Source organism: Paracoccus ravus (assembly GCF_004522175.1).
Taxonomy (GTDB): Bacteria; Pseudomonadota; Alphaproteobacteria; order Rhodobacterales; family Rhodobacteraceae; genus Paracoccus; species Paracoccus ravus.
Genome location: NZ_SDEB01000013.1, coordinates 54618 through 109365, shown reverse-complemented (window position 1 = coordinate 109365; position 54748 = coordinate 54618). Strand labels below are relative to the sequence as shown.

Here is a 54748-nt window from a genome sequence, read left to right as displayed (position 1 = left end):
AACCCGATTTCGAGGTCGGACCTTTCCTGTCCGGCGCGAAATCCGCCTATGAGATGATCCTCATGGCCTTTGAACGCGGGGATCTTTCGGAGGTACGCGATTTCCTTGCTCCCCCGGTGGCCGAGGCCTTCGAGAGCGTGATCGCCGATCGGCAGGCGCGCAACCTGACCACCGAAGCCCAGTTCCTCGGCACGCGCGAAACGGCTCTGGCCAGTGCCGAATTCAACGCCGCGACCCGGCAGGCCGAGGTATCGGTGCGTTTCGTCGGCGAGATGATCATCGCCACCCGCGACGCTGCGGGCCAGGTCGTGGACGGCGACCCCAAGGCCGCCCGCAAGCAGCGCGACACTTGGACCTTTGCCCGTCAGATGGGGTCGAACGACCCGAACTGGCAGCTCGTCGCCACCGCGTAAATGGCGCGGCGCAGGGGCCTGACGGCCGAAGAAGAGGCGCTCTGGTCCCGCATTGCCCAGACGGCGGTGCCGATGCACAAGGCCGCGAAGACCAAATTCGCACCTGCGCCACACCCCGCCGATCTCCCTGCGCCTACCCCTGAGGCAGCCGCGCCCCTGTCCCTGCCGGAGTTTCGCATCGGGTCAACCCCGCGGCGAAAATCCCCGACGCGGATCGATCTTTCGGCACATCCCGGTCAGGCGCTGCGCGAGCAGCCGGTCCGGATGGATCACAAGACCCATCGCCGAATGAGCCAGGGCAAGCTCGTGCCCGAGTCGCGGATCGATTTGCATGGCATGACATTGGGCGTGGCCCAGCCGCAGCTCTTGCGCTTCATCCTCAACGCCCATGCCGCGGGCAGGCGGCTTGTCTTAGTGATCACCGGCAAGGGCCGCGAGGGAGGCCCCGACGCGCCTCTGCCGGTCCGTCCGGGGGCGCTCCGCCACAACGTCCCGCTCTGGCTGAGCATGGCCCCGCTGAACCAGCTTGTGTTACAGGTCAGACCCGCCCACCGCCGGCATGGCGGCGACGGCGCCTATTACGTTTACTTGCGAAGGTAATGAAAAAGGGCGGCCAAGGGCCGCCATTCAAACACTGGTGCTTGGCTTCGGGCCGGCAAAATACCAGATGATCAGCCCCAGCACCGGCAGCAAGGCCACCAGCGCAACCCAAAGGATCTTGCTGGATGTGGTCGCCCCGCTATTGATGATCAAGGCAATCGCCCAGACATCGAGCGCAAAGATGATCAGGCCAATCAGATAATCCATGAAATCGCCTCCGAGATTGCTGCAATCCTTCAACGGCAGCAATCCCGCAGGGTTCCATTACAAGACGTAGCGCGACAGATCGGTCGAGCGCGACAGATCGCCCAGATGCTTCTCGACAAAGGCGTCGTCGACGGTGACCTTCTCGCCGGAACGGTCCGGGGCGCTGAAGGAAAGCTCCTCGAAAACTCGCTCGATCACGGTGTAAAGCCGGCGTGCGCCGATATTCTCGACCGAACCGTTCACTTCGGCCGCGATCCGCGCCAGCGCTCGGATACCGTCTTCGGTGAATTCGACCACCACGCCCTCTGTCGCCATCAGCGCGGTATATTGGCGCGTCAGGGCATTGTCCGTCTCGGTGAGGATCCGGATGAAATCCTCCTCGGTCAAAGCGCGCAATTCCACACGGATCGGCAAGCGGCCCTGAAGCTCCGGCAAGAGATCCGAAGGCTTCGCGATATGGAACGCGCCCGAGGCGATGAAGAGGATATGATCGGTCTTGACCGGACCGTATTTCGTGGAAACCGTCGTGCCCTCGATCAAGGGCAGCAGGTCGCGCTGCACGCCCTCGCGGCTCACATCGCCGCCACGGGCTTCCTGCCGGGCCGCGACCTTGTCGATCTCGTCGATGAAGACGATGCCGCTTTCCTGCACGGCTTCCAGAGCCGCCGTCTTGACCGCCTCGTCGTCCAGAAGCTTGTCTGCCTCTTCCGAAATCAGCAGGTCATAGCTTTCCGAGACCGTCACCTTGCGGCGCACCCGACGCCCGCCAAAGGCCTTCATCAGCCCCGACAGATCCATCATCCCGCCCAGCTGCTGCCCGGGCTGGCCGGGCACCTCCATCATGCCGAAGGGGCTGGAATTGTCCTGCAGCTCCAGCTCGATGATCGTGTCGTCCAACTCGCCGCGCTTCAGCTTGTCGCGGAACATGGCTTGCGTCTGCTCACGCGCGCCCTCGCCTGCAAGGGCCGCGACGACGCGATCCTCGGCCGATTTATGCGCCTTGGCCTTGACCTCTTCGCGCATCCGCTCGCGGGTCTCGATGATCGCGGCATCGGCCAGATCGCGGATGATCTGCTCGACATCGCGCCCGACATAACCCACCTCGGTGAACTTGGTCGCCTCGACCTTCAGGAAGGGCGCGCGCGCCAGCTTGGCCAGGCGGCGGCTGATCTCGGTCTTGCCCACGCCGGTCGGCCCGATCATCAGGATGTTCTTCGGATATACCTCGTCGCGCAAATCGTCGCCCAGCTGGCGGCGACGCCAGCGATTGCGCAGGGCAACGGCGACGGCGCGCTTGGCATCCTTCTGACCGATGATGAAGCGATCAAGCTCGGACACGATCTCGCGCGGCGTCAAATCACTCATGTTTCACCTTTTCTTCCTACGGGCAGCGTTTCTTTCTTGCCCAAATATCCCGGGGGAGTCCGAAGGACGGGGGCAGAGCCCCCCTTCAGCCCAAAATCTCGACGGTCAGATTGCCGTTCGTATAGACGCAGATATCGGCGGCGATCTGCATCGCGGCCCGGGCCACGCCCTCGGCATCCAGATCGCTTGCCATCAGGCCGCGCGCTGCGGCCAGGGCATAATTCCCGCCCGAGCCGATTGCGGCGACGTCATGCTCGGGCTCGAGCACATCGCCCGCCCCGGTCACGACAAAGATGTCCTTGCCGTCCGTGACGATCAGCATGGCCTCGAGATTGCGCAGGTATTTGTCCATACGCCAGTCCTTGGCCAGTTCAACGCAGGCGCGCGCGAGCTGCCCCGGGGCCGATTCGAGCTTCTTTTCCAGCCGTTCCAGCAGGGTAAAGGCATCTGCGGTCGAGCCGGCAAAGCCCACGACCACGTCATGGCCGCCGGGGGTCAGGCGGCGCACCTTGCGGGCCGTGCCCTTCATCACCGTCGGGCCGACGCTAACCTGACCGTCCCCGGCGACGACGACCTTGCCGCCGCGCCGCACCGCAAGGATCGTGGTGCCGTGCCAGCCGGGAAATTTCTCATCGGACATCGGTATTCTCCGCTTTGGTCTGCGGGTCAGATATGAGGGAAGGGGGGCTTTCGCAACCCGGCGAGGAAAGCTAGCTTGCGCAAATGAACAATTCGCCCGTCCTGCGCGTCTATCTGGAAGGCCCGATGCTGACGACGGCGCGGGACGGATCGTTCAATTTTCTCAACATCCTGAAATCAGCGGTGGAAGGCGCGGGATGGCGCGTCGAATGGTGCGCTTTGGGTGACGCCCGATCCGCCGAGCCGGGCTACGCGCTATATCACGCCGCCGCCCCGCTGGACCCCGATACCCTGTCCTTTCGTAAGGCCTATCACTATCCGTTCTGGCAGATCGAGCCGGTCCAGCAGCGCTGGCGCTTCGATGTGGCGCAAAGCAATTTCGATCCGGACCGGATCGACCCTGATCTGGCCCGCGATTTCACGAGGCAATTGCGCGAACGCGTCCTGCCGGGCCCGCCGCCCCGAAAAGACCAGACGATCCTCGTTCCGCTGCAAGGCCAGATCCGGCGCTGCCGCAGCTTCCAGACCATGAGCCCCATCGACATGGTCGAGGCCGTGGCGCGGCTGGGGAGGCCCCTGACCGTCACGCTGCATCCCAGCCGGGATTATGATTTAGGAGACATGGACGCGCTGCAAAGCCTGCTGCGGCGCTATCCGCACATGAAATTCGCGCCGCATAGCGCCCCGGTGCTGCGCGACTGCGCCTTTGTCGCGACGCAGAACAGCGCGGTCGCCTTCGACGGCTATCTTCTGGGAAAGCCGGCGGTGCTGTTCGCCCAGATCGATTTTCACCATATCGGGCTGAATGTCGCCGAACTGGGCGACCGTGAGGCGCTGGAGATGGCGGCGGCCCATGCGCCCGATTACGACCGCTATCTCTACTGGTTTCTCCAGGAAAAGGCGATCAACGCATCGCTGCCGGATGCCGGAGACCGCATCCTTGCCGCAATGCGAAGGGGCGGCTGGCCGATCTGACCCACCACCCCCGCAATTTCTTCACGCGAAATCAGATCGCGTCGTCGATCCAGGCCTTCAGCGCGGCCTTGGGCGCGGCGCCGATCTTGTTCGAGACGACCGCGCCGTCCTTGAACAGGAACAGCGCCGGAATGCCGCGCACGCCAAGGGCAGCGGGGCTTTCCGGATTTTCGTCGACATTGACCTTCACGATCTTGACCTTGCCGTCATACTCGGCGGCAAGCTCTTCCAGCGCCGGGCCGATCTGGCGGCAGGGGCCGCACCATTCGGCCCAGAAATCGACCACGACCGGGGTCGCGGACTGGCGGACTTCGGCGTCGAATTCGGCGTCGGAAACGGCTTGGGTGGCCATTGAAATCTCCTCGATGCGCCGGCAGCGCCGGCTGAAGCGGTCCTGCAAGAGCTAGGGATGGGATGGGGCAGGGTCAAGACCCACAAGCGCCGCGTCCAGAAGCGCATCGGGCAAGGGCATCAGGCTGCGGGTCGCGGTCCACAGGATTGCGGCCTCGACAGGCAGGCTGGGCCAAAGCTGGCCCAACGCCGCGCGATAAGCCGCCATCTGGCGCAGAATGCCCAGAGGCGTGGCCTCGGGCCGGGCGGGCACGTCGCGATTGGACTTGTAATCCACCGCAAGCACCCGCCCTTCGGTCACCACGAGACGGTCGATCTTGCCCCAGAGCATTCCGATCCCCGGCAAGGGGGCCGAAAGCGCAAGTTCCTGAAACACCTCGGCCCCTTCCGGCAGTTCAAAAACCTCCGAAAGCGCAGGCGCAGTCAGAACCTCATGTGCCTCGTCGAGCAGCCCTTGCAAGGCCGCGGGTTCGGGAAGCCCCCCCTCGGCATCGGCCAGAACGTCACGGGCGATCTCGGGCCATTCGGCGGGATCACGACCCGGCAGATGCTCCAGAAGCAGGTGAAGCCTCGTGCCGAAAAGCATTGCGGCGGCGGCATCGCCCTCGCCGGGTGCGGCCATGACCTTCGCCCCTCCAAGTCCGGTCGCGGCGATTGGTCGGCGTTTCTGGGGCATCGGCGGAGGAGCCGCGCGCAGCCAATCCGGGGCGGCGAGCGGCGGCTTCTCGTGATAGACCATTGGCGGCGCATCCGTGGGCCAATCGCCGAAGCTCAGACGGTCGATCTCGCCGCCACCCGGCATCGGCACGACCGAGCGCGTCAGTCCCGAGCGCCCGAAACCCGCCTCGACCAAGCTGTGCCAGCTATCCTCATCCGCCCCGGTTTCGCCCGCCGCGGCCATGATCAGCCAGCTTTCTGCACGGGTCAGCCCGACATAAAGCAGGCGTTTTCGTTCCTGAAGCTGCCGCTCGGTCTGCTCAGCCGCGATCTCTTCGACATGATCGGGCCGCTCGCCCTTTTTGCCGCGCCAGAGCGTCGGGCCACCGGGGAGGGTCAGAACCTGCCCCTCGCGCGGGGGGCGGCGCTTGGCGCTGTCGGGCATGATGACGATGGGCGCCTCCAGACCTTTCGAGCCATGCACGGTCATCACCCGGATCAGCCCCTCGCCATCCTCGCCCGACGAGCCGGGCTGGCGTTTGACCTCGACATCGTCACCGCTCAGCCAGACAAGAAAGCCGGTCAGCGAGGGTGTCTCGCTGGATTCGTAGCTCAGCGCCTGCGAAAGCAGTTCGTCGATGCCGTCCTCGGCCTCGGGGCCGAGGCGGGCCACCATGCGTTCGCGCGCGCCGTGACGGATCAGGAGGCGCGAGATCAGATCATAGGGCCGCATGAAGCCGGTCTGGCCCATCAGGTCGGCCAGCAGTTCCACCGCGTGGCGATGCCCGGACGCGCGCAGCCGCCGCCACAGATACTCGTTTTTCATCCGCCCGGCAGACAGGCGGAAAAGCTCTTCCTCGGTCAGTTGGAAGATCGGCGAGCGCAGAGCAGCGGCAAGGGAAAGGTCGTCCTCGGGCGTAGCCAGCACAGACAGTACGGCGCGAATGTCGCGCACGGCCATTTCACCTGCGAGTTTCAGCCGGTCGGCCCCCGCGACCGGCAGGTTCGCGGATTTCAGCGCGGCGATGATCTCGGCGAACAAATCCGAGCGGCGCTGGACGAGGATCAGCACATCGCCCGCCCGCACCCGCCGGACCTTGCCCGATTTGGCGTCAAACATCGGCGTGCCAAGCATCTGCCCGATGGCACGGGCAATAGCGCGGGCCAACTCCGTGGTTTCCGAGTTCTCGGCGGGCTGGTCCACGGGCTTCGTCCAGTCGCCCGGCTCGGGCTTCTCGGGCTTGGGGATCGCGGGCCAGAGATCCACCCGGCCCGGCATATCGGTGCGGAAGGCGCGGTGCTGCGGCGGATCGCCGAGGCCGCGCGCCGCATCGCCCGCGAAAACTTCATCGACCAGAGACAGGATCGCGGTCGAGGAACGGAAAGAATGCCGCAGTTCCAGCACCTGCATGGGGTTCTCGACGGCGGCGAAGGCCTCGGCGAACCCGGCGCGGCGAGCCTCGAAAACGGCAATATCGGCGCCTTGGAAGGAATAGATCGACTGTTTGGGGTCGCCTACGACAAACAGGCTGCGCGAGCCCGCGTCCCGAACGCCCTGACCCGAGGTGAATTCATTGGTCAGCCGCTCGATCACCTGCCATTGCGCCGGGCTGGTGTCCTGCGCCTCATCGACAAGGATATGGTCGATGCCGCCATCGAGGCGGAACAGCACCCATTGCGCCATGCTGTTTTCGGAAAGCAGATGCGCGGTGCGGTCGATCAGATCGTCAAAATCGAGATATCCCTGCGCCGATTTCTGCGCCCGGTAGCGGCTGAGGAATGCGTGTCCGAAACGGTGCAATGCAAGGCTTCGCTCGGCCATCGCAAGGGCAAGACGCTGGGGGCGGGCTTGCTGCACGCATTCCATCAGGTGATGCAGGTCGTCGATGAGTTCGGCGCAGGGGCCTTGGCGCAGTGCCTTGGTGGGGAAGGCGTCGATTTTGGCAGTGAAGGGTTCCTTCGCGCTTGAGCCGGTCAGCAGGAGGGATTCCAAAAGCAGAAGCTCGGCCATGCCGGGTTGCGCCCAATCGCCCTGAGCAAGTTTGACCGAAGCCTTCTGGTCGTTCGCGCCGCCCTTGAGGAGCAGAGGGATCAGATCGGCGATCACCTTGGTGCCGTCGACAAAAGTGTGGTTGAGCAAGGTGGCGAGGTCGTCGCCCTGCTCCAGCCCACAGGCCTCCCACAGAAGGTCCCGGTCAGCGGGGGCATCGAACCCCCGCAGACCGGCCAGGAATGCTTCGAGGTTATCGCCCGATGTCAGCGTCAGGAGGTCGGCAAGCTCGGGGACCTCCTCGCGGACCATATCCTCAATGATCTCGGAGCGGATCAGTGCGGCGCTGCGGTCGTCAAGCTCGGTGAAGCCATGAGGGACGCCCGCCTCGATCGGAAAGCGGCGCAGCACGCCGCCGCAAAAGCTGTGGATGGTCTGGACCTTGAGGCCGCCCGGTGCCTCGATGGCACGGGCGAACAGCCGCCGCGCGGCGGCGAGGTCGGGTGCGCGATCCTCGCCCAACCGGGCCAGTTCGTCGCGCAGCTTTTCTTCGGGCAGCATCGCCCATTTGCCCAGACGCGCGAGCAGGCGGTTCTGCATCTCGGTCGCGGCGGCCTTGGTATAGGTCAGGCACAGGATCTTTTCCGGCGCGGTCCCGGCCAGCAGCAATCGCGCCACCCGGTCGGTCAGCACCCGGGTCTTACCTGAACCGGCATTGGCGGTGAGCCAAGTCGAGCGGAACGGGTCCGCAGCGCGGACCTGCGCCAGTGTCGCCTCATCGAATTGCATCTTAGTCATGACCGAAAACCTCGGGTTCGGCGATTTCGGTCGTGTCCCATTCGCCATGCCGCGAGAGGTGGTCGTAATCGCTGGCCTGATCCGTACGTTCCATCGCGAGGCGCGCAGTAAAGCCGCGCTCGCCGCGCAGGTAAAGCCCGATCAACTCGACGAAACCGGCCCATGTCTCCTGCGCGAAACCCGGGGGGAAGGTGCGCGATTCGGTTTTTCCTTCACCGCCAAGACGGATGTAGCTGATCCCCTCGACCTCGGCGCGGCCAAGGCGGTCGAAGGCACCTTGCTCGACCATCGCGGCCTCGAGCGGAAGCTGCTTGTCGAAAAGCGCGATCTGCTTGTCGGTCGGAGGCGCGCCGGATTTGTAATCATAGACATGCACCCGCCCGTCATTCAGCAGGTCCAAGCGGTCGGGCTTGGCGATCAGGCTGAAATCCATCCCAGGTACGGCAAGCTGGGCGAAGCTTTCGACCACGCCGGGGCGGCCCAGGGTCAGGCGGTTTACCTCATCGGCGACCAGACGGTCGGCGACCCCCGCGATGCGCGCGCGCCAGAAGAGGCGGGCCGAGGGCCAAGGCACATTCTCGTTCAGCACCGCGTCGGTATGGGCGAGCAGGCGGACCTTCATTTCCTCGGGTGTTTCGGGCAGGTCCGGCAGGGTGGCAAGGAAGCGATCCATGATCGCGTGAAGCACTGTTCCCCGCTCGGCGGCATCTGCCTCGGGGCGCAGGGGGTCGAGGGCGCGAAGGCCCAGCACCTTGCGCGCATAGATCGTGTAGGGGTCGCGGATCAGGCTGCGCACCTCGGTCACCGACATCTGCTTCAGCGCGGGCGCGGGCGGGATCGGCGAAGGGCGGCGGGCCGGGGCCAGCTTCATGCGCGGCTGGGCCTGAAGCTCGGCCAATTCAAGCCAATGCTGGCCGCGATGCCGCATCTGACGCAGCGCCTCGGGGCCGTCCTGAGCGGGAAGGCCGCCAAGCAGGTTCACGAGGCGGTTCAGCCAGCGCGAAGGGATCGTCTCGGCCTCGGCATCGCGATGTGCGCGGGTCAGGATGACCTGCGCGGCGCCGACGGCCTGCTGGAAGTCATGCGCGGCAAGCCCGACGCGGCGCTCGGGCAGGGTCAGGCCCGCCGACAGACGCATAGGACGCGACAGCCACGGGTCGGGGGGCAGGGTCTGCGGCCAGCCGCCTTCGTTCAGGCCCGACAGGATCACCAGCCCGGCGGCTTCGCCCACGGCCTCGGTCCGGGCCTCGCGCGGGCCACGGAAGCGCACCAGCGGATGCGAGGCCACGTCCTGCCGGACGGCCTGGCCCTGCAACTCATCGTAAAGCAGGTCGCGGAATTCGGCGGGGCGCAGGTCATGGCCAAGATCGGCATGGGCCGCGAGATGGTCCAAGACGCCGCGTGCAAGACCGCCCGACGCCTTGCCCCAGAGTTCCGACGCATCCGCACTGCCCTCGGGGCCAGCGGCCAGATCTTCGGCCAGACGGCGCAGATCGACCAGCCGCTGGGCCATCGGACGGGGCGCGCGGTCCAGCGCCAAGGGCACGATCCGGTCGAGCATCGATGCGAGCCACAAGGCCCAAGGCTTGCGGCGCTCATCACCGCGTTCGGCCCAGTCGCGCAGTGCCGCGCCATCGGGGAAGGCCGGGCCGCGTGCGCGCAGTTGCAGTTCCAGATCGCGGGTCTGGCGCAGATGCTCGCGCCGGTAATCCGCGCCAAGCCCTGTCGCCATGACCGGGTGCTTGAGCAGGGTCAGCAACCCGTCAATCATCAGCTCGGCCCCGAAGAGGTCGGCGACATGGCGCAGGAACAGGCCGGGCGCGGTCAAGGGCAGCGGCTGGCCTGCGGAATCGTCGGGGATGATCGCCCAGCGGTCCAGCGCCGATTGCACACGGCGGGTCAGCATCCGGTCGGCGGCGATCAGGGTAACGGGCTGACCACGCTCGACGGCTTCGCGGATGACTAGGGCCACGGCCGCAGCCTCGGCCCCCGGCTGCTCGGCCTCGATCAGGGTCAGATGTTGCGTCGCAGGAAGCAAGGGACCAAGTTCCGGGCCTTCTTCGATCCATTGGTCCGTTACCGGCGCGGGGCGTAAGGCCAGTGAGATCAGGCGGTTGCGCGCAGGGTCAGGGGCAGCGCCCGTGATCCAATCACGCGGCAGGCCGAATTCGTGGACAAAGGGCGCGTAGCGGGCCTGAGGGTGATCCTCGGCGCGCGCATCCAGACCGTCCCAGACCGATTGCGGCATATCGGGATCGAAACCCGGCAGCACCACCGCGCCCTCGGGCAGGCGGGCGACGGCGCGCATGAAATCGCGCGTCGCGCCATGCGAACCGGTCGAACCTGCAATGACAACAGGGCCTTGGGGTAGGTTTTCGCCCCGTGCCCATTCGGCGGCCAGTTTCTCGGCGGCGATGCGCTGGCGGGATTCGCGATCCTGCGGCGGATCGGACAGGTAATAACCGGCAGCAATCTTGAGGAAAGCCAGCGCGCGGCCCCAATGCTGGGCGTGGTCGCCCGCGTCGATGCGGTCCAACGCCTCGGGGCCAAGCCCCTCAAGCTGCATCTCGGCCATTAGCCCGGCCAGCGAGGCCGCGAGTTCCGGCACCGATTGCCCCTGCGCCAGATCGGGCTGGGCGCGCAGGGCCGCGTCGATCAATCGGCCCAGTTCAAGGCGGCGCGCCAAGGGCGCCGTGGCCGAGCCGCCGCCGATATCCGCGATCAGGCGCAGTTGCGGCAGGATGATCGGGCCGCGCCAGATCAGCGCATCGCGCAGCGCCATCAGCGACTGGCCGGAATTCGCGAAAGCCGTCACCCGCGCCATGTCCTGCGGTGGGCGGGCGCGCATCCGCGCGATCAGCCCGTCGGCGAAAGCACCCGGAAAATCCGCGCCGCAGGGCAGGGCGAAGACGCCACTTTCCCACTCAGCCATCCAGCAGGGCCTCGGCCAGCGGGATGCAGTCGGGGCGGCCGACATCGCACCATTCGCCGTCATGGATCAGGCCATGGGCGCGGCCATCGGCGATCAGCAGGTCCCAGAGCCGGTTCAGCGAAAACACGTGGTCGGGGATCTCGGCCAGCCGGTCGGGGCGGATGATCTGCGCGCCGCCATAGACCAGATCGCCTTTGCGAATCAGGTGCCCCGAGGGATCGAGGCTGAAATCGCCCCCGCCCGCGCGGCCATGAGTCTGTGCCAGCGGGACCAGCATCAGCAGCGCATCCATGCTGTCGTCCCATGCGTCCAGAAGCGCCGAAATTGGGTTCACGCCGGTCCAGACGACATCAGGATTCATCGTGATCACAGGCCCGCCCCCCAGCAGCGGCAGGGCCTTGCGCAGCCCGCCCCCGGTTTCCAGCAGCAGGTCGGATTCGTCCGAAACCGCGATGCCGCGTCCGGCGACATGGTCGCGGATCTGCGCGCCCAAGTGGTGGGTGTTCACCACGACATGTCCCGTGCCCGCGCCTGCGCCCAAGGACAGCGCACGGTCCAGCAGTGTCTGACCGCCCACTTCGATCAGCGGTTTCGGGGTCACGTCGGTCAAAGGCGCCATACGGGTGCCCTTGCCAGCGGCGAAGATCATCAAAGGCAGGCTCATCCGCGCGCGATCCTTTCGATCACTTCGGGGGTAGGTTCGGGGATGCCCTTCAGTGCCTCGGCCAAGGGGGCGAGGGCAGGATGGGCGATGTCGCGGCGGATCGCGGCCCAGACGCGAGGCATGAAGGCCAGATAGCGCGGCTTGTCGTCACGCTGCGCAAGGCGGGTGAAAATCCCCATGATCCTCAGATTCCGCTGTGCCCCCAGAAGCGCGTAGGCGGCCTGGAAGCGGTCGGCATCGACGCCGGTGGCGGCAATGTAGCGGGCGATCTGGGTTTCCTCGATCATCGGGTCCACGTCGCGGCGCGCGTCCTGCAACCCCGAGACAAGATCATAGGCCGGATGCACCGCCACCGCGTCCTGAAAATCCAGAATGCCCAAAGGGGCATCGTCGCGCCAGATCAGGTTCTCGGCATGGAAATCGCGCAGGCCCAGTACCGGGGCCATGTCCGAGGCGAGTTCGCCGTGAAGCTGCTCGATCACCTGCGCGACCTGCGCGCCTTGACCCGGAGCGCCGACCGCTGGGGGGTAATAATCTGCGAAAAGCCCGACCTGACGCGCCAGTTCTGCCCCGTCGAGGCGCAGGACATGGTCAGGCGGCGTGTGGCGGTGCAGATCGACCAGAAGGTCGGTCATGCTGTCATAGATGCGCGGGGCAAGGGCGGGTTCAGCCTCAAGCACACGGGCCACGAGGTCGTCGCCGAGGTCTTCGAGCAGCAAAAGCCCCTCGGTCTGGTCGGCGGCGAGGATCTCGGGCGCGTGGAAGTCGCGGGCACGCAGCCATTGCGTCATGCCGACATAATCGCCGGTCGTGCCGGGGGCGGCGTCCATCAGGACCGCGCTGCGGTCGCCACAGGTCAGCCGGAAATAGCGCCGCGAGGAGGCGTCACCCGCAAGTGGGATGACCCGTGCCTCGGCCCAGCCCGCACGGTGCAAAAGCCTCGCAATAGCCGGAAGGCGCGCAAGCGCGCCCCAGCGCGGCTCGGACCCGGCAAGCGAGATGCGGCGCAGGTCGGGGAAGTCGGGGATCGGCTCAAGACCAAGCGTCAACGGATCGGGCAGAGGGCCGCCGTGATCGGGCCATTCGATCAGGACGATATCCTCACGCATGGCCTCGTCGAGACCCAGTTCGAGCAGCTCGTCGGGATGGGTCAGGCGGTATAGATCGGCATGCCAGATCTCGGTCCCCATCGGGTCCTCATAGGTCTGGACGATGGTGAAGGTCGGGCTGGGCACGTCCTCGGCCAGATCGCCCTGACGCGCACGGATGAAGGCGCGGGCGAAATGGGTCTTGCCCGCCCCGACCGCGCCTTCCAGCGCGACCACGTCGCCGGGTTTCAACACGGCCGCCATGACCCGCGCAAGGCAGGCGGTCAGGTCGGCATCGGCATGGTCAAGCGTCGCGATCAGGGTCATGGCACGAAACTAAGGGTGGCTCGGCGGGGCGTCAAAGCCCCTTTCCGTCAAAGCCCCAGCACATCCGCCATGTCATATTCGCCCGGACCCTTGTCCTGCCCCCAGAGCGCCGCCCGCAGCGCACCACGGGCAAAGATCGCGCGATCAGTCGCAAGGTGGCGCAGGACGACGCGCTCGCCGGCGGCGGCGAAAATCACGTCATGCTCGCCCACGACATCGCCGCCGCGAATGGCGGCAAAGCCGATCGTGCCTTTTTCGCGCGCGCCGGTGATGCCCTCGCGGGCCGGGGTGCGCAGTTCGTCCAGCGTATGGCCACGGCCCTCGGCGGCGGCTTCGCCCAGCATCAGCGCGGTCCCGGAGGGGGCATCAACCTTGCGGTTGTGATGGGCCTCGACAACCTCGACATCCCAGTCCTCGCCCAAGGCGGCGGCCACCTTGCGGGTCAGGCCGACCAGCAGGTTGACGCCAAGGCTCATGTTCCCAGCGCGGATGATCGGGGCATGGCGGGCGGCGGCCTTGATCTTGTCCAGATGGTGCTGCTCGAAGCCGGTGGTTCCGATGACATGGACGGCACGGGCCTGCGCGGTGAGTTCCGCGAAGGCCACGGTGGCGTCGGGGGCGGTGAAATCGATCACAGCTTGGGCCTTGGCAATGGCCTCGACCGGGTCGTCGGTGACGATGACGCCAAGGGCGGGTCCACCCATCGCCTCGCCCAGATCTCGGCCCACCCATGGGCTGCCTTCGCGCTCGATTGCGCCGACCAGACGGGCCTGATCCGATTCCAACACGGTGCGAACCAGCATCTGTCCCATGCGGCCCGACACACCCGTAATGACGATTCCCGGTTTTTCCATGTCCATATCCCCGTTTTGGCATGGTCTATCCCGTTGCGAGGCGCGCCGCGACCCCTTACATCTGCGCATATGGCACAGAACCGCTTTCAATCAGGGTCCGGCCCGTCGCAGCGCCAGCTGCGCGTGGGCGAGCTGATCCGCCGCACCCTTTCCGATGTCCTGCTGCGCGCGGACGTCCATGACCCCGACCTGAACCGCCACTCGATCACGGTGGGCGAGGTCCGCACGTCTCCCGACCTCAAGGTCGCGACGGCCTTTGTCCTGCCTTTGGGCGGGCATGATGCCGAAGAGGCGCTCGTCGCGCTTCGCCGCAATCAGGCCGAGCTGCGCCATCTGGTCGCCAAGGCCATGTCGCTGAAATACGCGCCGCAGCTGCGCTTCGTGCTGGACGAAACCTTCGACCGCATGGACGACACCCGCCGCCTGCTCAACGAGGATCGCGTTCGCCGCGATGTCGAGCATGACGACGACGAAGGGTCCGATGAGGATTGATCTGAAGCGTCGCCTTGGCCTTGCCCTTGGTGCGCTGGTCGCAATGACCCTGCCCGCGATGGCCGGGATCTGCGAAAAGCGCGACTTCGACGGTCAGGGCTATGTCATCTGCACGCTCGACGCCCGGCAAGAGCCGGGGCTGAAGCTGTGGCTGAACGATGCCGATGGCCGCGTGCTGGGCGATTTCTACTCGGTCCGCAAAACGCTTGGCGCAGATGAAGTTCTGGGTTTCGCCATGAATGCGGGCATGTATCACGAGGATTACTCGCCGGTCGGTCTGTATATCAGCGATGGCAACAAGGAACATGACCTTGTCACCGCAGGCGGCGGCGGGAATTTCGGGATGCTGCCGAATGGCGTTTTCTGCACGGGCGGTAAGCGGCCCTATCAGGTCGTTGAAAGCCGCGCCTTCAAGGCGGCGGCGCCGCAATGCCGCATCGCCACGCAATCGGGGCCGATGCTGGTCATCGACGGCAAATTGCACCCGCGTTTTCTGGTCGATAGCGACAGCCGCTACATTCGGAATGGGGTCGGCGTCTCGCCCGATGGGCAGACGGCATGGTTCGCGATCTCGGACCGGGCGGTGACCTTCCACGAATTTGGCCGGCTGTTCAAAGACGGCCTTGGCGCGCGGGATGCGCTTTACTTCGACGGCTCGATCTCGCGGCTTTATTCGCCCGAGATGCGGCGCTCGGATTTCGGGCGGCGGCTCGGGCCGATCATCGGATATACGGGAAAGAACTGACATGGCGCGGAAAAACGGACGCGAGATCCACGGTTGGCTGATCGTGGACAAGCCCGCAGGCGTGGGCTCGACCGATGTGGTGGGCAAAGTCCGCTGGGCGCTGGACGCGAAAAAGGCGGGCCATGCCGGGACGCTGGACCCCGATGCGACGGGCGTGCTGGCGATTGCTCTGGGCGAGGCCACCAAGACCGTGCCGATCCTGACCAATGCGCTGAAAGCCTATGATTTCACGGTGAACTGGGGGGCGGAAACCAGCACTGACGACGCCTCTGGTCAGGTGGTCAAGACCAGCGACGTCCGCCCCGATGCCGATGCGATCCGCGCGGTTCTGGGCGAGTTCATCGGCGATATCATGCAGGTTCCGCCCGCCGTCTCGGCGGTAAAGGTCGATGGCGCCCGCGCCTATGATCTGGCGCGCGAGGGCGAGGTGGTCGAACTGGCCGCGCGTCCGCTTTGGGTCGAGTCGCTGGAACTGCTGTCCACCACGGAGCACAGCGCCGAGTTGCGCATGGTCTGCGGCAAGGGTGGCTATGTCCGCTCGATCGCCCGCGATCTGGGCCGCGCGCTTGGCTGCCTTGGCCATGTCGATCACCTGCGCCGGATCTGGTCGGGGCCATTCGAGGCCGAACAAGGTATCAGCTTCGACCGCATCGACCGCGCCAATCAGGCCGAGATCGAGGCCGCTTTGCTGCCCCTGCAATCCGCTTTGGCCGACCTGCCCGAGATGCAGGCCACGGAAATCGGTGAGACCCGTATCCTGAACGGCAATCCCGGTCAGGTTCTGGGCCATGCCGAATTCGGGTCGGAGGTCTGGGTCAGCCGCAATGGCCGCGCCTTGTGCATTGGCCGCTATATGTCGGGCGAGGTCCAGCCGAGCCGGGTCTTCAATCTGTGACCCCTAGCCTGCGTGCCCGGACGCGGGTAGACGGCTGTAATGGCTGATGCTGCAATAGTTCTTGCGCGGGCCAGTAACCTCCCAGATCTCGACCCAGGCATGGCCCGAGAACAGGAAGCGCCCTTGATAAAGATCGTCGCCGCAATGATGCGTCACCTGCTGCTGCGGGTTGGGCGTGAGCGCGATGAAGAACGAACCATCCGGGCGGCGGATCACCAACTCGCTCGGCTGCCAATCCAGCAAATAACGGCGCTCGGCTGGAAAGGTCTGGTCGCGAAAGCGGATCGTGCCTTCCTCAAAGAATGAGGTCGGCGTGATCTCGGCCTGACCCCGAAAGAGCGATATCCAGCCCGTCGCGGCGTCAGAGATGCGCCGCCTGACGCGCCAATTGCCCAGAAACGCCTTGGGATCAAGTTCCGCCACGCTGCCTGCCCCTTGCTACCTCTGATGCACCTAATGCATCTGGCAGCAAGGGACCATAGTCTGGCCCTTCTAGCCCGCGAACTGATAGGTCGCGGGAACATAGCGGAAATGGCCCTCACCGTCGCCGGGCGCGATATAGCCAAGCGCGGGATAGGGCATGTGATAGCCGACAAAGGGAATGCGCTCCTCGGCCAGACGCGCCAGAACCTTCTTGCGGGTCTCGGAGCCCATATCCTTGTCCACGTCAAATCGCACATGCCATTCGGGGCGCTGCACCGAATAGACGTAATGGTTGAAGCTGTCGGCGGTGATCATCAAGCGCGCACCGTCGCTTTCCAGCAGATAGGTCATGTGGCCGGGCGTGTGACCGGGTGCTGCGATGGCATGGATACCGGGCAGGACCTCGGCGCGATCCTCGATCAGGGTCGCCTTGTCGATCAGCGGCGCGACATGTGTCTTGTAGGGATCGCCCGGATTGGCAGCCCAATATTCGGCCTCGGCCTTGGGGGCAATCAGCGTCGCATTGGGAAAGACCGGCGCGCCGTCCTTGGTCAAACCGCTGATATGGTCGCCATGCATATGGGTCAGGATGACATGGGTGACATCGCCCGGCGCATAGCCCGCCGCCGCAAGCGCAGCCACTGTCACATCCGGCACCATGCCGGTGTCAAAGATCGCCAGAGCTTCGGGCGTCTTGACCAGTGTCATGGTGAAAGAGTTTCCGGCCTTCTCGGCGGGCAGGAAATTCGCCTCGCTCAGCAGTGCCCATTCCGACGGATCGGCGTTCAAACCAAAGGTTTCGATCGGCTTTTCGCGCATATTCGTGCCGCCAAGCAGGGTCGAGACCTGAAAATTTCCCAGTTTGATGGTGTGGGCCTTGCCCTCGGCCGCAGCCGCAGGCGCGGCGGTCTGCGCCGCTGCGGGCAGAGCGATCAGCGCAGGCAGCGCACCCCCAAGCTTCATGGCATTGCGACGGCTGATTCCGGTCTTGGTCATGATCCCGCTCTCCATCTGGTTGATGAGGCTGAACATAATCCAGTTTCCGCGATTCCCTTAGTGAAACCGTCGTGAGGTGCTCAGAAGGGTGCCGGAGCGGTAAAGCTCTGCATGACCCCGGTCTCGGGGTGCTTGAAGCGCAGGCTCTCGGCATGCAGCATCAGGCGCGGGAAATCGGCGGCCGCGCCACTCGCGTAAAGCGGATCGCCAAGGATCGGGTGACCCAGCGAGGCCATGTGGACGCGCAACTGGTGGCTGCGGCCGGTCACGGGCGACAGGCGGACGCGGGTTTCGCTGTCATTTGCCCGGATCACCCGCCAATCGGTCTGAGCCGGGCGTCCGGTCTCGTGGCAAACCATCTGGCGAGGGCGGTTCGGCCAATCGACGATCAGCGGCAAATCGACCTTGCCGGATTTCTCGGACATGCGGCCCCAAAGCCGGGCGATATAGGTCTTCTTGGTCTTGCGATCCTCGAACTGCTTCGAGAGATTCCTCTGGGCATGAGGTGTCAGGCCAAAGACCATGACCCCCGAGGTGTCCATGTCCAGCCGATGCACCAGCAGCACGGTCGGAAAGGCGCCGCGCAACCGCTCGATCAGACAATCGGTGCGATCCTCGCCCCGGCCCGGCACGGAGAGCAGGCCCGGGGGCTTGCTGACGACCAGCACCTCGTGATCGGCATGCAGGACCTCGGGCTGCTCGTCCGTAGGCTGGTAAACAAAGCTCATTTGGTGACCAGCCGCAGCGCAAGCGCCGCAAACATCACCGCGGCGATGCGGTTCACGATGCCAAGCCGCTTGCCGATGACCTGACCGGCATAGCCCGCGACCACGCCATAGCCCATCGTGACAAGCGTGCCCGAAACCGTGAACATCAGCCCCAGCCCAAGGATCTGCTGCCAGATTGGGCCGAATTCCGGCCTTGTGAATTGCGGCAGGAAGGCCAGCAGGAACAGGACCGGCTTGGGGTTCAAGAGATTCGAGAGCGCACCGCGCCGGATGATATTCCACGTGCTCGATGCCGCGCGGGCGGTGGGGTCGATCTCGCCGGCGGTCCAGCTTTTATAGGCGAGCCAGAGCAGGTAACCCGCGCCCGCGAATTTGATCGCGACCAGCGCCTCGGGATGGGCGGCGACCAGCGCGCCAAGCCCGATCGTCGCCATGACGACATGGCAGATCACGCCCAGACCGACGCCGAAGCCCGCGAGCGCCCCGGCGCGCGGCCCGCTCTGGATGCCGCAGGCGCTGGCAAAGAACACATCCTGCCCCGGCGCGAAATTCAGCACCAACGCTCCGGCCATGAAGGCCAGCAATTGCTGAGCCGGAAAATTGGCAATCGTATCCCAGATCATGGTCAGAGCCCGTAATAATCGCCGTGGTTCTCGGGGAAGGAGGGCGCACCCAGCCTTAGCCCTGTGGGCATATCAAACGCACCGGCGGAAACGTCAACCTTTGCCGCACCGTTCCGCCGCCAGAACAGCGTCGAGCCGCATTCACCGCAAAAACCCCGCTGCGCCTTGGGCGTATGGCTATACCAGCGCAGGCCGTTGTCGCGGGTAAAGGCGATCTCATCCCAGCGCATGGTCACATAGGCCCAGACATGCCCCGACCAGTTGCGGCACTGGCTGCAATGGCATTCATGCGCTGTATGGGCGCGGGTCGCGACGGTGAAGGCCACCGCCCCACACAGGCAGCGACCCGACCCCTTCATTCCGCCGGATCCTGTGGCAGGCCGTCCTTGATCTCGTAATAATCGCCCTTGTCGGCGACGAAGATATGGCCGAGCAACTGCAGCCCGGTCGGGCTGTCCAGCGCACCCGCCGCGACATCGATGATGTCCGAGCCATCGCGCTGCCAGAACAGCGACGAGCCGCAATCCTGGCAGAAACCCCGCCGCGCGAAATCCGAGGCGCGATACCATTTGGGCTCGCCCTCGATCTGCATCGACTTCGGCAGGATCGCGGCCCAGACATGACCGGACCAACGCCTGCATTGGCTGCAATGGCAGGCGTTCAGCCCATGGCTGTCGTCATAAGTGCCGTGAAAGCGGATCTTGCCGCAGAGGCAATGACCGGTGAACTCAGTGACGTCCGAAGGTTTCATCCAGGATCTCCTGCAGGCGGTCTGCATCTTCCTGGGTGAAAGCGTCGGGTTGGTTGCTGTCGATGTCAAGAACGCCGATCAGGCGCTCGCCCGCGGCAAAGACCGGCAGGACCAGTTCCGAGCGGGTCGAGCTGGCGCAGGCGATATGGCCGGGGAAGGCCTCGACATCGGGGACAAGCTGGGTCTGACGCGTGCGAGCCGCCGCCCCGCAGACACCGCGCGAGAAGGGGATGACGAGGCAGCCATGCCCGCCCTGATAGGGACCGATTTTCAGAAGCTCCGGCTCGGTCACGCGGTAGAATCCGGTCCAGTCGAAGCGATCGTCGGCGTGGTGAATCTCGCAGGCCAGCGTCGCCATCAGCGCGACCTCGTCGGTTTCGCCATGCGTCAGGCTGCGGATGGTCTGGGCGAGTTCGGTGTAATCGACCTTTGTCATGCGTCTTCTCCTGTGGCGTCGCGCAGGATGCTTTGCAGGTCCGCATGCAGACGCGCAAGCCCATCCGGTCGCCATCCCAGATCGAGCAGCCTTGCGCAGAGCGGCACGCGCAGCAGGCTGGCATCGGCGCGGGCGGGCGGCTGGTGGTGGCTGCCGGTCAGGACCGCGATGCCCGAGAGAAGCTCGTGATGGTCAAGGATCAGGTCGCCGACATTGTAGCTGCCCGACATCTGAGGGTCGGCAAGGACCAGCATCGCGGCCTCGCCCAGATCCGCGCCATGCACCTCGGTCGCGACGCGCGAGGGGACGGGGTGTCCGTCCAGAAAATCCCGGATCAGCCCCGCCCATTTCTGCGGCTGGCCGGGACCGAAGACGCCGGTCGGGCGCAGGCTGGCGGTGCGGAAACCGGGGGCGGCAAGGGCGGCAAGCTGAGCCTCGGCCTGTGCCTTGACCTCGCCGTAAAGGCTGGTGGGCGCGGGGGCGAGGCCGTCGGCAAGCTCGGTCCCCGCCGGGTGGCCGTCATGGACCGCGCGCGAGGACATGAAGATCACTCGCCCGACGCCCTGACCCCGTGCCACGTGAAACAATGCCTGCGAACCGTCGAGATTGGCGCGGATGAAACCTGCGCGGTCCGTTCCCTCGCCGCCTCGATACTTGCCGGGCAGATGGTGGAAGGCGCAATGGATCAGGGCGTCGCAGCGACTCAGGTCCGGAGTATGGCCCAGACGCCAGCCGGGCAGGGGATCGACCTCATGCCCCGCGGCCAGCGCCGCACGGGCGATCCAGCGGCCGACAAGGCCCGAGGCTCCGGTCAGCGCGATCCGCATTCCGGCCCCGGAAGGTCACGCGGATCGGGAACCGGCCCGTCCGAAGCATGGGCTTTCCACAAATCTATCAACAGGCGCAATGGGTCGGATTTGGCATGATCCTGCCACGGTTTCTCATATTGGAAATGCAGCACGCGGATATCCTGCCAACGCCATAGATCTGGGAGATTGAGCCAGACATACTGCAACATGTTGTCGAAAACCGGCAGCCCATGCCAGTTCGGGAAGTAGCTTTCCAGAAAGGTCTGATCGGTGCGCCGCCAGAAAACGCCGGGCTGATCGAGGCGTTTCAGCATGGCCTGAAACGTCGCCTGAGATGGCCTCGCGGTAAAGACGCCAGAGTTCAAACGGTGGAAATCGCCCAGAGTTTCATAGACATTCGGGGCTGCCGAGAATTCGGGATAGTCGAAAAGCCGGTCGATGTTTTGCAGCACGATCGCATCGGCATCGATGAAGACCACGCGCTCGTAATCCAGCTGCCACAGCCGCAGCTTGGCGAAATTGTCGAGGGGCGTGTGGAAGGGCGGCTTCTCGCCCTTGGTGAAGGGGGCCGCGCCATGCAAACGGGCGCGGGCATGCAATTCGTTGAACGCATCCGAGGTCGGCAGCAGTTCGACCCGAACCGTGCGGACATCCAGCGCGCGCAAGTCATCCACAGTCATGTCCGGCAGGTCGGTATAAAGCAGGACCAGATCGGCCCCGGTCCCGGTCCGGCGCAGCGAGCGGAACAATGCCGCCGCGCCGATGGCGTAATCGGGATTGGTCGCAAGCGTGACAAAGGCGCGGTCAGACCGCGCCTTGCCCTCAAGATGGATGCCGGACGTCACGATACGGAACGCAGCCTCTTGCCTTCGGGGTCATGCTCGACGCGCTTGGCGAGGTCCTTGGTCCATGCGCTGACGGCAGGCACGCGCGAGCGGTCGATGCGATGGGCATATTTGCGCGCGACTTCGACGACTTCGGAAAGCAGCCCCTCGGCCAGAGTGATCGGCCTCAGCCCAAGCGCAAGGAACTGGTCGTTCTTGACGATCAGATCGTTCTCTTCGGCCTCTTTGCGCGGGTTCGGCAGGAAAGCGACCTCGGCCCCGGTCAGACGGCCGACCAGTTCCGCCAGGTCGCGCACCCGGTGCGTTTCGGTCATCTGGTTGAAGATCCGAACCCTTTCACCCGAGGCGGGCGCATCGCGCAGCGCCAGTTCGATGCAGCGCACCGAGTCCTGGATATGGATGAAGGCGCGGGTCTGACCCCCGGTGCCGTGGACGGTCAGCGGATAGCCGATCGCCGCCTGAATCAGGAAACGGTTCAGCACCGTGCCGTAATCGCCGTCATAATCGAAGCGGTTGATCAGTTGCTCGTGGCGGCGGGTCTGGTCGGTATGGGTGCCCCAGACGATGCCCTGATGCAGGTCGGTGATCCGCAGCCCGTCATTCTGGGCATAGAACTGGAACAGGATCTGATCGAGGCTCTTGGTCATGTGATAGACCGAGCCGGGCCGCGTCGGATAAAGGATCTGCTGACCGCGCGGGCCGGTGGGCGTCTCGATCTGGACATCGAGATAGCCCTCGGGGATGGGCGCGCCGACCGAGGAATAGCCGTAAACCCCCATCGTGCCGAGATGGACCAGATGCGCGTCGATGCCGGTTTCAACAAGGGCCGCGAGCAGGTTATGCGTCGCATTGGTGTTGTTGTTGACGGTATAGACCTTGTGGCGGTCCGTTTTCATCGAATAGGGCGCGGCGCGCTGCTCAGCGAAATGGATGACCGCGCCGGGGCGCGTGTCGGCGAGCCATTGCTTGAGCCGCTCGTATTCGGTGGCAAGGTTCAGCAGGTGGAAATGGATCTTGCGGCCGGTTTCCTGATGCCAGATGCGGCAGCGCTCTTGGATGGAATCCATCGGCGTCAGCGATTGCACGCCCAGTTCGGTATCGATCCAGCGGCGCGAGAGATTGTCGAGAATATGGACCTCATGGCCCAGATCCGAGAGATGAAGCGCCGTGGGCCATCCCACGAACCCATCACCGCCGAGAACCGCAATCCGCATTTTCGTCCCCCTCTTCTTTTTGCGCGGCCAGAAATGCGCGCGGGATGTGTCAGAAAGATAACGCTTTGAAGACGGTATTGTGTTCCATTCAAACTGCCGGACGGGAATTTATGTGAAACGATTGCAAGCCTGCCCCGCGGACATTATTGAATTTCCATGATCTCGCAGAAAACCAAATATGCCATCAAGGCCCTGATGGCGCTGGCCGATGAAGTGGCCGCCGGCGGAAACGCGCTGACGATCGAAGAGATCGCGCTGCGCTCGGGTGCGCCCAAGCGCTTTCTCGAACATATCATGCTGGAACTGCGAAATGCGGGCTATGTCGGCTCGCGCCGGGGCCGCTCGGGCGGCTATATCCTGATCAAGCAGCCCAAGGAAATCTCGATCGGCGAGTTGCTGCGGCAGGTCGATGGGCCCATCGCGCCGCTGCCCTGCCTGTCGCGCCGGTCCTACCAGCGCTGCGAGGATTGCACCGACGAGGCAAGCTGCCGGTTGCGCAAGATGTTCGGGCAGGTCTTCTGGTCCTATCTGCTGCTCATCGAAAGCCTCACATTGGCCGATCTGGTCGAAGAGGGCGGATTGCCCGAAATGGCGGGGGCCTGAGGCCCGTCCACGCCGGGCAAAGGTTGCCATTCTGCCATGCCCGGGGCGCGGGCTTTCCTGCGCGGCTTGACCGCGCCTTGCCGGGGCTGCACTTCTCGGCGGCATATTGATCTCTACCGAGTGGCCGCCCCGCCCCAGCCTTCAGAAAGTGCAAACATGCCGGACAGCCAGCAAAGCGCCCGCCCCAATTCGCCCATCGCCGGTGTCATCGGTTGGCCGATCGCACATTCGCGCTCGCCGAGGCTGCACGGCCACTGGCTGCAACGCTATGGCATCAACGGGCATTACATTCCGGTTCCGGTGATGCCCGAGCATCTGGCCGAGGTGCTTCGCGCCATGCCGCGCATGGGCTTTGTCGGAGCGAATGTCACGATCCCGCACAAGGAAAGCGTGTTGGCTCTGGCCGATGTCGTCACGGATCGCGCCGCGCTGATCGGGGCGGCGAATACGCTGATCTTTCGCCCCGATGGCAAGATCCATGCCGACAATACGGATGGCTACGGCTTTATCGCCAATATCCGCCAGAACGCACCGGGCTGGATCCCGGATCTGGGGCCTGCCGCCGTGATCGGGGCCGGGGGTGCGGCGCGCGCCGCCGTCGCCTCGCTTCTGGAGACCGGGGTGACCGAACTGCGCATCACCAACCGCACCCGCATCCGGGCCGAGCAGATCCGCGCCGAATTCGGCGCCAAGGTCGTCGTCTATGACTGGGCGCAGGCCGGCAACATGCTGGAAGGCGCGGTGACGGTGGTGAATGCGACCTCGATGGGGATGGAGGGCAAGCCAGCCCTGCGCATCCCGCTCGACGCGCTGGCGCCCGGCACGCTGGTCACGGACCTCGTCTATGCGCCCTTGATGACGCCATTCCTCGAAGAAGCGCAGGCGCGCGGATGCGAGATCGTCGATGGGCTGGGGATGCTCCTGCATCAGGCGACGCCGGGTTTCGAGCGCTGGTTCGGCCATCGCCCCGAGGTCGATGACGAATTGCGCCGCATCGTTCTGGCATGAGCTTCGTTCTGGGCCTGACCGGCAGCATCGGGATGGGAAAATCCACCGCCGCGGGAATGTTCCGCGAACTGGGCCATCCGGTCTGGGATGCCGATGCCGCCGTCCACCGGCTTTACGCCAAAGGCGGTGCGGCAGTCGCCAAGGTGGCCTCGGCCTTTCCCGGGGTCTGGAAGCAAGGGGCGATCGACCGCGCGGCGCTGAAATCGGCACTGGCCCAGGACCCGAGCGGCTTTTCCCGGCTGGAAGCGATCGTCCATCCTCTGGTCGCGGGCGACCGGGATGCGTTCCTGCGCCGCTATGCCGATGCGCCGATCGTGGTACTGGATATTCCTCTGCTCTATGAAAACGGCACCGAGTCACAGATGGATGGCGTGGCGGTGGTGTCTGCCTCTCTCGACATTCAGCGCGCTCGGGTGCTGAGCAGGCCCGGCATGACGGAAGCGGCGTTCCAACTGATCCTTGCGCGCCAGATGCCCGATGCCGAGAAACGCGCACGGGCGGATTGGGTGATCCCGTCGGAGACGCTTGAGGATGCGCGCGCCGCGATCATGGACATCTGCCGCGAGATCATGGCAGGAAGGCCCCATGCGTGAAATCGTTCTGGATACCGAAACCACGGGCTTCGACCCCGCCACCGGCGACCGCATCGTCGAGATCGGCGCTGTCGAGCTGATGAACCACCTGCCCACAGGGCGGACGTTTCACGTCTATATCAACCCCGAGCGCCCGATGCCGCAGGAGGCTTTCGAGGTCCATGGGCTGGGCGACGACTTCCTGCGCGACAAGCCGAAATTCGCACAGGTGGCAGGCGATTTCGTCGAGTTCATCGGTGCGGACGCCAAGCTGGTCATCCACAATGCCCAGTTCGACATGAAGTTCCTGAATGCCGAGCTGACACGGCATGGCTATCCCGCGATGCCCTATTCGCGTGCGGTGGACACGTTGGAACTGGCGCGCCGGAAATTCCCCGGCGCGCAGAATTCGCTCGACGCGCTGTGCCGACGCTTCCGGATCGACAACTCGAACCGCACGCTGCATGGCGCCTTGCTGGATAGCGAATTGCTGGCCGAGGTCTATCTGGCGCTGCGGGGCGGCCGCCAGCCGGGTCTGGTGCTGGAAAGCGGCATCACCATCGGCAGCGGACCCGGCGCGCAGGCCGGCGCGGCCACGCCGCGCGGACCTCGGCCCCGCCCGCTTGCCCCGCGCCTGACCGCCGCCGAGGCGGCGGCGCATCAGGCATTCGTGGCGAAGCTCGGCGAAAAGGCCGTCTGGCTACGCTACCGCCTGGAAGAAGTCGTCTAGGCGGTTGCGAATTCGCCCCCGAGCGCCGAAGCTGGGCCTTCGCAAAGGGGACCGACGGCGAGGGGCGTGGCATTGCTGAGGGATTGGTGGCAGTTCATGCTCGCGCTCTTCGAGCGGATGGACAAGGTCCACATGAGCCTGATCGCGGCGGGTGTCGCATTCTACGCGATGTTCGCGGTGTTTCCGGGCCTGGCCGCACTCTTTGCCCTCTGGGGATTGTGGTATGATCCGCATCTGATCGAGGAATATGTCCATACCACGGATGAGTTCATCCCCTCGGGCGCGGCCGAAATCATCTACGGGCAGGTCAATTCCCTTATCGCGGCGGGTCGCACCCAGCTTGGCTGGACGACGGCGATCTCGTTCCTGATCGCGACGATCTCGGCGCGCGCCGGGGTCGATGCGCTGATCCGGGGCTTGAACGCGGCCTATGGCGTGCGGTCGCATTCCACGATCTGGGGCTTCCTGCTGGCCTATCTGCTGACCCTCGCCATTGTCGGCGTCGTGATCCTGGGGCTGGCGGTCATCATCGTGGTTCCCATCGCCTTCAATTTCCTGCCCGATGTGCCCATGCGGGCATGGCTGATCGGATCCGTTCCCTGGGCCGCGATCTTTTTCATCGTGCTGGTCGTCATCGGCATCCTGTTCCGCTACGGGCCGAACGTGAAGACGCCCCGCACCTCGATCTTTACCTGGGGCTCGATCTTCGCGGCCCTCGCCTGGGCCGGGGCCAGCTATGGCTTTTCCGCCTATCTGGGCAGTTTCAACAGCTATAACAGGATCTATGGCTCGATCGGGGCGGTGATCGCGCTGCTGATGTGGTTCTATCTGGGCGGATTTTCCGTGATGCTTGGGGCGATTATCAATCTGGAACTCGCGCGGCACCGTCGTGTCGCGGCGGCGCAGGAACTGCGCCGGGCCGCCCGTGCCGAAGCCGAGCGCAAGAGCGGCCAGCCCTAGTGCCGCGAACCCGGCCGCGCCGCCGAGGTCAGGACGACATCGGTCCCCGCCATGCCGCCCGGCCGTTTCTGCACGGAATCGACGCGGAAACGCAGCCTGAGTGAAAAATAGCCCGGATGCTGCTCCATCTCGGCCTTGCCTTCGAGTTGCGATGCGAAGGCCTCGATCAGCTGGCTGCCAAGCCCGGTTCCCTCGCTCACCCGCGCGGCATGGCCGGTCGAGTTCTGCACTTCGAGTATGGCATGCGAGGGCCCGTCCGGTCGCAGGCTGACCTTGACCCACGCGCCGCTCCCATCCAACCCGGTGCCGGAATATTTCAGCGCATTGGTGAAGGCTTCGGTCGTCAGGAGCGAGAGCGGCACGGCCTGATCCGGCATCAGGACCAGCGGGGAAAGGTCGGTCTCGATCCGCAGGCCGATGCCCGGCTCGACCGAGGCGGTGGCCATCTGGTTGATGATGTCCTCGATCAGACGCTCGGCCTCGACGGAATCCAGATGCTCGGCCTGATAGAGGTTGCGATAGATCGTCGCGAGCGAGGCCACCCGGTCCTGCACAGAACGCAGCACCCGGCGGGCATCGGCGTGGTCGATCATGCGGATCTGCATGTTGATGATCGAGGCGATGAGCTGGAGGTTGTTCTTGACCCGGTGATGGACCTCTTTCAGCAAGACGGTCTTTTCTTTGACCGCGGCCTCCATCGCGTCCTCGTCCCGGATCAGGATGCGCGCCATGTTGTGAAATGTCGCGCTCATGTCCCCGATCTCGGTCGGAGCGTCCTGAAGCACCGGCGGCGGCGCCGAGCGGTCCCCGATCGCAAAGCGCCGCATCTGTCCGCGCAATTCGCGAATGTGGCGCAGAACCAGTCGATAGACCGCGAAATAAGCCACGGCGAGCGAGGCGCCCCACAGGATCAGCGGCAGGACCAGCGCCGTGCGCCGGGTCTGGTCGATGCCCGCAGCCCCCGATTCCGAACGGTTCCATGATCCGATCGCGTAAACGAGGCTTGGCACCACCGGGACGACGCTGAAGACCCGCCGCTCGCCTTGCGCGGAATAGTCGGAAAAGGTCGTCTCGCTGCGCGAAAGCAGCGAGGGCAGGGATTTGCCGCGTGGCAGGAGTTCCTCGATCGAGCCCGATCCCGGCGCGCCGGACAGAACCTGGCCAAGCGCGTTGAAGGTGATGACCCGGACATTATCGGATTCGAGCCCCGCGACATGAGTCGAGCGCAGCAGGTCTTGCGACATGGCCACGCCGATATGTCCCAGCAGTTCCTGACCGCGATAGAGCGGCTGGATCACGATGACCGACGGCGTTTCCGTCGAGGCGCCGACCCGGCTGGTCGTCACCAATGTTCCAGGAGCGTCGCGAAACTGCAGATAGGCCGGGTCCGAGGACATATCGTGATGCGTGCCGGGCAGCGACGAGCATTCCGTGATCCCGTCGAGCCGGGTGAAGCCCGCATAGGAAAAGTTGACCGCGCGCTGCAGGAAGGTTCGCATGATGTCCGAACAGGCGCGCGGATTGCCCATCGTCTCGAGCACCGCTGGGCCAAGCGCGTCGGCCGTGCCGATCGCGCCTTGCAGCAACGCCCGTTCGCCTGCGGCCGCCGTAGCGGTCCGCCCCAGCAGACCGATATCGGACGACCGCTCGTATTCATGGGATAGGTGAAGGGTCTGAATGACCGAGATCAGTCCGATCGGCAGGATGGCCAGCGACAGCAGGCCACCAAGACGAAAGCCCAGCCCCTTGGTGAACTCCAACCCTTCGAGCAGCCGGCGCAGCATGCGAGCCTGGCCTAGCGCGTTATGGGCGTATTCTGCGCCATCACCGCCAAGGTCGCGCGGTCGGTCATGTCCAGTTCTTCGCCCTGCTCAAGCTTCAGAAGCTCGGCCAGACGACGCCGACCGCGATTGGCCCGGGATTTGACCGTGCCCACGGCCACGCGGGTCATCTCGGCGGCTTCCTCATAGGAGAAACCCGATGCTCCGACCAGGATCAGGGCCTCGCGCTGCTCATCCGGAAGCTGCTGGAAGGCGACGCGGAAATCATTGAGCGCCAGTCTTCCGTCATGGTCCGGCCGGGTCGCCTGCCGCGCGGCATGGATGCCGTCGGTGTCGCTGACCTCACGCTTTGTTTTCCGCCTGGCCGAGTAGAATGTATTTCGCAGAATGGTGAATAACCATGCGCGCAAATTCGTGCCCGGCTGGAATTTGTCGATATGTGTCCACGCCTTAACGATCGTGTCCTGGACAAGATCATCAGCCGACGAGCTTTCCCGCGTCAGGGAAAGCGCAAATGCGCGCAGCGCGGGCAGATGATCGACCAGCTCATTTCGTGGATCGGAATGTTTTTGCGGGCTTCGCACCGATCTGGCCTCTCCGGTCATCGGTAAATCACCCCTGTTCTCTCAGTTTATCAAGTAGTTCCAGAAATCTGGGTGGGATTTTCTCGGTCGAGTCCTGCTCGTAAACCCGTTTCAGGTTTTCATCGATCTGTTTCTCGATCGCCGCCTTTCTGCGATCCTCACGCCGTTCACTCATTTTTAAGTTATTCCCGAAATTCTTGTGCGCACAGTTTTCAACAGTTACGTATCGGATCAAGTTCCATGTGAGTACCTATAATTTGAGGATGACATGCCAAACGGAGAACTGGTCCAGTCGATTGGCCGCGAATTGCCCTATTTGCGCCGCTATGCTCGGGCACTGACCGGTAGCCAGACCGCGGGCGACAACTATGCCGCCGCCACGCTCGAGGCCATTCTATCCGATCGCAGCCTGATCGACGGGATGGACACGCGCGTCAGCCTTTTCCGGACTTTCCATGCGATCTGGCAAAGCTCGGGCCAGCCCGTCGACCATGATGGACAGTCCAATCAAGAGGCCCGTGCACAGCAGTTGATGCGCAGGCTGACACCGAATTCCCGCGAGGCGCTGCTTTTGCGCACGATCGAGGAATTGCGCTATGACCAGATTGCCCTAGTCATGCAGATCACCCAGAGCGAAGCGGAAGAACTGGTCCGCATCGCCGTGGATGAAATGGGCCAGTCGCTGGCCGGCAAGGTGATGGTGATCGAGGACGAGACGATCATCGCGATGGACCTGAAGGGTATCGTTCAGGCCATGGGTCATTCCGTCACCGGCGTTGCGCGCACCCACAAGCAGGCGGTCGAGCTGGCGCAGGCCAAGCGGCCGGACCTGATCCTGGCCGATATCCAGCTGGCCGATGGCTCGTCCGGCGTCGATGCGGTCAATGAGCTTCTCTCGGAAATGGGCGAATTGCCGGTGATCTTCATCACCGCCTTCCCAGAGCGGCTGCTGACCGGCAACCGTCCCGAGCCGGCTTTCCTGATCTCGAAACCCTATAGCGAGGAACAAGTCCGCTCCGCGGTGAGCCAAGCGATGTTCTTTGCCTCGACCGAGGGCCTCAGCACGGTCTGACGAGCAGGGGGCGGCGTCGCCGCCGCCTCAGCCAGGGAATACGGCCCGCCGCGCCTGCGCATATTCGTCCGCAAGACGGTCGATCAGCGCGGCGGCGGGCTGAATCTCGTTCACGGCGCCGATGCCCTGGCCTGATCCCCAGATCTTGCTCCAGGCCTTGGCCGCGCCGAAATCCATACTTGTCGGGTCGGCACTGGCCAGCGCCGCCGGGTCCAGCCCTGCATTGCGAATCGAAGGGGCAAGGTAATTGCCATGCACCCCTGTGAAGAGGCTTGAATTGACGATGTCCTCGGCCCCGCTCTCGATGATCATCTGCTTGTAATCGGGCTGTGCATTGGCCTCGGCCGTCGCGATGAACGGGCTGCCGATATAGGCCATATCCGCCCCCATGACCTGCGCCGCCAGGATGGCGCGGCCGGTCGCGATCGCGCCGGAAAGCAGCAGCGGCCCGTCGAACCACGACCGGATCTCCTGCACAAGGGCAAAGGGGGATTGCTGCCCGGCATGGCCCCCGGCCCCTGCCGCCACGGCGATCAGCCCGTCCGCACCCTTGTCGATCGCCTTACGCGCGAAGGTATTGTTGATCACGTCATGCAGCGCGATCCCGCCGCAATCATGCGCGGCGGCATTGACCTCGGGACGCGCGCCAAGGCTCGTGATCCAGATCGGAACCTTGTGGCGGTGGCAGATCTCGATGTCGCGTTCCAGCCTCGCATTGCTGCGATGCACGATCTGGTTCACCGCGAAAGGCGCGGCCGGCTGGTCCGGATGCGCCTGATTGTGCCGGTCCAACTCTTCGCTGATCCGGGTCAGCCATTGCTCGAGCATCGCTGGCTCGCCCGCCTTTTCGCGGGCATTCAGTGCCGGAAAGCTGCCGATGATGCCGGCCTTGCATTGCGCGATCACCAGTTCCGGCCCCGAGACGATGAACATGGGCGAGGCCATGACGGGAAGGCGCAGATTTGCAAGAATGGGCGGCAGCATGACGGTTCCTCCGGTGGTCACGGGCGGCAGGTTGCACGGCCCGCCCATGACTGCCAATGGTGCCGTGGCGTCCGCCTCAATAGGGCATCGGCATGGCGCGGTGCAGACGGTCGATCTGTCGCAGCACGTCATCCGACAGGACTAGGTCGATGCCCTTCAGCAGATGCTCAAGCTGGCCGCGATCCGTCGCCCCGATGATCGGAATCGCGGCGAAGGGCCGCTGGCGGGTGAAGGCCACCGCCATATGGATCGGGTCGAGCCCGAATTCATGCGCAAGCGCGTGATAGGCGGCAACGATTTCCGGCGCACGCGGGGTGCGGCGGCCGCCCAGATCACCGGGTCCGCCATGCAGCTTGTCCACGGCGGCGCGGCTGCCCTCAGGCTCTTGGCCGGTCGCGTATTTCCCGGTCAACAGCCCCGCCGCCAGAGGCGAATAGGCCAGAAGCGTCACATCCTCATTGACCGCGACCTCGGCCATATCCGTGTCATAGAGGCGGCAGAGCAGCGAATATTCGTTCTGCACCGAGACGACGCGCGGCGCGCCGATCCGCTCGGCCATGTCGATCCAGCGGGTCGTGCCCCATGCGGATTCGTTCGACAGGCCAAAGGCGCGGATCTTTCCGGCCTTCTGTGCCTCGGCAAGGGCCTCGAGCACCTCGGCCATATGGGAAAGGGTCTTTTCGCGGTCCTGCTTGGCGGGATTGTATGCCCAGTTTTGGCGGAATGCGTAGCTGCCCCGGACCGGCCAGTGCAGCTGGTAGAGATCGATATAATCGGTCCGCAGCCGCTTGAGAGAGGCGTCGATCGTCTGGCGAATGATCCGGCCATCATAGCCCTCGCGCCGGATCTTGTCGCTGGGACCGGCGACCTTGGTCGCAATCTCGACCCTGTCACGGCCGCCGCGACCGGCCAGCCAGGCGCCGATAAATTCCTCGGTGCGGCCGACGGTCTCACGCTCGACCGGGTTCACGGGATACATTTCGGCCGTATCGAGAAAGGTCACCCCCGCCTCGAGCGCCATATCCATCTGGCCATGGGCATCGGCCATGCCGGTCTGGTTGCCAAAGGTCATCGTTCCCAAAGACACCGCACTGACGGATACGCCGCTGCTTCCAAGCGTCAAACGTTGCATCGAAACCCTTTCGTCTGTTTGGCAAGCTCCGGCATCGACTCCGGGCCGGTCACCCTGCTACCTAGCCCGGCGCGTCCGGGGACGAAAGCGTGAACACGGCGTGGAACTCCGGGCCTGCGTCCTGTCTCGTCCTATCCACAAGCGCCGTGGCGGAAGAGAATGGGAGTCGAACCCACCCGGGACAGGCTCGCTGCCCCAACCGGATTTGAAGTCCGGCCGCCCCACCGGGGACGATTCTCTTCCAGCATTCAGCGGTCGGGCCGATCCGGGGTGAACAGGTCGATCCGATGCGGATTGATGCACCGCAGATCGCCCCGGCGCAAGGTCAGACCGAGCCGGTCGAAAAAGTCCAGAATCTGAATCGCGACCTTTCTGCCGTTCTGCACCCGATCGCGAAAGGCCGGCGCGGTGAACCAGCCGCTCTCGGCTGCTGCACCCAGTTCCCGGATGATACTGACCATCTCGACCGTGGTCGCACGGGCAAAGAAATGGTCATGCGCGATCTGATCGATCCTGCCCTGACGGGCCGCCATGCGCAGGATGCGGCGGATCTCGGCCTCATCGACCTCGAGAAGTCCCGCGAAATCGCGCACACGCGGAGGGCGGAAACGTTCTTCCTCAAGCAGATGGGGCAGGATGCGGGCATAGATCTGTTCATCCTCGTCCGAAAGCCGCGGAAGGTGGCCCGGCAGACGGGTAAAGGCCCCGTCAAGCACAACCGCTCCGGCCAGCGCCTCGGCCCGGAGAAAGGCCGCGAAATCAGTCTTTTCCAGACGCGGCACCAGCAAGAGCCGCAGCCGCTCACGTCCCATTCCCTGCAGATCGGCGTTCTCGGCATGAAACTCGGCCAGCAGGTCCTGCATCTGCCGACGCAACCCCGCGGCAAGCGCGGGCGAAAGCGCCTGCCGCGTGCCCTCGATCACCGCAAGGACCGAGGCGGCAAGCGCCGCATGAAGCTGACCAGGCGAAAGCGCGCGGTCCCGCCCGAATGCGTCAAGATCGACAGGCCCGGTCTCGCCCAAGGCGGCAAGCGCCTGCGCCGGATCCGCCAAGGCCAGCCCACGCAGATTGGCAAGCCGCTCGGGCCGCGAGCGGCGGCGGGCGGGGGCGCGCAGGTCGATGACCCGGCCGCCGCCAATGGTGCGGCGGGCGGTGACATCGCGCAGGATGAAGCGGTCGCCCATCGCGGCCGCGAGCGGACGATCCAGCACGATCTGCGCCAGCCCCTCGTCGCCGGGAAGAAGCGGCCCTTCGAGCGGGACGATCCGCGCACCCAGTTCCGCCGCGCCGATATGAAGCCGCGCGGGAAACCATGTACCAAGGGGCTTTGGCTCGGAAGCAAGGGCGCGAAGCTCGACATCCATCCGCATACTGGGCAGGTGCAGCACCGGATCCAGCGCCATATCGCCGCGCGAGATCGCCTCTCGGGTGATCCCCTCGCCGCTAAGGTTCAGGGCGCAGCGCTGACCGGCGAATCCTCGCTCGGATTTGCGGTTCTGGGCATGGATGCCGCGCACGCGTGCGGAAAGACCCGAAGGGCTGATCCGGATGTGATCTCCCACCGCGATTTGTCCCGAGATCACCGTGCCCGTAACCACGGTCCCAGCACCCGCCAGCGTAAAACTTCGGTCAATGGCCAGCCGGAAGCGGGCATCACTCGCACGGGCCGTGATCCCCCTTTCAGCCTCGGCCAAAGCCGATTTCAGGTCACCGATTCCGGCTTCGGTCAGCGACGAAACCGGAAAGACCGGCGAAGCGGCCAGTCCGGTCGGGGCGAGCAATTCCGCGATCTGGGCCTCGACCTCCGCGATGCGGCTTGAATCGACGAGATCGGATTTCGTCAGCGCCACGATTGCGCGCTGCACGCCCAGCAGATCCAGAATGGCAAGGTGCTCGCGCGTTTGCGGCATGATCCCGTCATCAGCGGCAATGACCAGCAGCGCCAGATCGATCCCGCCCGCGCCCGCCAGCATGGTATGGACGAATTTCTCATGCCCCGGCACATCGACGAAACCGGTGATCGGGCCGCCGCCCAGATCGGCATAGGCGAAACCCAGATCAATGGTGATGCCGCGCGCCTTCTCTTCGGCCAGTCGGTCCGCATCGACTCCGGTCAGCGCCCTGACAAGCGCGGTCTTGCCATGGTCGATGTGACCCGCCGTGCCGACGATCATCCCGCGATGGCGTCCAGAAGCGCCGCGTCATCCGGCAGGCAGCGCAGATCGAGGATCAGCGCGCCGTCATGAATGCGCCCGATGATCGGCGTGGCAAGGCCGCGCAGCCGCTCGGCCAAGGCCTCGGGCGCGAGTGAAAGGGCAATCCCGGCGCTGGGGATCGTCTCGGTCGGCAGCGCGCCCGAGCCGATCTGGCTTGCGCAATCCACCACCTCGGCGCGGCAGTTAAGCGCGGCTGCGAGGCGCGGCGCGAGGCGCTCGGCCTGCGCGCGGATCTCGGCGGCGGGGCGCGAGAGCAGGCGCAGGGTCGGCAGTCGCTCGGCGAGGCGATCTGGGTCGCGGTAGAGCCGCAGGGTGGCCTCGGTCGCGGCGATACGGATCTTGTCCATGCGCAAGGCACGTTTCAGCGGGTTCTTGTTGATCGCGGCGATGATCTCGCGCTTGCCGACGATAAAGCCCGCCTGCGGCCCGCCCAGCAGCTTGTCACCCGAAAAGGTCACGACATCCGCCCCTTCGGCCACGGCTTCGGCCACGGTGGGTTCGGGCGAAAGCCCCCAGCGGCGCAGATCGACCAGCGTGCCCGACCCAAGGTCATTGACCAACGGCAGGCCCGCATCATGGGCGATGCCGGCGAGCTCGGGGGCGAGCACCTCCTTGGTGAAGCCCTCGATCCGGTAGTTCGAGGTATGGACCTTCATCAGCAGCCCGGTCTCGGGGGTGATCGCCTCGCGGTAGTCCTTGGCATGGGTCCGATTGGTGGTGCCGACCTCGCGCAGCTTGCAACCCGCCTGCTCCATGATCGCGGGCATGCGGAAGGCGCCGCCGATCTCGATCAGCTCACCGCGCGAGACCACGGCTTCGCGGCCCCTCGCGAGGGTGTTCAGCACGATCAGCACCGCCGAGGCATTGTTGTTGACGACCGTCGCGTCCTCGGCCCCGGTCAGTTCGCAAAGCAGGCCGCGCAGATGGCTGTCGCGCTCGCCGCGCCCGCCGGATTCGAGATCATATTCCAGCGCGGCGGGCGCACGCATGGCGGCAATGGCGGCATCAACGGCGGCTTCGGCCAGCAGCGCACGTCCCAGATTGGTATGCAGCACGGTGCCGGTCAGGTTCAGCACCGGGCGCAGACGGGATTGCGCCCGCGCCGCCATTCCGGAGCCGACCCGCACAAGGATCTCCGGTGCATTCGGCACCGGATCGGGGCGGTTTTCCCGGATCGCAGCAAGTTCGGCGCGCAAAGCCTCGGTAACGGCAAGTCGGCCGTGGGATTGGATCAGCGGGCCGCAATCGGCCAGCAACCGATCAACCGAGGGCAGTGACCGCAGATCGGTCATCAGTAGCCCACGAGAAACGGATTGAAACCGCCGCGCGTCCATTCGGTGTCGCGCATCATCAGGTCGAGGCCAAGGCTCGCAACGTCATCGGCGATGGGCTCCAGCGTGGGGTTCTTGTTTTGGTAGAGGATCTTCACCCAATGGCCGCATTCGCGGCAGATCTCGGCCTTGACGCTGGCCTCTTCGGTCTCGACCGAGCGATAGGTGATGCCCTTGGTCGAGCCGCAGCAGGTGCATTTCACCCGCACTTCGTTCCACAGCGTCTGGCAGGTCGCGCAGGCGCAATAGCGTGCGCCCTCGGCGCCCATGTTCTCGGTGACCATGGTAGTTGCGGGACGCCCGCCGCAGGCCGGGCAGATGCCGGTCTTGATCGGTACCATTTGTTCCACGTGAAGCCCTGAGGCCATCATCGCGGCATGGACCTGCAGCGCCGCCGCCGCGAAAAGATGCGGGGCCACGGAATCCCCGGGGATGGCATCGGTCAGGACATTGCCGATGACCCAGTCGCGGTCGCTGGCCTCTGCCGCTTGCAGCGCCCGAAGCGCCAGCCGCGCGGGTTCGGGCATTTCGACGGTGGCAAGCTTTTCGCAGAGCCGGTCGAGCACCTCGGACAGCCCGTCGCGCATCGCGTTGCGGTCCAGGGGCGGCATCCGGTTCGCGCGCGCAAGGGCGATGCGCTCTTCTGGGATGGGCGCAGATGAGGGCAATTCGCGGGCAAGTTCCGCCTGCGCGTGGGCCACGGCCCCCAGAAAGCGCAGATAGGGCGCGAGATTGGGGCTGTGCAGCGCTAGGAACTCGAAGCGTTCGGCGCGGGTGATGAAAAGCCCCTCGGGATCAGGCAGGCGCGCCAAGGGAAGCTTGGGCACGCCGCCGATCATCGAGGGGTCGGGTTTCAGTGTCGAAGTCATAGCGTCCATCTGGCCAATCGGCCCCCGGAAGGGGGCCTTTGGCGTTCACTCTGCCGGGCCTTGGCCCCCGCGTCCAGCGACTTCCCGCAGCCATTTCCGGTGATGCCGGAAGGCCCAGCCGCCAGTCACGCTGCCCCGCGTCATCGCGCTGATCGTGCCCCGCGTCCAGATCGCCGCATAGACATGGACGATGAAGACCAGGATGATCGCCACCGCCGCCAGCGAATGCACCAGCACCGCCCAGCGACGCGTCGGGATGGTCACGAGATCGGGGAAATATTGCTCCCAGATCATCACGCCCGAGCCGATCAGGACAAGGATCAGGATCGACATCGCCCAGAAGACGCCCTTCTGCCCCGCATTGTATTTGCCAAGCTCGGGCAGGCGCTCTTCATTCCCCTTCACCACATCCCCGATCTGGCTGACCCAGGTGCGGTCCTCGGGGCGCGGCAGGTTCAGCTTCCAGAGCTGCGCGAAGAGCACGAAGAAGCTGAAGAACAGCAGGATACCCACGAAGGGATGCAGCCATCGCGTGATCTGCCCGCCGCCAAACAACCCGGTCAGGAAGTAGAGCGAGGGGTGGAACAGCGCCAGACCCGAAAGCAACAGAACGATCAGGCTGAGCGCCGTGACCCAGTGATTGGCCCGCGTGAAGCCGCGATAGCGGCTGACGCGCACAGGAGCCGTCGATTCGAGGTGGTCACCCTTTTCCGAGTAGAGAGGTTTGGTCATCACGCCTCCTCACTTCTGACGGGAACGCTGCTTTCCACGAGATGCTCTGCCTCGCGCTCTTCCTCGGCGCTGACCCGGTTCGCCCGGGCAAAGAGTCCGTGCAGGATCGAGCCCACCGCCGCAGCGCCAATCGCCGCCAGACCGATCGTCTTGGTCATGCCCTTCCAGCCACGGACCACCGGCGAGATCCGGGGATCCTCGGGCAGATCGGAATAGAGCTGCGGCTTGTCGGCATGGTGCAGCACATAGAAGACATGCGTGCCGCCGACCCCTTCGGGATCATAGATGCCCGCATTTTCGTAGCCGCGGGATTTCAGATCGGCCACGCGCATATTGGCGTGTTCGATCATGTCTTCCTTGGCGCCGAAAACGATGGCTTGGGTGGGGCAGGCCTTGGCGCAGGCCGGTCCCTGTCCCACGGCAACCCGATCCGAACAGAGCGTGCATTTATAGCTCTTGTGATCGGTCTTGCTGACGCGCGGGATATCAAAGGGGCAGCCGGTCACGCAATAGCCGCAGCCGATGCAGTTCTCGTGGATGAAATCCACGATCCCGTTCGAGTATTGCACGATCGCACCGGGGGCCGGGCAGGCTTTCAGACAGCCCGGATCCTCGCAATGCATGCAACCGTCCTTGCGGATCAGCCATTCGAAATCCCCGGTCTCGGGGTTCTCGTATTCGCTGAAGCGCATCAGCGTGAACATGTCCGGGGTCAGGTCATGCGGATTCTCGTAGAGACCCACATTATGCTCGACCTCGGGCACGGTGTCGTTCCACTCGGCGCAAGCCGATTGGCAGGCCTTGCAGCCGATGCATTTCGACACGTCGATGAGCTTCGCGACCTTGGTCAATTCGCGCTCGGGCTTGGGCAGATTGGGCATGGCCGAGGCGCGGACGACATCGCCCGCACCCAGGTTCGCCTTCATCGGCTGGATCGGCGGGTTGGAGACCGCCGTCCGTGGGCTGTCGAGGTTCGGATCCATGGTCATGACACGGCCTCCCCTGTTGCCGGCTCGATATTGACAAGGAACGCCTTGAATTCCGGCGTCTCGACATTGGCGTCACCGACAAAGGGCGTCAGGCTGTTCGGACCGAAGCCCTTGCGCGCCGCCCCCATGAAGCCCCAATGCAGCGGAATGCCGATGACATGCACCAGCTTGTCGCCGCATTGGAGTGGCCTGAGCCGCTTGCTGACCAGCGCCTTGGCCGTGACCGAACCCCGCTTGGACCAGACGCGAACAGTGGATCCGCGCGTGATGCCCTTTTCGGCGGCCAGTTCTTCGCTGATTTCGACGAAGAATTCCGGCTGAAGCGCCGCATTGATGCGGTTGTGCTTGGTCCAGTAGTGGAAATGCTCGGTCAGTCGATACGAGGTCGCCACAAACGGGAACTCGTCGCTTGTCGCGAACTGATCGGCATCCTTGGCAAAGACCCGCGCCACCGGATTGCCCCGCATTTCGGGGTTGAAGACATTGGCGATGGGGGACTCGAAGGGCTCCATATGCGTCGGGAAAGGCCCGTCGCGCATCATCCCCCGGGTGAAGAGCCGCGAGGCGCCTTCCGGGTTCATGATGAAGGGGCCGACCTCGTCGGGCTTGGCGGTGGGGGCGATGTCGGGCACGTCATATCCCGTCCATTTCTCGCCATTCCACTCAATCAGCTTGCGCGAGGGGTCCCAAGGCTTGCCCTGCATATCCGCCGAGGCTCGATTGTAGAGGATCCGGCGGTTCAGCGGCCAGGCAAAGCTCCAGTTCAGGAAGGCCCCGGTGTCGTCGGGATCGGCATTGTCCCGCCGCGCCATATTGTTGCCGTCCTCGTTCCAGCAGCCGCCATAGATCCAGCAGGCCGACATGGTGGAACCGTCGTCGCGCAACTGGCTGAAATTCAGCAGTTGCTTGCCCTGCGCCGCCAGCAGCTTGGTCGCGTCCTTGGGATCATAGACATCGCCCAAGGCCTTGCCGTTCAGCTCTTTCGCCAGTTCCTCGGCCGAGGGCTCGTTCTCGTCCTCGTAATCCCAGGTCAGGTTCAGGATCGGATCGGGGAAGACCCCGCCCTCGTCCTGATAGAGCTTCTTCACGCGCAGGAAGATCTGCGACATGATCCAGGTGTCGCGCTGCGCCTGACCCGGAGGCGTCGCCGCCGCCCAGTGCCATTGGATCCAGCGGCCCGAATTCACCAGCGAGCCATCGTCCTCGGCGAAACTGGTGGTGGGCAGTTCGATCACCTCGGTCTGGATCGAGGCCGTGTCCACGTCATTATATTCGCCGTGGTTTTCCCAGAAATGGGCGGTCTCGGTTGCCAGTGGGTCCATGACGACCAGCAGCTTCAGCTTGGACAGCGCCGCAGTCAGCTTGGCGCGGTTCGGGAAGGACAAGAGGGGGTTGAAGCCCTGGCAGAAATAGTTGGTGATCTTGCCTTCGTTCATCAGGTCGAACATCCGCAGGATGTCATAGGTCGGGACATCCAGCTTGGGCAGATATTCAAAGGCCCAGTCATTATCCGCCCTTGCGGCATCGCCCCACATGGCCTTCATGAAGCTGACCATGAATTTGGGATAGTTCTGCCAATAGCTGGTCTGGCCCGGCCTGAGCGGCTTGAAGGACCGGCTGGACATATAGGTGGTCCAGTCCTTTTCCTTTTCGGTCGGGATGTTCAGATAGCCCGGGATCAGGTTCGACATCAGCCCGATATCGGTCAGGCCCTGAATGTTCGAATGGCCCCGAAGCGCATTCATCCCGCCGCCCCGGACGCCGATATTGCCCAGGATCAGCTGTAGCATGGCCATGCCGCGGATGTTCTGTGCACCCTTGGAATGCTGCGTCCAGCCAAGCGCGTACATCGAGGTCATGTTCTTGTCGACGGCCGAACATTCGCCGATCATCTCGGCGATCTTCAGGAAACGATCCTGCGGCGTGCCGCAGACCTCGGCGACCAGTTCCGGCGTGTAACGCGAGACATGTTCCTTGAGCAGGTTCCAGACGCAGCGCGGGTTCTGCAGCGTCATATCGACCTGCGCGAAGCCGTCATCGCCGATGACATAGTCCCAGCTCGACTTGTCGTAATCGCGCTTCTCGGGGTCGTAGCCCGAGAACAGCCCGTCGCTCCAGCCGAACTCGTCCTTCACGATGAAGGCCGCGTTGGTGAAGTTCTTGACATATTCCCACTGGACCTTGTCGTTCTGGATCATCCAGTTGATCAGGGCCATCAGGAAAACAATGTCCGAACCGGGGCGGATCGGCGCGTAGTAATCGGATACCGACGCCGTGCGCGTGAACCGAGGGTCCACGACGATCAGCTTGGCGCCTCGTTGCGCCTTTGCCTCGGTCACCCATTTGAAGCCGCAAGGATGCGCTTCAGCGGCGTTGCCGCCCATGACGACCACGAGGTCGGTATTCTTGATATCGGTCCAGGAGTTCGTCATCGCTCCGCGGCCAAAGGTCGGGCCCAAACTGGACACCGTGGGGCCGTGTCAAACGCGCGCCTGGTTATCGAAACCGACAATACCCATCGACCGGACGACCTTGTAGGTCAGCCAGGCCGTTTCATTCGTTGTGGCCGAGGCGGCCAGAAAACCTGTCGAGGTCCAGCGATTGACCGGCACCCCGGCATCGTTGGTCTGGACCATATTGGCGTCGCGATCATCCTTGAGCGCGCGGGCGATCTTGTCGAGCGCCTCTTCCCAGCTGGTCTCTTCGAACCGGTCCGAGCCCGGGCGGCGGATGCGCGGCACGGTCAGACGGGTTTCGGACAGCACCGTGTCCTTGAGGGCGGCGCCCTTGGGGCAGAGCGTACCGCGGTTCGTCGGGTGGTCGGCATCGCCCTCGATGTGGACGACCTCGGCCTTTTCGCCGGCGGCCACGTCGCCTTTCGAGTAGATCAGGATGCCGCAGGCGACCGAGCAATAAGTGCAGGTGTTGCGAACCTCGGTCGTCGATGCGAGCTTGAATGCCCGCACATGCGCCTGTTCTGCTGCCTCTGCCTCGCCGAAACCCATGGCTCCGAGCGATGTCGCCGCCACTCCCGCACCCGCGAGCTTTAAGAAGCCGCGCCGTGAGAGGTCGATGTTCATCGTGCCTCCTTATTTTGCCTGTCGGTGGATAGGTAACCTTCAATCTGGACCCGCGACTGCCCAGATGTCAAGCAATGCGCCACTGTGATCGCGCGGGCTTTACCGTCGAAAACCGTGTAAAATTGCTGCGTTGCAGAAAGAACTAAACCTCGACCGTGACAGAGCCGATGGGATGCGAGCAACAGGCCAGAATGAAGCCTGCGGCGATATCTTCGTCGCTGATACCCCCATTGTGAACCATATGCACATCGCCCGCCGTCTTGCGGATCTTGCAGGTGCCGCAAAGCCCGAAGGTACAACCCGAGGGAATGTTCAGGCCGCTGCTCTTGGCCACGGCAAGGACCGTGTCTGTCTGCATGCAGGGCGAGGTCACCCCCGAACGCGCAAAGCTGATGCTGGCTTCAAGCGCCTCGTCGGGCACGATGTCGTCGATCTCGGGCGCTTCGGCTTCGGATCTGACCGGCGCGCCAAAGCTTTCCTGGTGATAGCGCTCCATATCGTAACCGAGCGCCACCAGCATATCCCGCACGGCCTGCATGAAAGGCTCGGGTCCGCAGCAGAAAACCTCGCGTTCAAGGTAATCGGGCGCCATCAGGCCCAGCATGATCTGGCTGAGACGACCGCGATAGCCATGCCAGTTGCGAAACGGATCGCCATCCTCGACCGTGAAACGCAGTTGCAGACCCGGCACCCGGTCCGCCATCTGCTCGAGCCGCTGGCGAAAGATGATCTCGCTCGGCGATCGCGCCGCATGGACAAAGACGATGTCCGGCATCTCGCCCGAATCCCAGGCCCAGGTCGTCATCGACATCAAAGGGGTGATTCCGGAACCAGCCGAGATGAAGAGGTATTTCGGCGCCTCGTGGCGAATGAAGCTGAAGATCCCCGCCGGCCCATATGCTCTCAGCCGCATGCCGGGGCGCAGGTGGTCGATCATCCAGCGACCGCCCATGCTGCCCGGCTGGGCCTTGACGGTGACGGAAATCGACAGCGGCCGCGACGGACTGGAACTGATCGTGTAGGTCCGCTGCAGATTGCCGCCGGACAGCGGCAGATCAAGCGTGACGAACTGTCCAGGCTGATAGTCGAAATAGGCCCCAGACGGTGCGCGAAAGGTAAAGGTGGCCGTATCCGTCGTCTCGGGCACGACCATGGCGCATTCCAGAGGTTCGTCATCCCGCCAGGGCTTGTCCCCGAAGGCCTTAACCAGAACTGCCATCACTCGGCCGCCAGGGCCGGCGAGGGGGTCAGGCGTGCGACCATGGTGTCGCAATACCAGTCGATGAACTGGATCACGCCTTCTTCCTGGATCATGGAATAGGGGCCCGGCTCATAGGCCGGAGACAGGATGCCCTTTTGATTTTCCTCGACGACCAGCCGATCCTCGTCATTGGTGTTGAGCCAGACGCGGGTCAGGTCCTCGAGATTGTAATCCACGCCCTCCTCGGCATCCTTGTGAACCAGCCAGCTTGTCGTCACCTGGGTCTCGGTCGGGCTGATCGGCAGGACCCGGAACACGATCGCATGATCCGCAAGGAAGTGGTTCCAGCTGTTCGGGTAATGGAAAAACAACAGGCTGCCCGCGTCGCTGAACGGCATTGTCCCCATGCGCCGCGACACGGCCGCCTTGGTGCTGAGCGTATAGCTTTCGGCATTGTTCAGCAGCGGAATCCGGGCGAGCCGCCATTGCATCTGCGGGTGGCTGACAAAGCGCGAGGGAAGACCCGCGGCTTCGCAGCGCGCCCAGTGGGAGAGGATCTCGGGGCTGGCGCTGTCGGGCCCCTCCATCGCGGTCATGCGCGGATTGTCGGAATAGGTCCGGCACAACGACGGATGGCTGCCGCTGCAATGGTAACATTCGCGATTGTTTTCGATCACCAGCTTCCAGTTGCCGTTTTCGACGATCGTCGAACTGAAGGCCACCTTGCTATCCGCAAGGACGCTGGGCGCGAGATAGGTCGTGAGATGCTTGGCCAGCTCCGCAATCGGCGGCGGGATCTTCGCCAAGCAGATGAAGACCAGCCCGCCCAGATCGATGCAATGCACGGGTTTCAGGCCGAATTTCGACTTGTCGAAATCCTCGCCCATATCCCTGACATGCAGCAGCTTGCCGTCAAGCTCGTAGGTCCATTGATGATAGGGGCAAACAAGCTTCGGCGAGCTGCCATGCGCCTTTGAGCAAAGACGCTGACCGCGATGGCGGCAGACATTGTGGAACGCACGGACCCTGCCATCCGCCCCGCGCAGCACGATGACCGGATAGGCTCCAATCTGCAGCGTCGAATAGCTTCCAGGCCGGGGCAGTTCACAGGCCGGCAGCGCAAACAGCCATTCCCGATACCAGATTTGCTCAAGATCGGCCTGAAATACCGTCGGATCGCAATAAAGCTCGCGGGTCAGCGCATGATTGCGCTCGCGGCTCAGGAATTGCGACAGGATCTCGGCGTGGTTCAACATGAAGGATGTCCGGCATGGCATGTCTCTAGTCGCGAGAATTGCACCATGTCGCAGCGGCGGATCTGTCAAAACCGACCCTGCGAGGGCGGAATCGTATGTTTGGACTCGGCCTCGGAAACCCCCACAGACTGTTCTGGATATGCCTGTGGAGGAATCGGGTGCGACTCACGAGGGCGAATCTGTGGGAATCAGGAGCCCTGCCTGGGCGAATCGCTTCACAGCCTGGAACCTTGGGTGAACGAGGATGCCTTTCCCACAGGTTGACAACCTAAACCGTCTTTTCAACAACCTGTTGACGAATACAGTTTTCACATTGTTATCCACAGGCTTTGTTTGTGTAATTTACTGTTTTGTATTGCGTTTTTTAAACACTTCCGGCGGTAGTAAATTTCTTCCACACCTCCTGTCCCTGTGGATTTTTTCCGTGAAACACGGTTGTTCATTAATCCACAGGCCCTACTTCATCATAATCCTTCTTTATCTTTATTTCTTATTTGATAGAGGACCGGGCTCGGAGGTTCCCTGATGATCGATCTTCTCGCCCTGTCTTATCCTTGGCTAAAGGCGATTCACGTCATGGCCGTCTTGTCCTGGATGGCCGGGCTTTTCTACCTGCCAAGACTCTTCGTCTATCATGCGGAGCGCGGTACAAACGCGAGTCTCGAGCCGGCACAATCCCTGATCGTCATGGAAGACAAACTTCTTCGCTTGATCATGAATCCCGCCATGGTTGTGACCTGGGCGGCGGGGCTCTTGCTGGTGGCGACCCCAGGCATCGTCGATTGGTCGATGATCTGGCCCTGGACCAAGGCCGGGGCAGTCCTTGCGATGAGCGGCTTTCATGGCTGGCTTGCGGTGGAGCGCAAGGCGCTGCTGCATGGCCGGGGCCGCAGCGGACGCATCTATCGCATTGCGAACGAAATTCCGACGCTGCTGATGGTGCTGATCGTGCTCTCGGTCATCGTCAAGTTCTGAGAATTGACTCTGCGGGCGAATCTTCCTATCTGAACAGCACATGCCGTCCGGCAGATTCTTTCCATACAGCTTCCAATGTGGCGCGATCGGGTAATCCGGCGCGTTTATAGGCCCGCGATGACCGAAGAACGTCTTAACCTGTCCGATCTCAAGGCAAAAAGCCCGGCGGATCTGCTCTCCATGGCCGAGGAATGGGAAATCGAGAACGCCTCGACCATGCGCAAGGGCGAGATGATGTTCTCGATTCTCAAGGAGCATGCGGAAGAAGGCTATGATATTGGCGGGGACGGTGTCCTGGAGGTCGTCCAGGACGGATTCGGTTTCCTGCGCTCGACCGAGGCGAACTATCTTCCCGGTCCTGACGATATTTACGTCAGCCCGGACATGATCCGGCAACATTCTCTGCGCACCGGCGACACGGTCGAGGGCGTGATTCGCGCACCCGGCGAAAACGAACGCTATTTTGCGCTGACGAAAGTCGAGAAAATCAACTTCGAGGATCCTGAGAAGGCCCGTCACAAGGTGGCTTTCGACAACCTCACCCCGCTTTATCCGAATGAGCGGCTGAAGATGGAAATCGAGGATCCGACGATCAGGGACCGCTCGGCGCGGATTATCGACCTTGTTGCGCCCATCGGCAAAGGCCAGCGCTCGCTGATCGTCGCGCCGCCACGCACCGGCAAGACCGTTCTGCTGCAGAACATAGCGCATTCGATCGAAAGAAATCATCCCGAGTGCTACCTGATCGTTCTTCTGATCGACGAACGCCCGGAAGAAGTCACGGACATGCAGCGCTCGGTTAAGGGCGAAGTCATCTCCTCGACCTTCGACGAACCGGCAAGCCGGCACGTCGCAGTGTCGGAAATGGTGATCGAGAAGGCCAAAAGGCTTGTCGAGCACAAGCGAGATGTAGTTATTCTGCTCGACTCCATCACAAGACTTGGTAGGGCCTTCAACACCGTTGTACCGAGTTCCGGTAAAGTTCTCACGGGTGGTGTGGACGCGAATGCGTTGCAGCGGCCGAAGCGCTTCTTTGGTGCTGCCCGGAATATCGAGGAGGGCGGCTCGCTCACCATCATCGCAACCGCGCTGATCGATACCGGCTCGCGGATGGATGAGGTGATCTTTGAAGAGTTCAAAGGAACGGGCAACAGCGAGATCGTTCTGGATCGCAAGGTGGCAGATAAGCGCGTCTTCCCTGCGATGGACATTCTGAAATCAGGCACCCGCAAGGAAGAATTGTTGGTCGATTCCAAGGATCTGCAAAAAACCTACCTGCTGCGCCGCATTCTCAATCCCATGGGCACCACGGATGCGATCGAGTTCCTGATTTCGAAACTCAAGCAAACCAAAACGAACGGCGAGTTCTTCGATTCGATGAACGCCTGACGTGCGGAGGATTCAGTGGACACCATCTTTGCAGAAGCCACGCCTCCGGGGCGGGGGGGAGTATCGATTGTTCGCATAAGCGGACCCCTTTCCCGCAAAGTACTTGAGGCACTAACCGGCGCGCTTCCAGAAGCGCGCCGATCCTATTTGCGCGCCGTTCGCGACGCGGGTGAACTCATTGATCGCGCGATGGTGCTTCGCTTCGAAGAAGGGCATAGCTTTACCGGTGAAGAAAGCGGCGAGTTTCACCTACATGGCGCGCCCGTTGTAGTGAACCGCCTTACGGAATCGTTGGTCAAGCGTGGCTTGCGACGGGCAGAGGCTGGCGAGTTCACTCGACGTGCCTTTCTGAATGGAAAAATGGACCTGGCCGAGACTGAGGGTTTTGCCGACCTGCTTTCAGCGGAAACAGAAGCTCAGCGAAAGCTTGCCATGCGCGCCTCGGACGGAGAGATTGGTCGTATGGCCGACAGTCTGCGTGAGAGGTTGGTTCATGCGGGCGCATTGATAGAAGTCAGCATTGATTTTGCCGATGAGGAGGTCCCGGACGAAGTCCCTGTCGAGGTTTTTACGCTGGTGGATTCCGTGCGGGCAGATATCAGGAAACTGCTAAAATCCTATCCTGCCACTGAACGACTACGCCAGGGCTATGAGGTGGCGATTGTCGGTCCGCCGAATGCAGGAAAATCAACGCTCCTCAATAGAATAGGCAAGCGTGATATCGCACTTGTGTCCAACATTCCCGGAACCACACGTGACGTTCTGGAACTGGCGACGGACCTGCGCGGTCTTCCGGTTACCTTCCTTGATACGGCCGGGAATCGTACGAGTGATGACCCGGTCGAAGCAATGGGTGTTGAGCGAGGGACGCGACGAGCGGCATCTGCCGATCTTCGTCTTCATCTCTCTGCTACCGGGGATTTTCCCGTTGATGAGGGGGAAGATGACATCCTGATCCATTCCAAGTCGGATATCTACGCCCGAAATGGACTGGCCATCTCGGCGGAGACCGGTGATGGGGTAGAGGAACTTTTGCTTCTGGTTTATGATAGACTTAGGTGTCGGGCTGAAGAATCGGGCCTCATAGGTCATAAACGTCAAGCCGAGGCGCTTGAAAGGGCAGATTCCACCTTGGCGGTAAGCCCGGAGATGCCCCCGGAAATGCTTGCTGAGGCATTGCGACACGCGTCGCTTTGTTTGGCCGAGATGGTCGGCCGCGTTGGATCAGAGGATTATCTGGATAAGATCTTTTCCTCGTTCTGCATTGGAAAGTAGGAGTGTTTCACGTGAAACAATTCGACGTCGTGGTGATTGGTGGCGGCCATGCTGGACTTGAGGCGGCAATGGCCGCAGCACGCATGGGCGTGGAAACGGCGCTCGTAACGCTTCGTGCCGATGATCTTGGCACCATGTCTTGCAATCCAGCAATTGGGGGACTCGGGAAAGGTCATCTTGTGCGCGAAATTGACGCCATGGATGGCGTCATGGGAAGGCTTGCGGACGCTGCAGGCATTCAGTTCCGATTGCTCAACCGTCGCAAAGGGCCAGCGGTGCAGGGACCTCGGGCCCAAGCCGACCGAGCACTATACAGAAGAGCCGCGCAAAGATTGTCTAAGGATCAAAGCCATCTGACAATTGTCACAGGTGAGGTCGCATCCCTCATTAACGAGAGGGGGATCCAAGGCCTCCGTCTTGCCGACGGCACGGAAATTGTTTCGAAGCAAGTTGTGTTAACCGCAGGCACTTTCCTTAATGGCTGCATACATGTGGGAGACCAAAAGCAAAAGGCCGGACGGTGGGGCGGACAGGCGTCACAGTCCTTGGCTCAGTCGCTGATATCTCTTAGTCTTCCATTGGGTCGATTGAAAACGGGAACACCGCCTCGAATTAGGCGTCAAACGATTGATTGGGATTCGCTTGAGAAACAAGCGGGAGACGAAGAACCAACACTGTTTTCCTATATGAACACCGCGCCTATTGCGGAACAGATTAGTTGCGCGATCACGCATACGAACGAAGACACTCATGCGATAATTCAGCGGAATCTCCAGCGCTCGGCGATGTATGGCGGCCACATTTCTGGGCGCGGCCCTCGCTACTGCCCCTCTATTGAAGACAAGATCGTGCGATTCTCAGATAAGTCATCGCATCAGATTTTCCTGGAACCAGAAGGGCTAGACTCAGATTTGGTTTATCCTAATGGCATTTCTACTTCGCTGCCGATTGAGGTCCAGTATGAGTATGTTCGCTCGATACGAGGTCTTTCAGAGGCGGAAATAGTGCAGCCTGGCTACGCGGTGGAGTATGACTATATAGATCCGCGAGCCCTGGATGCAGCACTTCATGTAAAGTCGTGCCCTGGCCTATATCTCGCCGGCCAGATCAACGGCACCACTGGATACGAAGAGGCTGCCGCACAAGGGTTGGTGGCGGGGCTGAATGCCGCTCTACGCGCGCTGAGACGTGCGCCAATCCATTTTAGTCGCTCGCAAAGCTATATCGGGGTCATGATCGATGATCTCATTACGCGGGGGGTAAGTGAGCCATACAGAATGTTCACCTCGCGTGCCGAGTTCCGTCTCTCTTTGCGTGCGGATAACGCCGATCAACGCCTTACCCCTCTCGCGATCGAAATTGGTTGCTCCAGCAGCGAACGAACTTCTCTGTTCTCAGATAAGATGGCTAAGTATTCCCGCGCCCGTGGCATTGCCGAGAAGCTCCAGTTCACGCCTTCCGAATTGAAACGAAACAATATTGAAGTGAGTCAGGATGGCGGACGCCGGACCTTATTCTCACTGCTTGGACAAGGCGATCATGCCGAGGAGTTTCTTCTCGGCCTCAGCGAAGAATTCGCGCAATGGGACAAGCCTACCCGCAAGCAAATCGCGATTGATGCGTTATATCATCAGTACACTGAGCGGCAAGAGCGTGATGCCGCGCTGCTTCGCAAGGAAGAGGCAATTGGGATCCCGTCGGACTTTAACTATGAAGCGCTTTCTGGCTTATCGAATGAACTGAAATTCAAGCTGATCGAATTAAAGCCATCAACTTTGGCTAATGCTTCGGCGGTTGAAGGCATGACTCCGGCCGCGTTGGTGCTTATTCTTTCTGCTTTGCGAGGAAGTGAGCGGAAGAAAGCGTAATGAGTGTTTCACGTGAAACAGAACTTCTTGCTGCATATGCAGCGTTAATACGGAAATGGAACCGTGCGATCAATCTGATATCTCCGGCTTCGATGGATGACATTGAGGCACGACATATCGCCGATAGTGTTCAACTTGCGCGAATTTCTGTATCGGCAACGGGAAGTTGGGTCGATATCGGTTCAGGAGGGGGGCTTCCCGGTGTGGTCATGGCCATTTGCCGCCCAGACCTTGATGTCTCCCTGATTGAAAGCGACAAACGAAAGTGCAGTTTTCTTCGAAGCGTTGCTCGCGAATTGGCCTTAAATAACCTAAATGTCCTTAATTCGCGTATCGAAGACGCCCCCTCGCTCTTTGCTGACAACGTTAGTGCACGGGCGCTTGCGGCGCTTCCTCTCCTCGTGTCATATGTAACCAAGCACTTGAGAGACGACGGGAGGGCGTGGCTGATGAAGGGGCGGAATTGGCGTACAGAGGTTGCCTTAGCGCGCTTGGAATGGCAATTTGACTGCATTCCCCATGGCAGTGAAACCGATCCCGAAGCCGCCATTCTCGAAATTTCGGGAATTCGGCATGGCTGATTCCAGGATTTTGGCCGTCGCGAATCAAAAAGGCGGCGTTGGAAAGACTACGACTGCAATCAATCTCGCAGCGGCACTTGCCGAAACGGGACTGAGGGTTGCTCTTATAGATCTGGATTCTCAAGGAAACGCTTCGACCGGACTGGGAATTTCCCATGATGAGCGAGAACTGACATCCTACGATCTTTTGATCGAATCCGCCGAATTGTCAGACTGCCTCATGAAGACAGATGTAAACGGACTTAGCCTGGTCCCGGCTAGTCGCGATCTGTCGTCGGTCGATGTCGAGATCTCTAACCGCCCAGGAAGAACGCAGCTCCTCAGAAACAAGCTCGGATCTTGTCAGGAGTTCGATTACGTCTTGATCGATTGCCCACCCGCGCTTGGGCTGCTCACGTTAAATGCAATGGTCGCAGCGGATAGCATTCTTGTACCGCTGCAAGCTGAGTTTTACGCCCTTGAGGGGCTTTCGCAGCTTCTGTTGACCGTTCGTCAGGTTCGGCAGACAGCAAATCCGGACCTTCGCATTGAAGGCGTACTGTTGACCATGTCCGATAGCCGCAACAATCTGTCCCAGCAGGTCGAGGCTGATGCAAGAAACACGCTTTCGGGCCTGGTCTATAAAACCGTAATCCCCAGGAATGTCAGGCTCTCTGAAGCACCATCACATGCGATGCCGGTCCTGCATTACGACCCTACCTCAAAGGGTAGCCTGGCCTATCGTGAACTCGCAAAAGAGTTTCTGGCGAGACAGTATGAAACAACCTGAGGAGGGGCAGATGACTGAAAACAGGCTTGAAAAGCGGGGGCTGGGCCGTGGATTGTCCGCACTTATGGCTGATGTTGATTTGATACCTTCCGATAAACCTGTTCCCCGCCAGATACTTCCCGTCGAGCAACTGACCCCAAATCCGGATCAGCCAAGGCGGAATTTTGCCCCCGAATCTTTGAATGAGCTTGCGGATTCGCTGCGCAGCAAAGGCGTGTTGCAGCCTTTGATCGTCCGTCCCCATCCAAGCGACAAAGGGCTTTACCAGATTGTGGCTGGTGAGCGCCGTTGGCGTGCCGCGCAAATCGCGCAATTGCATGAGGTTCCCGTCATTGTGCGGGAACTGGACGATACTGAGGTTCTCGAGGTCGCGATTGTCGAGAATATTCAACGCTCTGACCTGAACGCGATCGAAGAGGCAGCGTCGTATCGCCAACTGATGGACAGGTTTGGTCATACGCAAGAAAAGCTGGGCGAGGCGCTCAACAAGAGCCGCAGCCATATCGCCAACCTGTTGCGTCTGCTCAATCTTCCCGAACAGATCCAGAACTGGCTCAAGGAAGGAAAGCTGACGGCAGGTCATGCGCGGGCGCTGATTACCGCGCCGAACTCGGTCGATCTGGCGCGCAAGGTCATCGAAAAGAACCTGTCGGTTCGTGAAACCGAAGAGCTTGTTCGGCGCCAGGCGGACGGGGCAAGAAAGCCTGCTCCGCGCTCAAGCGAAAAGGACGCCGATACCCGCGCGCTTGAGGGCGATCTGACGGCACATCTGCGGATGCGCGTTTCGATCAACCATTCCGGCGCCGAGGGTGGGCAAGTCGTGGTCGCCTATAAGAGCCTGGATGAGCTTGATCGTCTCTGCCAACTTTTGGGGCAAAACTAATCTATATTTTGTGGTTCGGAAATTCAATGACCTACATATAGCGTACCAGCCCTCCTTGCGGAGGGCTGGTATCGTTCAACTTGCCGGGCTTGAACTGACGCCGACCTTTGCTGCCCGCAGCAGCCGGTCATGCAGCATGAACCCGTTGGCCATGACCTGGATGATATTGCCTGCGACCGTTCCGGGGACCGGTGCTTCGAACATCGCCTCATGTTGCTGGGGGTCGAACCTCTCGCCAACCTGAGGGATGATGACGTGAATCCCATGCTTGGCGAAGACGTTGTTCAATTCGCGAAGCGTCAGCTCCACGCCTTCGATGAGGGCCGCGGCCGCGGCGCGCTGCTCATCATTTGCCGCGTCAAGGGCGCGAGTCAGGGCTTCGTGAACCGGCAGGAGGTCGCGGGCCAGTCGCGATCCGCCATATTGCTCGGCCTCGCGGCGTTCCTTGTCGGCCCGTTTGCGCGCATTTTCCGCATCGGCAAGGGCACGCATGAACTTGTCGCGGAACGCGTCGCGTTCGGCAATTATTGCCTCGATCTCGGAATCCACATCGGGGAGTTCGGCGAGCGGATCGACCAGATCCTCGTCCGTGGGGCTTCCGTTCGGGTAATCGTTCGTCATGTCCTTATCCTTTCCGGCCCGAAATCATCCGGCCGACGAGCTGCGCAGTATAGTCGACGATTGGCACGATGCGTCCGTAGTTCAGCCGGGTCGGGCCGATGACACCCACAGCGCCAACAATCTTTCGGTCGGCATTCATATAGGGTGAAACGACCAGAGATGAACCGGAAAGTGAAAAAAGCTTGTTCTCCGAGCCGATGAAAATGCGCACACCCTCGCCATGCTCGGCCAGTTCAAGGAATTCGGCGATGTCGCGCTTGCGTTCGAGGTCGTCGAATAGATTGCGTATCCGGTCCAGATCGGCCAGTTCATGGGCGAGCAGGTTGGCGCGGCCCCGGACGATAAGCCGGGGGTCGGTTTCGTCGCCGTCCCACATCGCCAGTCCCGAGGCAATGAGGGTAGCCGCCATATTGTCCAGCTTTTGCCGACTCGCCTCGATCTCGCGCGAGATGCTGCCACGCAGATCGGCGAGGGTGCGTCCCTCGGCCACGGCGTTCAGGAAGTTCGCGGCCTCGCGCATCGAACTCGCGGTATGTCCGGGTGGTGGGGTAAAGACGCGATTCTCGACGCGGCCATCGGCAAAGACCAGCACGACCAGCGCCCGATCCGGGGCGAGGCTGACGAACTCGATATGTCGGACCGGAGCCTCTTGCTTGGGCATCAGGACAAGCGATGCGCCGTGGGTCAGGTTCGACAGCGCCATGCTGACGCGGTCGAGCATGGCCCCGGTGTTTCCGCTTTCGTCGCCCAGCGTTTCCTCGATCATCTCGCGGTCATTGTGAGAAACCGGGCCCATTTCCATCAGCCCGTCCACGAACAGCCGCAAGCCGAGCTGCGTGGGCATGCGTCCCGCCGAGACATGTGGGTGATCCAGCAGGCCCAGATGCTCGAGATCCTGCATCACGTTCCTGATCGTGGCGGCGCTGACCTTTTCGGTCATGTCGCGGGTGAGGGTGCGCGAGCCGACCGGCTCACCGGTCGCAAGATAGGCCTCGACCACGCGTCGAAACACTTCGCGCGAGCGGTCGTTCAGGTCGGAAAGCAGCGTCATCTCGGGCATGGCGGGTCGGTTAGATCGTTCTCGGGTTGCGGTCAGGGGTGGGCGACCTGTATTTGAACAGCAAAACCCCCGAAAGGAATGACTGATGCGACCCTCTGGCCGGAATTTAAGCGATATGCGTCCGATTTCAATCGAAACGGGGATCATGCGCCACGCCGAGGGCTCGTGCCTCATTTCCTGCGGCGACACCAAGGTGCTTTGCTCGGCAACGATTGAGGAAAAGGCCCCGCCGTTTCTCAAGGGTTCGGGACAGGGTTGGGTGACCGCCGAATACGGGATGCTTCCGCGCGCCACCAATTCGCGCAACCGCCGCGAGGCCGCTGCCGGCAAGCAATCGGGCCGGACGCAAGAAATCCAGCGCCTGATCGGTCGCGCGCTCAGGGCGGGCGTGGATCGTCGCGCGCTTGGCGAGCGTCAGATCGTCATTGATTGCGACGTCATCCAGGCCGATGGCGGCACGCGCTGCGCCTCGATCACCGGGGGCTGGGTGGCTTTGCGTCTGGCCGTGAACAAGCTTTTGAAGGCGGGCATCATTGCTACCGATCCGATCATGGACCATGTCGCGGCCGTGTCTTGCGGGATCTATGCCGGACAGGCGGTGCTGGATCTGGATTACCCCGAGGACAGCGAAGCCGGAACTGACGGCAATTTCATCCTGACCGGGACGGGACGCCTGATCGAGATCCAGATGTCCGCCGAGGGCGCGACCTTCTCGCGTCCGCAGATGAATGAATTGCTGGACCTTGCCGAGGCCGGTATCGCGCAACTGGTCGCGGCGCAGAAAGAGGCCATTTCATGAGGAAGCTGACCGAAAGGAAGCTGCTCGTCGCGACCCATAATGCGGGCAAGCTCGACGAAATTCGCGCGATGATGGCCCCGCATGGGATCGAGGTCACCTCCGCGGGTGAGATGGGCCTGCCCGAGCCCGACGAGACCGAGGACAGCTTCGTCGGAAACGCCCGCATCAAGGCCCGCGCCGCGATGCTGGCGACCGGCCTGCCGGTCCTCTCGGATGACAGCGGCATTACCGTCGATGGTCTGGATGGCGCGCCCGGCGTCTATACTGCCGACTGGGCCGAGACGCCCAATGGCCGCGATTTCATGCAGGCCATGTCTCGCACGTGGAACGAGCTTGAAGCCCGTAACGCCCCCGAGCCGCGCTTGGCCCAGTTCCGCGCCACGCTGATGCTGATGTGGCCGGATGGGCATGAGGAGGTCTTCGAGGGCATCGCTCCGGGCCGCCTCACTTGGCCGCCGCGCGGCGTGCAGGGCCATGGCTATGACCCGATCTTCGTCCCCGAGGGGCATGACGTGACTTTTGCCGAGATGACCCCCGAGGAAAAGAACCGCATCAGCCACCGCGCCGATGCCTTCCGCAAGCTCGAGGCGCTGTTTGCGTAGGATCTCGAC

At 62.9% G+C, this 54748-nt stretch carries 57 protein-coding genes and 1 tRNA gene (2 of these 58 only partly in view); 22 read left to right on the top strand and 36 right to left on the bottom strand.

Annotated elements, in window-relative coordinates:
• A protein-coding gene (locus ESZ60_RS12320; protein WP_134680995.1) for a Tim44/TimA family putative adaptor protein crosses the window boundary here: on the top strand, positions 1-413 show its 3' portion. 244 nt of this gene lie to the left of the window's left edge; only the last 413 of its 657 coding nucleotides appear in the window; its start codon lies beyond the left edge, outside the window; its stop codon occupies positions 411-413.
• Positions 414-1013 carry a Smr/MutS family protein gene (locus tag ESZ60_RS12315; protein ID WP_134680993.1) on the top strand — a complete coding sequence of 200 codons (600 nt, stop codon included), beginning with the start codon at positions 414-416 and terminating at the stop codon, positions 1011-1013.
• 27 nt (positions 1014-1040) lie between these two features.
• On the opposite strand, the gene ESZ60_RS12310 is transcribed toward ESZ60_RS12315, so the two are convergent.
• From ESZ60_RS12310 to hslV, 3 genes are all read right to left on the bottom strand, one after another.
• Positions 1041-1220, bottom strand: a complete 180-nt coding sequence (locus tag ESZ60_RS12310; protein ID WP_134680991.1) for a PLD nuclease N-terminal domain-containing protein — start codon at positions 1218-1220, stop codon at positions 1041-1043.
• 57 nt (positions 1221-1277) lie between these two features.
• Positions 1278-2585 (bottom strand): ATP-dependent protease ATPase subunit HslU, encoded by a 1308-nt coding sequence (gene hslU, locus ESZ60_RS12305; protein WP_134680989.1) that lies wholly within the window; start codon positions 2583-2585, stop codon positions 1278-1280.
• Between the two features lie 85 nt (positions 2586-2670).
• Complete coding sequence (hslV, locus tag ESZ60_RS12300; RefSeq protein WP_134680987.1) at positions 2671-3225, bottom strand: ATP-dependent protease subunit HslV; 555 nt, start codon at positions 3223-3225, stop codon at positions 2671-2673.
• Positions 3226-3308: 83 nt separating this feature from the next.
• Here hslV and ESZ60_RS12295 point away from each other — a divergent pair, with 83 nt between their 5' ends.
• Positions 3309-4199, top strand: a complete 891-nt coding sequence (locus ESZ60_RS12295; protein WP_134680985.1) for a hypothetical protein — start codon at positions 3309-3311, stop codon at positions 4197-4199.
• 31 nt (positions 4200-4230) lie between these two features.
• Here the strand turns inward: ESZ60_RS12295 and trxA are convergent, their stop codons facing one another.
• From trxA to dapB, 6 genes are read right to left on the bottom strand one after another with little or no spacing between them, the layout of a single operon-like run.
• Positions 4231-4551 (bottom strand): thioredoxin, encoded by a 321-nt coding sequence (gene trxA, locus ESZ60_RS12290; RefSeq protein ID WP_134680983.1) that lies wholly within the window; start codon positions 4549-4551, stop codon positions 4231-4233.
• A gap of 51 nt (positions 4552-4602) precedes the next feature.
• Entirely contained in the window at positions 4603-7995 is a 3393-nt protein-coding gene (gene addA, locus ESZ60_RS12285) for a double-strand break repair helicase AddA (protein WP_134680981.1), read from the bottom strand.
• Positions 7988-10927 (bottom strand): double-strand break repair protein AddB, encoded by a 2940-nt coding sequence (gene addB, locus ESZ60_RS12280; RefSeq protein ID WP_134680979.1) that lies wholly within the window; start codon positions 10925-10927, stop codon positions 7988-7990. The genes addA and addB overlap by 8 nt, the downstream gene beginning before the upstream one ends.
• Positions 10920-11591 (bottom strand): nucleotidyltransferase family protein, encoded by a 672-nt coding sequence (locus ESZ60_RS12275; protein ID WP_134680977.1) that lies wholly within the window; start codon positions 11589-11591, stop codon positions 10920-10922. The genes addB and ESZ60_RS12275 overlap by 8 nt, the downstream gene beginning before the upstream one ends.
• Positions 11588-13006, bottom strand: coding sequence for a tRNA (adenosine(37)-N6)-threonylcarbamoyltransferase complex ATPase subunit type 1 TsaE (gene tsaE / locus ESZ60_RS12270; RefSeq protein ID WP_134680976.1), 1419 nt, complete (start codon positions 13004-13006; stop codon positions 11588-11590). Before tsaE ends, ESZ60_RS12275 begins: the two co-directional genes overlap by 4 nt.
• Before the next feature lie 47 nt (positions 13007-13053).
• Positions 13054-13860 (bottom strand): 4-hydroxy-tetrahydrodipicolinate reductase, encoded by an 807-nt coding sequence (gene dapB, locus ESZ60_RS12265; protein ID WP_134680974.1) that lies wholly within the window; start codon positions 13858-13860, stop codon positions 13054-13056.
• Between the two features lie 69 nt (positions 13861-13929).
• Here dapB and rbfA point away from each other — a divergent pair, with 69 nt between their 5' ends.
• Genes rbfA through truB form a run of 3 tightly spaced genes read left to right on the top strand, consistent with a single transcriptional unit; the run spans position 13930 to position 15992 of the window.
• Positions 13930-14352, top strand: a complete 423-nt coding sequence (rbfA, locus tag ESZ60_RS12260) for a 30S ribosome-binding factor RbfA (protein ID WP_134680972.1) — start codon at positions 13930-13932, stop codon at positions 14350-14352.
• Positions 14342-15097 carry a phosphodiester glycosidase family protein gene (locus ESZ60_RS12255; RefSeq protein ID WP_134680971.1) on the top strand — a complete coding sequence of 252 codons (756 nt, stop codon included), beginning with the start codon at positions 14342-14344 and terminating at the stop codon, positions 15095-15097. Before rbfA ends, ESZ60_RS12255 begins: the two co-directional genes overlap by 11 nt.
• Before the next feature lies 1 nt (position 15098).
• On the top strand, positions 15099-15992 hold the full coding sequence (gene truB / locus ESZ60_RS12250; protein WP_134680969.1) for a tRNA pseudouridine(55) synthase TruB: 894 nt from the start codon (positions 15099-15101) through the stop codon (positions 15990-15992).
• 3 nt (positions 15993-15995) lie between these two features.
• Here the strand turns inward: truB and ESZ60_RS12245 are convergent, their stop codons facing one another.
• The 10 genes from ESZ60_RS12245 to ESZ60_RS12200 form a co-directional block, all read right to left on the bottom strand.
• Positions 15996-16415 (bottom strand): DUF6314 family protein, encoded by a 420-nt coding sequence (locus ESZ60_RS12245; protein WP_134680967.1) that lies wholly within the window; start codon positions 16413-16415, stop codon positions 15996-15998.
• Between the two features lie 69 nt (positions 16416-16484).
• Positions 16485-17447: an MBL fold metallo-hydrolase gene (locus tag ESZ60_RS12240; protein ID WP_245155679.1), complete on the bottom strand. Its 963-nt coding sequence runs from the start codon at positions 17445-17447 to the stop codon at positions 16485-16487.
• 44 nt (positions 17448-17491) lie between these two features.
• On the bottom strand, positions 17492-18139 hold the full coding sequence (locus tag ESZ60_RS12235) for an RluA family pseudouridine synthase (RefSeq protein WP_134680965.1): 648 nt from the start codon (positions 18137-18139) through the stop codon (positions 17492-17494).
• Complete coding sequence (locus tag ESZ60_RS12230; protein WP_134680963.1) at positions 18136-18762, bottom strand: LysE family translocator; 627 nt, start codon at positions 18760-18762, stop codon at positions 18136-18138. The genes ESZ60_RS12235 and ESZ60_RS12230 overlap by 4 nt, the downstream gene beginning before the upstream one ends.
• A gap of 2 nt (positions 18763-18764) precedes the next feature.
• Positions 18765-19121, bottom strand: coding sequence for a GFA family protein (locus ESZ60_RS12225; RefSeq protein WP_134680961.1), 357 nt, complete (start codon positions 19119-19121; stop codon positions 18765-18767).
• Complete coding sequence (locus ESZ60_RS12220) at positions 19118-19513, bottom strand: GFA family protein (protein ID WP_134680959.1); 396 nt, start codon at positions 19511-19513, stop codon at positions 19118-19120. Before ESZ60_RS12220 ends, ESZ60_RS12225 begins: the two co-directional genes overlap by 4 nt.
• Positions 19491-19949, bottom strand: coding sequence for a GAF domain-containing protein (locus ESZ60_RS12215; protein ID WP_134680957.1), 459 nt, complete (start codon positions 19947-19949; stop codon positions 19491-19493). The genes ESZ60_RS12220 and ESZ60_RS12215 overlap by 23 nt, the downstream gene beginning before the upstream one ends.
• The gene (locus ESZ60_RS12210; protein ID WP_134680955.1) at positions 19946-20776 is read right to left on the bottom strand and encodes an NAD-dependent epimerase/dehydratase family protein; all 831 of its coding nucleotides are present in this window, start codon (positions 20774-20776) and stop codon (positions 19946-19948) included. Before ESZ60_RS12210 ends, ESZ60_RS12215 begins: the two co-directional genes overlap by 4 nt.
• Positions 20761-21606 carry a glycosyltransferase gene (locus ESZ60_RS12205; RefSeq protein ID WP_134680953.1) on the bottom strand — a complete coding sequence of 282 codons (846 nt, stop codon included), beginning with the start codon at positions 21604-21606 and terminating at the stop codon, positions 20761-20763. Before ESZ60_RS12205 ends, ESZ60_RS12210 begins: the two co-directional genes overlap by 16 nt.
• Positions 21600-22817: an NAD-dependent epimerase/dehydratase family protein gene (locus tag ESZ60_RS12200; RefSeq protein ID WP_134680951.1), complete on the bottom strand. Its 1218-nt coding sequence runs from the start codon at positions 22815-22817 to the stop codon at positions 21600-21602. The genes ESZ60_RS12205 and ESZ60_RS12200 overlap by 7 nt, the downstream gene beginning before the upstream one ends.
• A 156-nt stretch (positions 22818-22973) precedes the next feature.
• Between ESZ60_RS12200 and ESZ60_RS12195 the strand changes: the two genes are divergently transcribed.
• The 5 genes from ESZ60_RS12195 (at position 22974) to ESZ60_RS12175 (ending at position 26690) form a co-directional block, all read left to right on the top strand.
• Entirely contained in the window at positions 22974-23420 is a 447-nt protein-coding gene (locus tag ESZ60_RS12195) for an RrF2 family transcriptional regulator (RefSeq protein WP_134680949.1), read from the top strand.
• A gap of 156 nt (positions 23421-23576) precedes the next feature.
• Positions 23577-24428 (top strand): shikimate dehydrogenase, encoded by an 852-nt coding sequence (locus ESZ60_RS12190; RefSeq protein WP_134680947.1) that lies wholly within the window; start codon positions 23577-23579, stop codon positions 24426-24428.
• Positions 24425-25021, top strand: a complete 597-nt coding sequence (coaE, locus tag ESZ60_RS12185) for a dephospho-CoA kinase (RefSeq protein WP_134680945.1) — start codon at positions 24425-24427, stop codon at positions 25019-25021. The genes ESZ60_RS12190 and coaE overlap by 4 nt, the downstream gene beginning before the upstream one ends.
• Positions 25014-25730, top strand: a complete 717-nt coding sequence (gene dnaQ / locus ESZ60_RS12180; RefSeq protein ID WP_134680943.1) for a DNA polymerase III subunit epsilon — start codon at positions 25014-25016, stop codon at positions 25728-25730. Before coaE ends, dnaQ begins: the two co-directional genes overlap by 8 nt.
• A 66-nt stretch (positions 25731-25796) precedes the next feature.
• Positions 25797-26690: a YihY/virulence factor BrkB family protein gene (locus tag ESZ60_RS12175; protein ID WP_245155678.1), complete on the top strand. Its 894-nt coding sequence runs from the start codon at positions 25797-25799 to the stop codon at positions 26688-26690.
• Here the strand turns inward: ESZ60_RS12175 and ESZ60_RS12170 are convergent.
• The 3 genes from ESZ60_RS12170 to ESZ60_RS12160 are packed head-to-tail and all read right to left on the bottom strand — an operon-like array spanning position 26687 to position 29230.
• Positions 26687-28474, bottom strand: coding sequence for a sensor histidine kinase (locus ESZ60_RS12170; RefSeq protein WP_134680941.1), 1788 nt, complete (start codon positions 28472-28474; stop codon positions 26687-26689). The genes ESZ60_RS12175 and ESZ60_RS12170 overlap by 4 nt on opposite strands.
• A gap of 11 nt (positions 28475-28485) precedes the next feature.
• On the bottom strand, positions 28486-29076 hold the full coding sequence (locus ESZ60_RS12165; protein WP_134680939.1) for an RNA polymerase sigma factor: 591 nt from the start codon (positions 29074-29076) through the stop codon (positions 28486-28488).
• A gap of 7 nt (positions 29077-29083) precedes the next feature.
• Positions 29084-29230, bottom strand: coding sequence for a NepR family anti-sigma factor (locus ESZ60_RS12160; RefSeq protein ID WP_134680937.1), 147 nt, complete (start codon positions 29228-29230; stop codon positions 29084-29086).
• A 93-nt stretch (positions 29231-29323) separates the two neighbouring features.
• Here ESZ60_RS12160 and ESZ60_RS12155 point away from each other — a divergent pair, with 93 nt between their 5' ends.
• Positions 29324-30127 (top strand): response regulator, encoded by an 804-nt coding sequence (locus ESZ60_RS12155; protein WP_134680936.1) that lies wholly within the window; start codon positions 29324-29326, stop codon positions 30125-30127.
• 27 nt (positions 30128-30154) lie between these two features.
• Here ESZ60_RS12155 and ESZ60_RS12150 read toward each other — a convergent pair whose 3' ends face one another.
• From ESZ60_RS12150 to ESZ60_RS12100, 12 genes are all read right to left on the bottom strand, one after another.
• The gene (locus ESZ60_RS12150; protein WP_134680934.1) at positions 30155-31111 is read right to left on the bottom strand and encodes an NAD(P)H-dependent flavin oxidoreductase; all 957 of its coding nucleotides are present in this window, start codon (positions 31109-31111) and stop codon (positions 30155-30157) included.
• A gap of 76 nt (positions 31112-31187) precedes the next feature.
• Positions 31188-32243, bottom strand: coding sequence for an aldo/keto reductase (locus ESZ60_RS12145; RefSeq protein ID WP_134680932.1), 1056 nt, complete (start codon positions 32241-32243; stop codon positions 31188-31190).
• Positions 32244-32390: 147 nt separating this feature from the next.
• Positions 32391-32486, bottom strand: a tRNA-Sec gene (locus ESZ60_RS20770).
• A gap of 5 nt (positions 32487-32491) precedes the next feature.
• Positions 32492-34417 (bottom strand): selenocysteine-specific translation elongation factor, encoded by a 1926-nt coding sequence (gene selB / locus ESZ60_RS12140; RefSeq protein WP_134680930.1) that lies wholly within the window; start codon positions 34415-34417, stop codon positions 32492-32494.
• Entirely contained in the window at positions 34414-35751 is a 1338-nt protein-coding gene (gene selA / locus ESZ60_RS12135; RefSeq protein ID WP_134680928.1) for an L-seryl-tRNA(Sec) selenium transferase, read from the bottom strand. The genes selB and selA overlap by 4 nt, the downstream gene beginning before the upstream one ends.
• Positions 35751-36659 (bottom strand): formate dehydrogenase accessory protein FdhE, encoded by a 909-nt coding sequence (gene fdhE / locus ESZ60_RS12130; RefSeq protein ID WP_134680926.1) that lies wholly within the window; start codon positions 36657-36659, stop codon positions 35751-35753. The genes selA and fdhE overlap by 1 nt, the downstream gene beginning before the upstream one ends.
• 45 nt (positions 36660-36704) lie before the next feature.
• Positions 36705-37391: a formate dehydrogenase subunit gamma gene (locus tag ESZ60_RS12125; RefSeq protein ID WP_134680924.1), complete on the bottom strand. Its 687-nt coding sequence runs from the start codon at positions 37389-37391 to the stop codon at positions 36705-36707.
• Entirely contained in the window at positions 37391-38380 is a 990-nt protein-coding gene (fdxH, locus tag ESZ60_RS12120) for a formate dehydrogenase subunit beta (protein ID WP_134680922.1), read from the bottom strand. Before fdxH ends, ESZ60_RS12125 begins: the two co-directional genes overlap by 1 nt.
• On the bottom strand, positions 38377-40848 hold the full coding sequence (gene fdnG / locus ESZ60_RS12115; RefSeq protein WP_209021294.1) for a formate dehydrogenase-N subunit alpha: 2472 nt from the start codon (positions 40846-40848) through the stop codon (positions 38377-38379). The genes fdxH and fdnG overlap by 4 nt, the downstream gene beginning before the upstream one ends.
• Positions 40849-40860: 12 nt before the next feature.
• Positions 40861-41460, bottom strand: a complete 600-nt coding sequence (locus tag ESZ60_RS21955) for a twin-arginine translocation signal domain-containing protein (protein WP_134680918.1) — start codon at positions 41458-41460, stop codon at positions 40861-40863.
• A gap of 142 nt (positions 41461-41602) precedes the next feature.
• A complete protein-coding gene (locus tag ESZ60_RS12105) occupies positions 41603-42679 on the bottom strand; it encodes an FAD-binding oxidoreductase (protein ID WP_134680916.1) in 1077 nt (358 codons plus the stop codon).
• Positions 42679-43917, bottom strand: coding sequence for an aromatic ring-hydroxylating oxygenase subunit alpha (locus ESZ60_RS12100; protein WP_134680914.1), 1239 nt, complete (start codon positions 43915-43917; stop codon positions 42679-42681). The genes ESZ60_RS12105 and ESZ60_RS12100 overlap by 1 nt, the downstream gene beginning before the upstream one ends.
• A gap of 525 nt (positions 43918-44442) precedes the next feature.
• Here ESZ60_RS12100 and ESZ60_RS12095 point away from each other — a divergent pair.
• The 7 genes from ESZ60_RS12095 (at position 44443) to ESZ60_RS12065 (ending at position 51657) form a co-directional block, all read left to right on the top strand.
• On the top strand, positions 44443-44892 hold the full coding sequence (locus ESZ60_RS12095) for a CopD family protein (protein ID WP_134680912.1): 450 nt from the start codon (positions 44443-44445) through the stop codon (positions 44890-44892).
• Between the two features lie 117 nt (positions 44893-45009).
• Positions 45010-46281: a transcription termination factor Rho gene (gene rho / locus ESZ60_RS12090; protein ID WP_134680910.1), complete on the top strand. Its 1272-nt coding sequence runs from the start codon at positions 45010-45012 to the stop codon at positions 46279-46281.
• Between the two features lie 15 nt (positions 46282-46296).
• On the top strand, positions 46297-47556 hold the full coding sequence (mnmE, locus tag ESZ60_RS12085) for a tRNA uridine-5-carboxymethylaminomethyl(34) synthesis GTPase MnmE (RefSeq protein WP_134680908.1): 1260 nt from the start codon (positions 46297-46299) through the stop codon (positions 47554-47556).
• Between the two features lie 11 nt (positions 47557-47567).
• A complete protein-coding gene (mnmG, locus tag ESZ60_RS12080) occupies positions 47568-49424 on the top strand; it encodes a tRNA uridine-5-carboxymethylaminomethyl(34) synthesis enzyme MnmG (protein WP_134680906.1) in 1857 nt (618 codons plus the stop codon).
• Entirely contained in the window at positions 49424-50005 is a 582-nt protein-coding gene (rsmG, locus tag ESZ60_RS12075) for a 16S rRNA (guanine(527)-N(7))-methyltransferase RsmG (protein WP_134680904.1), read from the top strand. The genes mnmG and rsmG overlap by 1 nt, the downstream gene beginning before the upstream one ends.
• On the top strand, positions 49998-50774 hold the full coding sequence (locus ESZ60_RS12070; RefSeq protein WP_134680902.1) for a ParA family protein: 777 nt from the start codon (positions 49998-50000) through the stop codon (positions 50772-50774). Before rsmG ends, ESZ60_RS12070 begins: the two co-directional genes overlap by 8 nt.
• A gap of 10 nt (positions 50775-50784) precedes the next feature.
• Complete coding sequence (locus tag ESZ60_RS12065; protein ID WP_134680900.1) at positions 50785-51657, top strand: ParB/RepB/Spo0J family partition protein; 873 nt, start codon at positions 50785-50787, stop codon at positions 51655-51657.
• A gap of 75 nt (positions 51658-51732) precedes the next feature.
• Here ESZ60_RS12065 and ESZ60_RS12060 read toward each other — a convergent pair whose 3' ends face one another.
• Both ESZ60_RS12060 and hrcA read right to left on the bottom strand, forming a co-directional pair.
• Positions 51733-52278: a nucleotide exchange factor GrpE gene (locus ESZ60_RS12060; protein ID WP_134680898.1), complete on the bottom strand. Its 546-nt coding sequence runs from the start codon at positions 52276-52278 to the stop codon at positions 51733-51735.
• A gap of 4 nt (positions 52279-52282) precedes the next feature.
• Positions 52283-53338 carry a heat-inducible transcriptional repressor HrcA gene (gene hrcA / locus ESZ60_RS12055; RefSeq protein ID WP_134680896.1) on the bottom strand — a complete coding sequence of 352 codons (1056 nt, stop codon included), beginning with the start codon at positions 53336-53338 and terminating at the stop codon, positions 52283-52285.
• 85 nt (positions 53339-53423) lie between these two features.
• Here hrcA and rph point away from each other — a divergent pair, with 85 nt between their 5' ends.
• The 3 genes in view from rph to ESZ60_RS12040 are tightly spaced (each overlapping or abutting the next) and all read left to right on the top strand, a layout consistent with a single transcriptional unit that may run on beyond the window.
• Positions 53424-54137: a ribonuclease PH gene (gene rph, locus ESZ60_RS12050; RefSeq protein WP_134680894.1), complete on the top strand. Its 714-nt coding sequence runs from the start codon at positions 53424-53426 to the stop codon at positions 54135-54137.
• Entirely contained in the window at positions 54134-54739 is a 606-nt protein-coding gene (gene rdgB / locus ESZ60_RS12045) for an RdgB/HAM1 family non-canonical purine NTP pyrophosphatase (protein WP_134680892.1), read from the top strand. Before rph ends, rdgB begins: the two co-directional genes overlap by 4 nt.
• Positions 54732-54748 carry the start of a RidA family protein gene (locus ESZ60_RS12040; RefSeq protein WP_134680890.1) on the top strand. Its footprint extends 358 nt past the window's final position, so only the first 17 of its 375 coding nucleotides appear in the window; it begins with the start codon at positions 54732-54734; its stop codon lies beyond the right edge, outside the window. Before rdgB ends, ESZ60_RS12040 begins: the two co-directional genes overlap by 8 nt.

Bases quoted from the DNA above. Each gene is read 5' to 3' on its own strand.
- ESZ60_RS12240 (WP_245155679.1), bottom strand. From the start codon at position 17,447: ATGTTCAGCCTCATCAACCAGATGGAGAGCGGGATCATGACCAAGACC.
- tsaE (WP_134680976.1), bottom strand. From the start codon at position 13,006: ATGACCCTGATCGCGACGCTTGACCATGCCGATGCCGACCTGACCGCC.
- ESZ60_RS12170 (WP_134680941.1), bottom strand. From the start codon at position 28,474: ATGCTGCGCCGGCTGCTCGAAGGGTTGGAGTTCACCAAGGGGCTGGGC.
- ESZ60_RS12095 (WP_134680912.1), top strand. From the start codon at position 44,443: ATGATCGATCTTCTCGCCCTGTCTTATCCTTGGCTAAAGGCGATTCAC.
- addB (WP_134680979.1), bottom strand. From the start codon at position 10,927: ATGGCTGAGTGGGAAAGTGGCGTCTTCGCCCTGCCCTGCGGCGCGGAT.
- ESZ60_RS21955 (WP_134680918.1), bottom strand. From the start codon at position 41,460: ATGAACATCGACCTCTCACGGCGCGGCTTCTTAAAGCTCGCGGGTGCG.
- coaE (WP_134680945.1), top strand. From the start codon at position 24,425: ATGAGCTTCGTTCTGGGCCTGACCGGCAGCATCGGGATGGGAAAATCC.
- ESZ60_RS12225 (WP_134680961.1), bottom strand. From the start codon at position 19,121: ATGAAGGGGTCGGGTCGCTGCCTGTGTGGGGCGGTGGCCTTCACCGTC.
- ESZ60_RS12145 (WP_134680932.1), bottom strand. From the start codon at position 32,243: ATGCAACGTTTGACGCTTGGAAGCAGCGGCGTATCCGTCAGTGCGGTG.
- ESZ60_RS12295 (WP_134680985.1), top strand. From the start codon at position 3,309: ATGAACAATTCGCCCGTCCTGCGCGTCTATCTGGAAGGCCCGATGCTG.
- dapB (WP_134680974.1), bottom strand. From the start codon at position 13,860: ATGGAAAAACCGGGAATCGTCATTACGGGTGTGTCGGGCCGCATGGGA.
- dnaQ (WP_134680943.1), top strand. From the start codon at position 25,014: ATGCGTGAAATCGTTCTGGATACCGAAACCACGGGCTTCGACCCCGCC.
- ESZ60_RS12070 (WP_134680902.1), top strand. From the start codon at position 49,998: ATGGCTGATTCCAGGATTTTGGCCGTCGCGAATCAAAAAGGCGGCGTT.
- ESZ60_RS12190 (WP_134680947.1), top strand. From the start codon at position 23,577: ATGCCGGACAGCCAGCAAAGCGCCCGCCCCAATTCGCCCATCGCCGGT.
- ESZ60_RS12255 (WP_134680971.1), top strand. From the start codon at position 14,342: ATGAGGATTGATCTGAAGCGTCGCCTTGGCCTTGCCCTTGGTGCGCTG.
- ESZ60_RS12315 (WP_134680993.1), top strand. From the start codon at position 414: ATGGCGCGGCGCAGGGGCCTGACGGCCGAAGAAGAGGCGCTCTGGTCC.
- hslU (WP_134680989.1), bottom strand. From the start codon at position 2,585: ATGAGTGATTTGACGCCGCGCGAGATCGTGTCCGAGCTTGATCGCTTC.
- ESZ60_RS12310 (WP_134680991.1), bottom strand. From the start codon at position 1,220: ATGGATTATCTGATTGGCCTGATCATCTTTGCGCTCGATGTCTGGGCG.
- ESZ60_RS12215 (WP_134680957.1), bottom strand. From the start codon at position 19,949: ATGACAAAGGTCGATTACACCGAACTCGCCCAGACCATCCGCAGCCTG.
- rsmG (WP_134680904.1), top strand. From the start codon at position 49,424: ATGAGTGTTTCACGTGAAACAGAACTTCTTGCTGCATATGCAGCGTTA.
- ESZ60_RS12220 (WP_134680959.1), bottom strand. From the start codon at position 19,513: ATGAAACCTTCGGACGTCACTGAGTTCACCGGTCATTGCCTCTGCGGC.
- ESZ60_RS12210 (WP_134680955.1), bottom strand. From the start codon at position 20,776: ATGCGGATCGCGCTGACCGGAGCCTCGGGCCTTGTCGGCCGCTGGATC.
- ESZ60_RS12200 (WP_134680951.1), bottom strand. From the start codon at position 22,817: ATGCGGATTGCGGTTCTCGGCGGTGATGGGTTCGTGGGATGGCCCACG.
- addA (WP_134680981.1), bottom strand. From the start codon at position 7,995: ATGACTAAGATGCAATTCGATGAGGCGACACTGGCGCAGGTCCGCGCT.
- rdgB (WP_134680892.1), top strand. From the start codon at position 54,134: ATGAGGAAGCTGACCGAAAGGAAGCTGCTCGTCGCGACCCATAATGCG.
- ESZ60_RS12165 (WP_134680939.1), bottom strand. From the start codon at position 29,076: ATGACCGGAGAGGCCAGATCGGTGCGAAGCCCGCAAAAACATTCCGAT.
- trxA (WP_134680983.1), bottom strand. From the start codon at position 4,551: ATGGCCACCCAAGCCGTTTCCGACGCCGAATTCGACGCCGAAGTCCGC.
- ESZ60_RS12100 (WP_134680914.1), bottom strand. From the start codon at position 43,917: ATGTTGAACCACGCCGAGATCCTGTCGCAATTCCTGAGCCGCGAGCGC.
- ESZ60_RS12065 (WP_134680900.1), top strand. From the start codon at position 50,785: ATGACTGAAAACAGGCTTGAAAAGCGGGGGCTGGGCCGTGGATTGTCC.
- truB (WP_134680969.1), top strand. From the start codon at position 15,099: ATGGCGCGGAAAAACGGACGCGAGATCCACGGTTGGCTGATCGTGGAC.
- rbfA (WP_134680972.1), top strand. From the start codon at position 13,930: ATGGCACAGAACCGCTTTCAATCAGGGTCCGGCCCGTCGCAGCGCCAG.
- hslV (WP_134680987.1), bottom strand. From the start codon at position 3,225: ATGTCCGATGAGAAATTTCCCGGCTGGCACGGCACCACGATCCTTGCG.
- ESZ60_RS12060 (WP_134680898.1), bottom strand. From the start codon at position 52,278: ATGACGAACGATTACCCGAACGGAAGCCCCACGGACGAGGATCTGGTC.
- ESZ60_RS12160 (WP_134680937.1), bottom strand. From the start codon at position 29,230: ATGAGTGAACGGCGTGAGGATCGCAGAAAGGCGGCGATCGAGAAACAG.
- selA (WP_134680928.1), bottom strand. From the start codon at position 35,751: ATGACCGATCTGCGGTCACTGCCCTCGGTTGATCGGTTGCTGGCCGAT.
- ESZ60_RS12195 (WP_134680949.1), top strand. From the start codon at position 22,974: ATGATCTCGCAGAAAACCAAATATGCCATCAAGGCCCTGATGGCGCTG.
- selB (WP_134680930.1), bottom strand. From the start codon at position 34,417: ATGATCGTCGGCACGGCGGGTCACATCGACCATGGCAAGACCGCGCTT.
- hrcA (WP_134680896.1), bottom strand. From the start codon at position 53,338: ATGCCCGAGATGACGCTGCTTTCCGACCTGAACGACCGCTCGCGCGAA.
- fdxH (WP_134680922.1), bottom strand. From the start codon at position 38,380: ATGACCATGGATCCGAACCTCGACAGCCCACGGACGGCGGTCTCCAAC.
- ESZ60_RS12230 (WP_134680963.1), bottom strand. From the start codon at position 18,762: ATGATCTGGGATACGATTGCCAATTTTCCGGCTCAGCAATTGCTGGCC.
- ESZ60_RS12235 (WP_134680965.1), bottom strand. From the start codon at position 18,139: ATGAGCTTTGTTTACCAGCCTACGGACGAGCAGCCCGAGGTCCTGCAT.
- ESZ60_RS12150 (WP_134680934.1), bottom strand. From the start codon at position 31,111: ATGCTGCCGCCCATTCTTGCAAATCTGCGCCTTCCCGTCATGGCCTCG.
- ESZ60_RS12275 (WP_134680977.1), bottom strand. From the start codon at position 11,591: ATGAGCCTGCCTTTGATGATCTTCGCCGCTGGCAAGGGCACCCGTATG.
- ESZ60_RS12125 (WP_134680924.1), bottom strand. From the start codon at position 37,391: ATGACCAAACCTCTCTACTCGGAAAAGGGTGACCACCTCGAATCGACG.
- ESZ60_RS12105 (WP_134680916.1), bottom strand. From the start codon at position 42,679: ATGGCAGTTCTGGTTAAGGCCTTCGGGGACAAGCCCTGGCGGGATGAC.
- rph (WP_134680894.1), top strand. From the start codon at position 53,424: ATGCGACCCTCTGGCCGGAATTTAAGCGATATGCGTCCGATTTCAATC.
- fdhE (WP_134680926.1), bottom strand. From the start codon at position 36,659: ATGACTTCGACACTGAAACCCGACCCCTCGATGATCGGCGGCGTGCCC.
- rho (WP_134680910.1), top strand. From the start codon at position 45,010: ATGACCGAAGAACGTCTTAACCTGTCCGATCTCAAGGCAAAAAGCCCG.
- ESZ60_RS12155 (WP_134680936.1), top strand. From the start codon at position 29,324: ATGCCAAACGGAGAACTGGTCCAGTCGATTGGCCGCGAATTGCCCTAT.